The sequence below is a fragment of the Endozoicomonas arenosclerae genome (genome assembly GCF_001562015.1).
Lineage (GTDB): Bacteria > Pseudomonadota > Gammaproteobacteria > Pseudomonadales > Endozoicomonadaceae > Endozoicomonas_A > Endozoicomonas_A arenosclerae.
Genome location: NZ_LASA01000051.1, coordinates 1 through 57671 on the forward strand (window position 1 = coordinate 1; position 57671 = coordinate 57671).

The window sequence follows — 57671 nt, forward strand, 5'->3', positions numbered from 1 at the left end:
GCCTTTATTGGTGGCGTCGGTAACATTGCCCTGGGTGGTCAGTTGGGTGGTACTGCCAATGGTCAGGCCCCGACCGCTGGACGAGATAAGGTTGGCACCGTCCACGGACCAGTCGGTGGTGCTGTTGTCGGTAATGTTTCCGGACGTATTGACCCGGTCCACGCCACTCAGTGATCGGCTGCCACTCTCCAGCGTCTGGGTACCGGTCACCGTCCAGGCTCCGCCCGTATTATCAGTGACGATATCCTCAGAATCGTTCGGATTGGTACTGCTGCCGGTATAACTTTCACTGCCAGTGAAGGTCATGTCGGCGACCGTGATGGTCGAGACGTCACTGATATTCTTATTCAGGTCGACTGTCTGACCCACGGCCAAACCATTGCTCACGCCCCGAGTCGTTTCAACCTGACTGACACCCTCAAAAGTGATCGAGCCACCTATGGCTTTGTTGGTGCCAGCCACCGTCCAGTTCCAGACATTATCTGCGGAGACTGCGATACTGTCTTTGATCTTCGCGGTACTTTTCACCTGACTGATCTGGCTGAAGTCATAGTTCTTATAAATGATCTGCCCCGCCGCAGCCAGATTCATTTCATCGGTGTCTGCCACCGTGGTGCTGTCAACCAGTCGGTCAGTGCCCGAGCCGATGTACACCGTACTGGCATCAAAGTGAATGTTGGCCACCTTATAGCCCGACACACCTTCTTCGATACCCACATTCTGGCCAGCAAACTGATTCGTGACGGAACCGCTTGTGGTCACCTCATCAATATTACTGAAAGTGAAACTGCCGTTATTGACGGTCCGGCTGGCCTGGATGAACCAGGTGCTGTTGGCCCGGTCATCGGTCAGGGTGTCATAGACACCGGTACCGATGTATTCATCGACCTTGCGGAACTTGATCCCCCCGGCCTGCAAAAACTCACCGTCGGTATCGCTGTTCACCACCACGTCCTGGCTCGCCATCGAGCTGGTCACCGTACTGCCTTCGCTGCTCAGGCCACCGATCCGGGACAGATAGTAGTTGTTATCATTGGCTTCGTTCGCGCCGGTTAACGTCCAGTTGTTTTTATTGTTGTCTACGACAGTGTCATCATTTTCAGCCCGGCCGGTGTAAGCCTTACTGCCCGCAAAGGCAATGCCGCCCACCGTGATGTCAGTGGCATTCAGCTGGACTTCCTGACCCGAACTCATCTCATTGGTGATCGCACCGGTGGTGGTGATCCGGTCGGTGCCTGCAACGGTCAGGGCATTGTCCGTGGAGAAGGCCAGATTATCGCCCCGTACCGCCCAGCCTTTATTGGTGGCGTCGGTAACATTGCCCTGGGTGGTCAGTTGGGTGGTACTGCCAATGGTCAGGCCCCGACCGCTGGACGAGATAAGGTTGGCACCGTCCACGGACCAGTCGGTGGTGCTGTTGTCGGTAATGTTTCCGGACGTATTGACCCGGTCCACGCCACTCAGTGATCGGCTGCCACTCTCCAGCGTCTGGGTACCGGTCACCGTCCAGGCTCCGCCCGTATTATCAGTGACGATATCCGTGGCATCATCCGTCTGGGAGCCGGTATAGCTCTCACTGCCGGTAAAGGTCATGCTTGCCACGTTGATGGTCGACGTGCCGTTATCATCGTCCAGAGTCACCGTCTGACCCACTGTCAGGCCATTAGCGATGCCCTGGGTGGTCTTGATCTGACTGACGCCAGTGAAGGTAATCGAGCCTCCTTTGGCAATGGTATTGCCTTCTACTGTCCAGTTACCGCTGTTGGCGTTATCGTCCACCTTGGCGGTACTGGAGACCCGGTTGATCTGGCTGAAGTCGTAGTTCTTATAAAGGATCTGCCCCGCCGCAGCCAGATTCATTTCATCGCTGTCTGCCACCGTGGTGCTGTCAACCAGTCGATCAGTGCCCGAGCCGATGTACACCGTACTGGCATCAAAGTGAATGTTGGCCACCTTATAGCCGGACACGCCTTCTTCGATGTCTACATCCTGGCCAGCAAACTGATTCGTGACGGAGCCGCTTGTGGTCACCTCATCAATATTACTGAAGGTGAAACTGCCGTTATTGACGGTCCGGCTGGCCCGGATGAACCAGGTGCTGTTGGCCCGGTTATCCGTCAGGGTGTCGTAGGCACTGGCTCCAACGTACTCATCGACGTTGCGGAACTTGATCCCCCCGGCCTGCAAAAACTCACCGTCGGTATCGCTGTTCACTGCCACGTCCTGGCTCGCCATCGAGCTGGTCACTATGCCACCTTCGCTGCTCAAGCCACCGATCCGGGACAGATAGTAGTTGTTATCGTTGGCTTCGTTCGCGCCGGTTAACGTCCAGTTGTTTTTATTGTTGTCTACGACAGTGTCATCATTTTCAGCCCGGCCGGTGTAAGCCTTACTGCCCGCAAAGGCAATGCCGCCCACCGTGATGTCAGTGGCATTCAGCTGGACTTCCTGACCCGAACTCATCTCATTGGTGATCGCACCGGTGGTGGTGATCCGGTCGGTGCCTGCAACGGTCAGGGCATTGTCCGTGGAGAAGGCCAGATTATCGCCCCGTACCGCCCAGCCTTTATTGGTGGCGTCGGTAACATTGCCCTGGGTGGTCAGTTTGGTCGTCTTCTCAATGGTCAGATCCCGACCGATGGACGAGATGAGGTTCAAACCGTCCACGGACCAGTCGGTCGCACTGTTGTCAGTGATATCCCCGATGGTCTTGACCCGGTCCACACCTATCAGTGACCGGCTGCCACTTTCCAGTGTCTGGGTACCGGTCACCGTCCAGGCGCCGCCCGTGCTATCGGTGACGATATCCTCAGAATCGTTCGGATTGGTACTGCTGCCGGTATAACTTTCACTGCCAGTGAAGGTCATGTCGGCGACCGTGATGGTCAAGACGTCACTGATATTCTTATTCAGGTCGACTGTCTGACCCACGGCCAAACCATTGCTCACGCCCCGAGTCGTTTCGACCTGACTGACACCCTCAAAAGTGATCGAGCCACCTATGGCTTTGTTGGTGCCAGCCACCGTCCAGTTCCAGACATTATCTGCGGAGACTGCGATACTGTCTTTGATCTTCGCGGTACTTTCCACCTGACTGATCTGGCTGAAGTCATAGTTCTTATAAAGGATCTGCCCCGCCGCAGCCAGATTCATTTCATCGGTGTCTGCCACCGTGGTGCTGTCAACCAGTCGGTCAGTGCCCGAGCCGATGTATACGGTACTGGCATCAAAGTGAATATTGGCCACAGTGAACCCAAGGATGTCCTGCTTTATTTCGACATCCTGGTTAGCGACCTCACTTTCTACAGCCCCTTCTGTACTAACCGTCTCAACATTAACAACCTGTAACGAATCATCAGCCTTTGATGCGCCAGACTGAGTGACTTTCCAGTTACTATCTAGTACAAGGTCATCAACAGTATCAGCCTCTTCTTTACCATCAATGACCCCTATTCCCTTAAAGGTGATTGTGTTACTGGTAATGCTTCCGTCTGAATTAACAGTGAAACTATCTACTTTCGAAGTACCCGTAAGTGTTCCTGATGATGTTGAAACAGTTTCTGTTACTGTGCCGTCGGTTGAAACAGACGCTGTTCCTGAAATGACTGTTTCTACATTTGTCAGTTCAATATCATTCAGTTTTACAGCGTTGCCAGGATCATCTGCACTCGAAAGAGTAATGCTTCCGCCATCTTGAATAAAAATGTCATTTGTAGAGTTGGCATTGACTGTAGGGGAAGAAGAAAAACCTGATATTGCACCCAGCTTATTCTTACTTTCTGAATCAGTATTTCTTCCCACGGTTATTGTTAGAGCAGCTTCAGATTCTAAAGCCCCATCCCCAACGAGTTTTACTGCGCCATCATTAATAAAATTTTGACTTACAGAAGTAAAAGTACCACCCTGTGTATCAACTAAAATACCTTCATTGATGTGTACAGTATTTCCAGCATCAATATCAACGTTGAATCTAGATCCATTATCAACATACATTGACTCAGAGTTATCCCATTTCTGAGATTTAATATGTGCATTAATAAATACATTATTATCTGCTTGTAAGGACAATGTTGGATCGTTTGACTTTGACCATTTTTGACTGTGCTTGTATATGATATCGCTGGCTACAGTGATGCTTCCCTTTTCTGGGTCAGCAGAACTGGCCTGAATGGTGATATTAGCGCCACTAAGCAAAGAGTCTTCAAGTGCGTTGGTAGTAACGTAACTGATATTGTCTGCAGGATCTGAAATACTGATATCATCATTATGATCAACCAGTGCATCGTAAGTATCTTGATCAACAACAACTGCTACTTCTGGATCAAGCAACCAACTGCCATTTTCACCTTGATCTGCCCCAGCATTTACCGTCCCCGTAACAAAAAGCTGCCTCTTACCAGAAGTCTCAACAAAACCACCATCGCCACCGTCTTTACCACCACGGGCTTTAATCTCACCATGGAACTCAGCGGTGTCATCGGACCAGACTATTACCTTGCCGCCATCACCATTTTCAGTGGCACTGGCATCGATGGTGACATTTTCTTCTACGGTTACATGGGTAGCGTTATAAACGTCAGCATTCTTACCCTGATAATCTCCACCCACAAGAACAGTACCCCCACCATTCTCACCGGTGGCAATGATGCTGGCGTCTCCAGTCAGGCTGATTGTGTCGCCTTCAATCTGAACTTTTCCGCCTTTACTTCCAGTTCCTTCACCCGATACATCAATTTTTCCGGAATGAGCCACTTGCGCGCCAAAGCCACCCAGGCGAACAACGCCACCTTCTGTGGAAATACCTTTAGCTTCAATTAAGCCGGTGTTATTGACTGCGTTATCAAAGAGGCCTTTTGCAACATCCGCAGTTAAGAGAACTTCACTGCCTTTGAGTGTGCCTTCATTCAATACAGCGTCTTTTAAGCCCAGTTTGTTTTCAAGAACTTCCTTGGTGACTTTAACCCCGATCAGTTGATCTGCATCGAAAGTCACTACCGCTTCATCACCGGCTGCCAGGGCTACTAAACCGCCTGAAATTAAACCGGTATTCTGAACACTTTTACCTTGTAAAATAGCGCCACTGACAGCTGAAATACTGCCCTTGTTAATGACGTATCCCGTTTCTCCGTCCTTACCTTCAAAAATGTAGTTACCATTCATGAAGTCCTCAGTGTTGATATCCAACCCTGAAGCTACAAAACTGTTTACATTGATCTGCGAAGTTTCGGTAAACAGCAGTCCCCTGGGGTTTACAAGAAGAACATGACCTTTGGCATCAATGGTTCCGAAGATCTCACTGGGGTTTTCATCCAGGATACGGTTTAACACCATATCGGAAGACGATGACTGAATAAAACGAACAATTTCATCTTCACTGACGTTGAATGAATCCCAATCGATAGCCAGCAAGTCCGTTGCCTGATCGACATTGGTAATTTTGCCATCCACGCTGATCGAGCCATCACCGCCTACGACTACGCCACCTTGTGGTGCCGCAAACACGGCTTCTGAACCCAGAAATGAAAGTGCCAGTGCACTTCCAGCCAAGGCTCTACGGTGAATGGCAAAAGAATAAGAAAGTGGATTCAGTTCGAATGACTTCTTTATTCCGAGATCTTTCTGTCCAGTTATTGTCTTGGTCATATTGCTTTCCTTGCGTATCCTGTGGGGCTGTCAGGAAGTGTCGCTACAGCCACGGAAATCAATGTTCAGTTCAGGTAATAAGTAAAATCAGCTAACAGTTGCCAGTCCGCATCGTTGCCGACTGTACCAGTGCTTGATTTATCAGAAACCGGTTTTGAGAAGGTTAAAGTAGAGGCAAACTGATCCATCCAGTTGAGTCTCATTAATAAGCCGATACCTGCAAGATGAGCCCAGGGATCAACTGGCTTCTCATCCACCTCATTAGATTTATAAGCGTTTTCGATCCCGTATGCAGCCTCCGCAATAATGGCGTACTGAAGAACATCGCTCAGACGATGACCACCATAAACATCAAAATCAAAACGCTCAGGCACATCAAAATACATCTCAGCACCTATATAAGCACCGGTATCAGCAGAAAACTCACTGGGGGAGTAGGCTCGAACCCCACTGGAACCACCCAGCGAGAATTGCTCGAATGCAGGTAATCCAGTATTACCATAGCGGAGCTTCGTTTTAAGAATTAAACGAGACTCACTATCGGTCATGGGTAAAGGAATAAAGAACAGTGAATTACTGTCCAGAGCTACTTTGTAATAATCATCTCCACGAGCATTGTCCACTTCATTCTTAAAGCGACCATACTGGAGACCCAGCCGTCCCATATTCAGAGTTTTGAATCGAGTGCTAAGATGATCGCCTTCAAAAATAAACTCAACAGCTTTTGCCTTGTCACCCTCGTTCAGACCAACCGCAACGGGTAACGCAGAATCCCTATCAGAATTCTTATCACTTAACCTTAAACCTAAAGCAAAATTTTCGGCTCTGGATCTTTTCAATTGATGCATCAGCGTAAGAGTATAGGTTGTATTTGTGCCTGTAATTCCAAACCTATTTACTGTTTCTTCACTATCAGAGGTAACTGCATAATCATTCTTCTCCGTGAAGAACTCTAGACGTGTCCTTGAGTCATACACTGGCAAGCTATAACGAAGCTGGTATAGATCAGCATTATCAGGATTGAATGATTTAAGAGCGCCCAGTGACAGTTGATCACCTATCCCTGTCGGATTCATCCAGTCACCCTGAACAAAGAGTCTGTGCTCACCGGTAAATTCTGGTCCATGGTTATCAGCACGGACGGTTAACTGCCACTCTTTCTCATCACGAACTTGCAGATTCAGATTGGACTCACCCAGATTGTCGCCTTTTTCAAAGAAGCCATAAACATTCAAACCCGGTAAATCATTCAGAAGATAAATACTTTCTTCTACTTTCTGGTTATTAACCAGATCACCCACTTGTTCTTCAAAGGGTTTTACCAATTGTTCGCTGTCGTACTTTTTATTACCTTCGACAACGACTTTACCTAACGTACCAGCAACAATATCCAGTTGAACGACACCTTGCTGTACATCTTGCGGGGGAACGAACACTTTGGCCAGAAATAACCCCCGCTCTCTATAGAAACGGGTAATTTCTTCTGTGATGGCAATAATATCTGAGTAAGTAAGACCTCTTTGAGAACGCTGTTTACGCAGAAGCGCATTGAGTTCATTCAGATCATCAAGCGTAAGGTCATCAGAACCCTGCTCAAGTTTCTGCTTTAAAAACTGACCCAGCTGTTCAAGGTCCTGCTGAAGAAAACCACTATCAAGGGTGTCTTCTACTCTCATAAAATCCTGACGCAGATCCTCAGCCAGCTTTTCAATGGCTTGACGAGTGATACCTGCTTCCGGATACTCAGGAAGATTTCTAAAAGCAAAGCCATTAACAGTAATATGAGGTTCGTTACCGAACTCATCTTCTTCTGCAAAAGCACCTTCTGAATCATCGGGAAGGTCGCTCTTGCGTTCTTCAAACTCTTTCTCGATATCTCTTGGATTAATATCCGGCGCTTCTGGGATCAGGCTAGGTGTCGCAGGTACATCTACTGCATGTACATGGGCACTGACCGCCAGCATATGGGCAAACAGAGGGGCGAGCACGAAAGGCCGTAATATACGGCCTCTTTTATTATCTCCATTACGGTACTGCCTGAAGTTTCCGTTCACTGCTTCAATCCTTTTTCTTGTTCTTTACTGCCACCCTGGTGCCGGATAGCCAAAATTCCTGTTACAAGATCATCTTTTTCTTTTTATTTACAGCCATGATCGAATTAAATATTTAAAGATGGATCATGACCTTTCTACATATGACTATTTTTTAACCCAATAGCGGAAACTATACATACCCCACTTAGGTGATCTAGTTCAAACTTCTGACTACACGAAAACCAGTAACATCATCCGGCTGACCCGAATGATTGACTTTACTGGTAACCAGACAGCGTTTCAGCGGATCTTTTCGACTCCCCCCCATAGCCAATAACTGACCATTGCCATCAAAAGCCCATTCTTGAACATTACCTACGTAATTAATCAGGCCATTATCATTAGGCTTACCCGTCGTGGCCTTGACCAATGACTTACCTTTTTGCAAAGAGCCAAATTTGATATAACAATTTCGGTCTGGATCAGCTCCATTACGCTCAGCGTTGGAAACACTCATCCACTCATTCTTGGTGGGGATTCTGTAGCTATATCCGGACTGCTGACTCAGCCACTGTGTGTAGGCCTTGGCCTGAGCAATGCTGATATTACTGGCAGGCATACCTGTATCTCCGGAGAGTGGTGAACATTGCCCGGTTTTTTTGCAGTAGTTGTTAAAGTCTCCCACAGTAATCTCATAACGACTGACGGCTAGCTTTTTACTGCCCCCTTTGGCAACGATCAGAACAGGACTCTTTCCGCCATCGCTCAGGTAATCCTGACAAAAATAACGTCTGCCTTTACTGCCTGATCCAGGACGAAGGTGGGCGCACATATCAATTGAGATAGCAGACAAAGATGCAGACTTTGGAAACAAAGCAAGAGAATCTGCTTTTATACGGCGAGCAGAAGCCGGACTGTGTCGCGCAACTGTTTTAATACAACTACCCAGACTGTTTACAAAACCTGCCTGTTCTTTGTTATAACGAGCTTTACTGACTTTCTGCAACTGATTGACTTTAGATGTCAAATCACCCTTGATATCAATACGAGCATTGCAGGAGAGTGAATCTTTAACAGCAGCAACAGCGGCGTTTATTTTTCGTTGTTGCGCTTCTCTGGCAAGACGCTGTTCTCTGGCCTTACGCTCTTTTTCCAGCCTTAACTGCTCCTGCTTTCTGGCCTCAGCCAGTCTTTCAGCTTCAGCCTGTGCGGCGAGGCGTTGTTCTTCCTGTCTTTTCAGTAATGCTTCTTCGGCGTTTGCCAGTAAGGAAGCCTCCTGCTCCAACAGGTCAGATTCATTTTGCCAAAGACCAGCTTCATCAAGTAGACGCTTAGCTTCTGACAGTTTGCCATCAGATCTGGCCTGAGAAGCCGCATCAAGAAAAACAGACATCGCTTTTTGTCGAGCTCCAACAATACTGTCAGTATCACCGGGTGCCAAAGCCATGTACTCACCAATGAGTGTATTAACTTTCTCACTCCAGGTTTCACTCAATGGCTCACTGATGGCTTCATTCAGACGTTCGAGAGACAAGCGCTGATTCATTTCCAACTCAACGTTTGCACGAATATTGACTTGCAACTCTTCCTGAATTTCATCCTGCAATGATTCACGAAGTTGGGTTTCATCAACCAGGTGTGTTTGCTGATAAACCAACCCGGCAATAACAGATGCCGCTATAGTTCCACCGCCAATGTAATAAGGTAACTTTGATTTACTGAAAAATGCAGCCTTGAAAGCATCAACCGTCTGAGTACGCTGATCCCCTTTTAATTGCAAAGCTTTCGCCAAAGCTTTCCATTGCCGTTTGGAGAGTCGCTTGATTCGTTCCGGCTTCAGTTTTTTATCAAAGGCCTGATCTGCAGGTGTTTTGTCGTAGGGGTGCTTCCCAGCAAATAACTCGTATGTCACGCAAGCCAGAGCATAAACATCATCACTGGGTGATGGCTCTTCACCTTTAAGCATTTCATAGCTTGCGTAAGTCGGCGTTAAAGCACTGAGGCTGCCAGCATCAAATACTGTTTTATCATCCGTTGAGCCACTACTTATACCTGTCGAAGACACCGCACGTGCGATACCAAAATCGAAAACTTTCGCTGTTTTATTCTTGGTAAAGAAAATATTACCCGGTTTAAAATCGGAGTGAATAATACCCTGCGAGTGCGCATAAGCCAGTGCTTCTGAAACATCTTTAAATACACTGTAAGCTTCTTCCTGATCCAGACCGACACCTGCACACTGACGAATAATTTCATCCAGCGGGGCACCTTCCATAAATTCCATGGTCATGAATACCATGTCACTGTCCCGGTCAAAATCGTAGACCGTTACAATATTAGGATGCGCCAGGTTCTGAGACTTTCTGGATTCACGCTGTAATGAAATAAAAGCATCCGGATGCCGTTTAAAGTCATCATTCAACAGCTTGACCGCGACATAAGGGTTACGATCTTTTGCCTCTACTTTTCTGAGATCGACTGCCTGATAAACAGCCCCCATTCCTCCTGCACCGAGCATCTTCTTAAGCTCAAAGCGATTCTTTATCAGGGTTTTCTTTTGAGGAGCAGGCTGTTGTGGTACATCACCCTGCGATGCAGTGATCGGTGACTGGCCGGTTATAACCGTTTCATCCTGATGACCAGGAGCTGCTGACTGTACAGACTGATTCGTCAGAACTGTCGCATCATCATTCGGAGTTGGAGTGGACGTATGGCTTTGATTCTCAGTGACAATTCTTGTCTTATCATCAGCACTCATTTCATTCCCTGTACTTCTGCTGTTTTATTGCTTCTATGCAAATGGAACACTCAGGTCAGATCTTTATTAATTTCTTAGAATCTTGAACAAGTTTGATCCATGTAGCTGAAAACCTGTGAACTGATACTAATTTTTATTGCCTGATCAAACAAGCACCGATAGGTATTTTTTCTTAAGTTTTAATGAAACCATTTTAAAATAACAATCCATCTAGTCTTTTTGAATTAGATGCACCAAAACAGTGACCACAACATTCTTCACTACTGAATCATTTTTTTCAATCGGATCAAAGAATTGCAGAAATATCTCACAACAAGACCCTAGCCAAGCCGGTCTTGTGTGGGCTAATATCGACTGGCATGCTTTCACTGCATTCTTTATGGCAAGTTTTTACTGAATTCAGTGGCTACCAATAGCCATTAAGAAATCAACACTCTGGTTTCCTTGTTAACCAGGAAATAGCCAAAATAAACAAGGCCATAACAAGGTGCTCAAGGCATAAGTCATTGACCACCAACAAATAAACAAGGCCAAGTACAACTGCACTCATCTGAATCAACCAGGAGTTATGCAAATAATCGCTTCTCTTGCAAGAAGGTTCAGATAACAAACAGCAGAATGTATGAGCTGGAGGAACAAGCTTTCTAGAACAGTGTCAGAAAGCTTCTTTCATAGAAAGAATAAGAAGAGTGGGCCAAGTATGGCAGAAAATCTTGTATTCAAGGTGATTGACAGCCCGGCGGAAACCAACATGACGGGCCATACCAAAACCTTCTCAATGGCAGGGGGTAGCATTGGTCGCTCAGATTCCAACAACTGGGTCCTTCCCGATATTGAGCGCATAGTTTCTTCGATGCACGCCCAGATCGTTTTTCAGGAAAGTAACTATTTTCTTCTTGACCAGAGCACAAATGGCACATTCCTGAATGGTTCAGAGAAAGCCATTGGCAAAGGTCAACAAATCCAGCTGAATGATGGCGATGTGATCAGCATGGGTCACTATCAACTGAAGGCCGTACTAAAGGTCAAGCGCAAAGACTTGCCTGAAGGGCTCGACAGTGTTGACTTCCTGGACACTTCCGACAAAACCACCATTGGCTCTATGGCCGATATTCCTGCAACACCAGCCCAGGAATCACCAGCCTTTGATGAATGGCTCGACACGCCTAAAAGCAGTGAAACTCAACACAACGTTTGGGGAGCAATAGACCCTTCAATGGGTAGCAGCGAAGTACAGTCTCAGTCATTGGATCCATTGGCATCCAGCACACCGGCTGCCGATGATTTTTTTGGTATTTCAAGTTCTGAAGGTACTACAGATCCATTAGCTGCGATGTCAGGAGGCAGTTCATCCAACACAGATCCATGGGCTACTGCTGATTCGGGCCAAAGCAATGACTGGTGGCAAGAATCCTCCCAGGCAGATCACGCTCCGGCCATTCAACAGTCTATACAAACACCCAGACCTGCTGCGGCAATAGCGGATCCGACACCTTCTGTTCAAGCTCAACCCGTCACAATGAACGACATGAGCCTTGACCAGCTACTCTCTGAACCTGAGCCTTCGATTCAGCAACCTGTACAGCAACCAATAGCGCCTGCAGCTACCCCACAGATCCCAGCTGCTCAAGACGATGCAATTTTTGACTCGTTTTTGGCTGAACCTGCTCAGGCCCAGCTTCAGGCAGAACCCGCTCAACCTCAGATTCAGCCTGAAGCTGTATCACTTCCCCCTGTTTCTGAAACTTCACCAACGGCACCAATACCCCAGCCGGTACAGTCAGTTTCACCTCCACCCGTACAGCAAGTTGTCGCCCCTACTGCACAACAACCAGGCACCGGTGGAAGCAGCCATCATCTTGCAAACCAGCTAGGGATAGAGGTAAAGACTCAGAGTGAACTGGATCGAATCGATCAGGAAGCCGCTCTGTTGATCAAGGAAACCTCCAGTCGCTTAATGGATCTGCTGAGAGCCAGAAGTACCGTAAAGAACGAACTTCGGGTCGAGCGCACCATGATCGAGAGCCAGGACAACAATCCACTGAAATTTTCAGCCACAGTGGAAGATGCCCTGAACATGATGTTTGGACGGAACAGCAACGCGTTTATGTCTCCCTCCGCTGCCATTAAAGACAGTTTCGACAATATTTCTGATCATCAGATTGCCGTACTGGTGGGTATGCGCACAGCCTATGACGCCATGTTGACCCAATTTGCTCCGGACAAGTTATCATCCCTGTTTGAACGTATGAACGGCAAAGGTCTGTCCATGAATCGCAAAGCCAGGAATTGGGAGACTTTCCAAAAGTGGTTTGCAGACCTTCAGTCTGATCCCGAAGCCACCTATAACAGGCTGTTTGGAGAAGTCTTTGCTGAAGCTTACGAAAAGAAGCTGGCTGAGTTGAAGTCAGTGCGAAGCATGCAGCCTTGAGATAACAATAATCCGGAGCGATACGACCATCTTGTATCAATCCTATGCATACAGTTTGCACCGGCAAAGCCTTAAACCATTGCCGGATTGAATCGTTTGAGAAATGGAGTTTGAGATGATCTTAACCAAGCCAGTAAAACTATTGAGTACACTGCTATTCCTGTTTGTTATCACGGGTTGCAGTACCAGTCGCGAAGTATTGAACTTTGATACCAGCGCAGAGCTGAACCTGCAGGCAGCGAGTGATGTCAACCTGGATGCAGACGGACGCCCTTCTCCACTGGTGATTCGAATTTTTAAACTGGCTGATGCCCGTCAGTTTGAAAGGGAAGATTTTTTGACGCTTTATGAGCAGCCAGAAGACCGTCTGGGTAAAGATCTGCTGGGTACAGTTCAGTTAAAGGAACTGGCCCCGGGCGAAACCCGCCTTGAAACATTTGAACTGACTCCGGATATTCGCTACCTGGGCATACTGGCTGAATATTCCCGATACGATGAAACGACGACCATGCTGGTCCTGCCTGTCAGTGCCCATTACAGCAATGACTTCTCTCTGATTGCCAGTGAGAAAGGGCTCTCTGAACAACCATGAGAGAAAGAATGGCCCATAACAGCGTTGTACTCCAGAGCAAGGATTCCTGATCAATGTCCAATAACAATAAGGTCATCTGGTCTGAAGGCATGTTTCTTCGGCCGCAGCATTTCCAGCAACAGGAAAGGTACTTTGAACAATACATTGAGCATCGTACCCGAGCCTGTGGTGCTTATTTCTGGGGGTTGAACAAACTCAGAATTGATATCGAGCTGCTGAAACTGGGTAAGATATCCATCATTGAAGCTCAAGGTGTATTCAGTGACGGTACACCGTTTTCACTCCCCACGACCGAGCGACCGCCGGCTATTCTGGATGTGCCAGTCAATACCCGTAACGAAGTCGTTTACCTCTGCCTGCCGTTAAGAAGCCCCGGTGGCCGACAAAGCACTCGCCAAACAGACGACTCTTCACAAATACGCTTTTTCAGTGAAAGTTCTGAGGTTCGTGACAATGCCTCAGAATCTGCCGAGCAAGCTGCTGTTGAGCAGGGTCATATGACTCTTCACTTAAAGCTGGAGTCAGAAGATCGAAATGGTTTTGCCTGCATTGGTATCACCCGTATTCTGGAGAGGCAACCGGATCAACCTGTAAAACTGGACAACAGTTATGTTCCTCCCCTGCTGGATTGCCAGCTATCCCCTGTTACATCCGGCTATTTTGAAGAGTTGCTCGGCCTTCTAAAACAACGAGGCGATGCCCTAGGACATCGTTTAAATGACAGCGGCCGTTCTGGTTCAGCTGAAATTGCTGATTATTTATTGCTCCAGGTGATCAATCGCTATGAGCCATTGATTATCCAGCTTTCTAAGCAAGAACAACTCCACCCTTTTGAGTTTTACAAAGAATTACTTCAGCTGGCGGGTGAACTGGCTACGTTTACTCACTCAGCCAAACGCGCAGACCTTTTTCCAAACTACTCTCAGGAATCCCTGGGGGATCTGTTCGCAGCACTGTTCTCAAGTCTGAGACAATCTCTGAGCCAGGTTCTGGAACAAACCGCCATTGCCATGGAACTGACCAAGCACAAGTTTGGTATTTTTGTGTCTCCGATCAAAGATCGCAGTCTGATTTCCAGTGCCAGCTTTTATCTTGCGGTTAAAGCCGACATGCCTGGAGAACAGTTACGAAACAACTTTCCGGCTCAGGCCAAAGTGGCACCGGTTGAAGTCATTCGGGAACTCATCAGTGCTTCCATGCCTGGCATTATGGTGAGACCCCTTCCGGTAGCACCGAGACAAATCCCCTATCACGCGGGCTTTGCTTATTTTGAATTGGAACGCTCAGGTAAAGCCTGGAATGCCATGCAAAACTCTGGCGGATTTGCAGTACACCTGGGAGCCGAATTTCCGCAACTGGAACTCGAACTATGGGCCGTCAGGGATTGAAAGCAGCCATGAGCTTATCAACAGCCTTGAGCCAGAATTATGGATGACTGAATCATGACAGACCGTACAGTAATCATTCCCACACCGGGCAGTATGCAACAGCCAGCTCAGGCTCCCGCTGCTGCTCAATCCGCTCCATCCTCACCGGCACCGGATCTGGGAATGGTTCAGGAAGCCATTTCTCTGCAGTCAGGGCTTAACCCCCTGGTACGTGCAGCTTCAACATTACTGACACTGATTATCAAACTGCGTACTACGACAGAATTTAGTAACGCTCCACAACTTCATCAGCGAATCACGCGGGAGCTGCAAAAGTTTGATCAGGAGATCAGGGCACAGGGGGTTTCTCAGGAAACAGTGCTTGCAGCCCGCTACCTTCTCTGCACCGTCCTAGACGAAACCGTTATGAATACCCCCTGGGGAACACAGTCAGGATGGAGCCAGCGATCTCTGCTGAGTATTTTCCATAAAGAAACCTTTGGTGGAGAGAAATGCTTTCTGATTCTTCAACGTTTGCAGGAAACCGCCAATCAGAATCTGGATGTTCTGGAACTCTTCTATCTCTGTCTAAGCCTGGGCTTTGAGGGTAAATTTCGTCTCGCACCTAACGGACACGCCCAACTGGAAACCATTAGAGACAATTTATACAACACCATCCAGAGTCATCGGGGTTATGTAGAAAACGACCTCTCACCTCGCTGGGAAGGTAAAGGCCGTAAAGCCAATGGTCTGATGCACTATATCCCACTCTGGGTTTTTGCCGCCTGCACCATGGCTCTGCTGGTCATGGCCTACGCCGGATTTTCAGTCTGGCTGTTTCAGGGCAACGAACCTGCTGTTGATATGATGCACCAGCTAATGACCGTAGAGACAACAGAGATAACTGATTCCACAGGTACACAGCCTTAGTTAATTAGTTGATCATTATCGTATTTTTCAGTTTTAGCAGAAAAGCTGCCCAGCAGCCTTTCACAGAAAGGAATCGAGGTACAAGATGAGGCGGGTATTAACGTTTCTTGGCAATCCCTGGGTTATTGGCATAATCGGGCTATGTGCTTTTGCACTCACCATCTGGTTTGGTGCTGACTATGTCAAATTTGGTGCGGACAACACAGCGATAAGCTATAGCGCCCGCCTGATCATTATTCTGAGCGCTGTTTTTATCTGGGTTATCTGGCGGATGTTTGTGCTACTTAAAGAGCGCAGCCAGAATAATCAATTACTGGACGGTATTCAGCAAGCTCAGGCCGAAGAAGAAAGCCAGAAGCTGAATGAAGACACCCGAACTCGTGAAGAGCTCGATGTTCTGAACTCACGCTTTCGTGATGCCATCACTGTTCTAAAAAAGTCCAATTTTAAAGTCGGCGGCCGGGGCAAGTCTCTGTATCAACTGCCCTGGTACATCATTATTGGACCTCCAGGTTCAGGTAAAACCACGGCACTGGTTAACTCAGGATTACAGTTCCCACTGGCAGACAGTCATGGCAAGGGAGCCCTGGGCGGCGTTGGTGGTACCCGCCACTGTGACTGGTGGTTCACCAACAATGCTGTTTTGATTGACACCTCAGGACGTTATACCACTCAAGACAGTCATAGGGTTATAGACAATGCGGCCTGGACCGGTTTTCTTGACCTGCTGAAAAAGTATCGCCGTCGTCGTCCAATCAATGGCGTAATGATTGCTATCAGCCTTCAGGATCTGATGGTTCAGACAGAAGAACAACGTAATCAACACGCCAAAGTCATAAGAGCCCGACTGGACGAGCTTCATGAGAAGTTTGGTGTTCAATTCCCTGTTTATCTGACCTTCACCAAAGCTGACCTGATTGCGGGATTCAGTGAGTTCTTTGCCAACCTTACAGCCAATGAGCGTGAACAGGTTTGGGGAACCACTTTTGAGTTTGGTAATGGCAAAGACAGTGCCACCGCACTGGCCAATTTTGATAACGAATTTCAGGCCCTTCTCAATCGTCTTAACGAGCGTGTTCTTAGACTGGTTCATCAGGAGCGCGATCTTGAGCGTCGCTCTTTACTGCAGGGCTTCCCATCCAGAATGGCGAGCCTTCAGAACAATATCAGAGACTTTCTGCAACAGACCTTTAATTCCAATAACTTCAGCACATCACCATTGCTGAGAGGATTCTACTTCACCAGTGGCACCCAGGAAGGTACACCTATTGATCGTATGATGGCATCCATCAGTGCCAGCTTCGACCTGCCCCGCTCTGTTGGCCGCCAACAGATGAATACCGGTAAGAGCTTCTTTATCAGCCGGTTGCTCAATGACATTATTTTCCCTGAGTCTGAACTGGTAGGCGTCAACCGACAGTTTGAAACTTCGCTTCGCTGGATGCGAAGAGCCTCCATAGCCAGCATGGCTGCAGTATTGGCTGGAGCCGGTATTGTCTGGACAGGCAGTGTAACCAAGAACAAACAACTGATTGGTGATGTTTCTGAGAATGTTCTGGCTTTTGAAAAGTCGGTAGCTGATACAGAGGCCTATAACGATAAAACAGTCTTTAAAGATCCAGTTGACAGTCTCCCGGCTATGGATGCACTGCTCAATGCCAGTAAAGTCTACGATCAGGAAGAACATCCCTGGTTAAACAGCCTGGGTCTGTATGATAGTAAAGTCGATACCACGGCTAATAATCTGTACGACGAAAAACTGCTCAGTGTCTACTACCCTGCCCTGCTTCAGGACATGGAAAGCCAGCTTCGCTACGGTGGCTTTGACAATACCAAAGTCCTTGAGCTGCTTCGTATTTATCTGATGCTGCTGACTCCCGAGAAGCGTGACCCTGAACAGATAACTCAATGGGCCACCACACATTGGGAAGAAACCTTACCGGGCGAAGCCAGTAAACAAACCCACCTAAAAGATCACCTTGATCGCTTATTGACACTGGATATCCCTGCTTCGGAAGGAAATGCCAGAGTCATTGCCCAGGCTCGCCAGCAAATCAAGAGCATCCCAATTGCTCAGCGTCTTTACGGCCAGTTGAAAGATACCGACACCCTCAAAGGTCAGGTTGATCTATACAGCGTGATTGGCGGAGACACCAAGAAAATCTTTGGACTGAACTCTGATAGCAAGGCGTTTGCCATGCCTGCGATCTTTACTCGCAATGCTTACGAGAATGCTGAATACAATGCCGAGTCAAAGCTCCTTTCCGATCTCGACCAGAACCGTTGGCTCTATGGTCAAACCGAAGGCGATGACTTCAGTAAAGCAGACAAGGAAAAGATTTCAGAACAGATTCAACAGCTTTATCTGACTGAATACAGTCAGAACTGGCAGACCTTTGTCAGCCAATTCCATATTGCTCCGTTCAAGAATATTTCTGACGCCACCAGTACGCTGAAAGTACTCTCTGACCCAGTGTATTCACCCCTGCAAAATGTTCTTGAAGTCCTTGCAGACAATACTGAGTTGACACGCCCGGTTGCCCTGCCTTCTGCTGCAGCCAATGTGGTTCCAGGTGCAAACCAGGCTCAGGAGTTGCTGGCCAGAAAGCAGAAACCTACAGTTGTTGATTTACAATTCAGGGATATCCAGGGGCTGGTTAAAACTCAAAACGTGCAATCCCCTGCCTTGCAGGACACCCTGTCTCTGGTACGTGAGCTGCATGATTATCTTAACGAAATCAACCTCTCACCTGACCCTGAAGAAAAAGCCTTTAAAATCACCCGTGCTCGATTTGCCAGCTCTGGCAATGATGTAATCAAACGGGTGCGTATAAAAGCTTCTCAATCCCCCCAACCCGTGAAGAGCTGGTTGAATGAGATGGCTGACTCCAGCTGGTCATTACTCCTGAGCGACAGTCGTCGTTATCTGAACAAGGTCTGGAAAGAACAGGTCTTCAACCCTTATCGCAAGAGCCTGTATGACCGCTATCCGATGACAACCAATAACGATCGTGAAGCACCCATGCAGGACTTTAATCGCTTCTTTAAACCCAACGGGATTGAGCAACAGTTCTTCAATGAATACCTGAAGCCATTTGTGAATACCCGAACCTGGAAAACCCGTAAGCTAGACGGCAAAGGCCTGGCCATTTCCAGTCAGTCTTTGAGACAGTTTATTACCGCCAGCAAGATCAGGCGTTCTTTCTATCACGCCAGTGGTGAGCCAGCGGTTAACTTCCGTCTTCAGCCTACCAAGATGGATTCCGACGTCAGGATCTTTTCCATGGAACTGGGTGAACAGCGTATTCGTTATTCTCATGGCCCCAGAATCGTCAAGAAATTCACCTGGGATTCCAGTGAAAGCAGCCGGGCCCGTATCGTCTTTGAAGATCTCAATGAGACAGTTAATCGTAAACAGTACGAAGGTGACTGGGCCCTGTTCAAACTTCTCGATAAGTCTGAGCTGAGCGGTACCGCTGATCCCCGTGAGTTTAACGTGACATTTAATGAGCAGGGCCGTAAAGCCAGCTTTAAACTGATTGCTGACAGCAGCTCCAACCCTTTCAATCCAAAACTGCTGCGCAGTTACCAGCTGAAGGGTAGTCTCTGATGGACATTCTGGACGCTACTGAAACCAAACTCAGATTGCCTGGCATTTATGGCAAACTGCCCGCTCACGGAGATTTTGTCGACCGTGGGCTGTCTGTGACTTTTATCAAACTTTGGGATCAGTGGCTGCAACAGGCTTTTGCAGGTAGCCGGGAAGTGCTGGGAGAAGACTGGTTAACGACCTATCTTACCAGCCCTATCTGGCGATTTGTACAGTCCGAAGGGGTGATTGATGGCCGTGGGTGGGCTGGTATTCTGGTGCCAAGCGTTGATTCAGTGGGCCGGTACTTTCCTTTGACCATAGCCATGCCTTTGTTGTCGAATGAACGACCTGCAAGCTTTCTGGCTGAAAATACCGACCTGTTCACATTCTGGGAATCCGCTGCCGTGCAGGCTTTACAGGAAGGTCTGAATGCTGATGCACTGTCAGAACAATTAAACGACTCTGCCTCAGCACTACATCAGGCTGTAGAACCTGCAGGCAGACACACACTGGTTCAGGGACAGGCAATATCCATGAACAGTTCTTCCCCCTGGGCAAAATTACTGGATGCCCAGATGAGCCAGCAGGATGACAGCTATACACTCTGGTCCTGTACAGGTTCGAGCTGCATGCCCCCCATGTTGCTACAGACTAAAGGACTGCCTGATCCCAGAAAATATACGGCCATGCTCAATGGCCAGTGGCAGACTCTGGGGTGGAGCGCTTCAGTATGAATAAACAAGCTCCGCTCTGCCTTGGTATTAAGAAGAATACATTACTGAATAACCCTAAAATCGCTGATCAAGACGCAAGGGATTGAATTGAAATGGCATCTCCACACATCATAGATATTGACAGCCTGCTGGAACCGATTTCGGATGACCAGCCTCAGGGAGAAGACATTCGTGAGGATCGCTCTCCTACTTCGGATTACTACACCATAAAAGATGCCCGCAATTCAGCCCGGGCTACGGAACGCGGTGGACTTTTTGATGCTGATGCCCGTGCAGAGGCTCTTGCTGAGTGGCATCCGGTACTCGACAAGGGCAAGGAGATACTAAGCCAGAAGAGTAAAGACATTGAAGTGGCCTGCTGGATGATTGAGGCCGCCGTCAGACTTCATGGATTCACCGGTTTAAGAGATAGCCTTACCGTACTCAGAAGACTGATTGATGAATACTGGGATGGACTCTATCCGGAGCCCGACGAGGACGGAATGGAAACCAAAGTGGCTGCCATTACCGGTCTTAATGGTGACGGTAATGAAGGAACCCTGCTGACTCCCATTCGTAACTGTGCCATCAGTGAAGACAGCACAATTGATGCGTTCAGTTTCTTCAAATATCAGCAGGTCTATGACGCCAGCAAAATTGCGGAAGATGATAAAAAAGCAGAACGTTACGAAGAAATTGGACTGACCCTGGAAGAGGTGGAAAGAACCGTTTCTACCACCGCTGACCAGTTTTATCTTGATCTGGTGGACGATCTTGAAACCTGTAATGAAGAATTCAAACTGCTTACTGAAAAACTGAGCGAGCTCTGTGGCTACGATGCGCCACCCAGCAGCCAGATTTCCAGCCTGTTGGATGAAGTACTCAGAACAGTTCGTTTCCTCTGTCAGGAAATTCTTGCTCGAGCTCAAGCTCAGGCAGAGTCAGAACAAGCTACTGATGAAGTGACAGCAGAATCCGACGGTAATGTTTCAGTCGAGCAGGTATCAGGTCATTCCGTCACAGTACAACATGCATTTGTTGCCGGTGGCGAAATTACTAACCGTGAACAGGCGCTGGATCAACTCAAAAAGATCGCCGACTATTTCCGTCTCTATGAACCTCAGTCACCCTTACCTGATGGCATTGACCGTTTGGTGCGCTGGGGGCGCATGACGGTAGCAGAGTTGATGATGGAGTTGATGCCTGAGGAAAATTCCAGAGGCATATTCAGTCAACTGACCGGTGTCGCAATGGATGGTTCTTCAACTAACACTTATGTGGCACCTCCTGCTCCTGCAACACCAGCAGCACCTGCTGCTGATAATACGGCGTCTCAGGAAACAGTTGACGAATCGGTTCAAAACGATGAAGGTTGGGGAGGGTCAAACGAAACTCAAAGCAATGATGTTGGCTGGTAAGGCCATCACCGTCAGGTCGTAATCATTTTCTTTTCAATCCGGTACCTGAAAAGAAAGTAATAATCATAAAAAGACCATTGTCCATTAGAGAAATCGTGTTTCATCACTACTGCTGAAACACTCAACAACAAAAACAGCGTGAGTAAAGGAAGGTTTTTTCATCCTCATTGAATATGAAAAAGAAGATGAGAAAAAATTTCATTATAAAAAAGGGAGATGATCATGTCTGACAGTATCCACGACAAACTCAAGCGGGTTCGTAAACCCCGCGTCCACATTACTTATGACGTTGAAACAAACGGCGCAGAAGTAGTGAAGGAACTGCCTTTTGTGGCCGGTGTTATGGGGGATTACTCCGGCGATAACACCGAAGGCAAGAAGGCTATGAAAGAGCGGAAGTTTGTCCAGATCGATCGTGACAACTTCAATCAGGTCATGGGGAAAGTAAACCCCAAGCTTAATCTCAAAGTCCCCAATACACTGGCAGATGACAACAGTGAAATGGCGGTTGATCTGGATTTCAACTCCATGGATGACTTTGATCCTGAAAAACTGGTTCAGCAGATTGAGCCCCTCAAAGAGCTGATGGCTGCACGCAGCAAGCTCAGGGATCTGATGAGTAAAGCAGATCGCTCTGAAGACCTGGAAGAAATTCTGGAAAGTATTCTCAAGAACACTGATGAAATTACCAAGATCTCAGAGGAACTGGGAATTGGTGGCAAGGACGAGGGAGATGCCTGATGAGCACAGAAACTGATGAAGCGGTATTAGAAGCAGCAGAAGCCCAGGAAGATTCCCTTAGTCTGCTGGAACAGGCCATTGGTGCTACCAAGCAGACTGAGCGCGATGATGCCAAAGACCTTCTTGAGAACCTTACCAAACAGGTTCTGGACGGAACCGTCAGCTGGGATCGCAACCTGACCAAAACCATCAACTCTGCAGTTGATGCTATTGATGCGGCCATCTCCAAGCAGCTGTCTGCCATCATGCATAATGAGAAATTCCAGAAGCTGGAAGGCTCCTGGCGCGGTCTTAATCACCTGGTCATGAACAGTGAAACCAGTGCCAACCTGAAGCTGCGTATGCTGAATGTCAGCAAGCGTGAGCTGTTCAAGGACCTGGACAAGGCCGTTGAATTTGACCAGAGCCAGACCTTCAAGAAAATCTACGAAGAAGAATTTGGTATTGCCGGTGGTGAACCCTATGCCTGCATCATTGGTGACTATGAGTTCACCAGCCACCCGGAAGACATTGACCTGTTAAGTAATATGTCTAACGTGGCAGCAGCCGGTTTCTGTCCCTTCGTTTCTGCCGCTGGCTCGGAAATGTTCGGCTTTGATGACTACACCGAACTGTCCAAGCCCAGGGATCTGGCCAAGATCTTTGAATCCCAGGAATACATCAAGTGGCGCAGCTTCCGCGACAGCGCGGATTCCCGCTTCGTAAACCTGGTAATGCCAAGGGTTCTGTCCCGTCTGCCCTACGGTGCCAACTCCAAAACCGTTGAAGCCTTCAACTATGAAGAGTTCCCGCTGGATGAAAGCGGCATGGCCAAGGATGTTGAACACGATCAGTACACCTGGATGAATGCTGCCTATGTGATGGGAACAACCCTGACCCAGTCATTCGCAGAGAATGGCTGGTGTACAGCCATTCGTGGTGCTGAAGGCGGTGGTAAAGTTGAAGGTCTGCCCAGCCACGTATTCAAGAGTGACGATGGCGACACCGACCAGAAATGCCCAACCGAAATCGGCATTACTGACCGCCGTGAAGCAGAACTCAGCGGCCAGGGCTTCCTGCCTCTGTGTCACTACAAGAATACCGATTACTCCGTATTCTTTGGTGCCCAGACCACCCAGAAGCCCAAGGTTTATGATAACCCTGATGCCACAGCGAATGCTTCCATCTCCGCACGTCTGCCTTACATCATGGCCACCGGTCGTATCGCTCATTACCTGAAAGTAATGGGTCGTGACAAGATTGGTTCCTTCATGGAAGCCAAAGATGTTGAGCGCTGGCTGAACCAGTGGATTGCCCAGTACACCAACGGCAACCCTGATGCTTCTGCAGAAATGAAAGCCCGCTACCCACTGGCCGAAGCCCGTGTGGAAGTTAAAGAGAACCCTGGTGCCCCGGGTTCATACAGTGCTGTCGCCTATCTGCGTCCATGGCTGCAAATGGAAGAACTGACCACCTCCTTGCGGATGGTAGCCAACATTCCTTCTGCTGGCTAAGACTCTGTTAACAGACAGGTCATCAACTCTGCCATTCCCGTCCTGCGGGAATGGCTTTCACTTTCAAGCACAACGTATAACAAGCATCTAATTTCCGACGTTTTAATCAGGAAGCAATTGTGTCTGAAGATCTGGCTACTCTGGAAAAAAAACAACAGCAGACTGAGCCGCCGTCAGTATCAGAGCGTATTCAAGCCAGACAGACGAGAACGGACTCACTGAAACGATTTCTGCAAGAGCCGGATGAACATCGGGCCCTTTTTATCTGGCTGACCGAACTCAGCCCAACCTCGAATCAACGCCAATACGATCAGCTACAGGATTTTATCAGCAGCCAGATTGCAGCCATCGATGAAAAAATCAACGCCCTGCTGAATTCTGTTCTTCATCACCCCAGGTTTCAGCAGCTTGAGAGCAGCTGGCGAGGTTTATGGACGCTGGTCGATCAATCTGGTCAGGCTCGCATGACCCGTGTCCGACTGCTCGATATCAGCTGGCGCGAAGTCAGCAAGGATATTGAAAGAGCTCCGGATATCACCCAGACCAGTCTTTTCCGGCTGATTTATAACGAAGAATTTGGTATGGCCGGCGGTGAGCCCTATGGCGTTCTGTTGGGTGACTACCAGGTAGCCCACAGAGCTTACCCGGGCCACCCACACGACGATATAACAACACTTCAGGGGCTTTCACAAATAGCAGCGGCGGCCTTTGCACCCTTTGTCTGTGGAGCTGCACCTCAACTTTTTGGCCTTGATAGCTTTGATGAATTAGGCCTGCCTCTTAACATCGCGAATCTTTTTCAGCAGCAGGAATACATTCGCTGGCAATCCCTGAGACAGAGTGAAGACAGCCGATTTCTTGCCATTACATTACCTGAAGTGCTCTGTCGTGAGCCCTGGGACAAGACCCTTTCGGATGCCATTAATTTCACCGAAAATTCCCGGGAGGAAGGCTTATCCGGCTATCTATGGGCCAATGCCTGTTACGCCTTTGGTTGCAACCTGCTGCGAGAGTTCGGCGATGTTGGCTGGTTTGCCCATATTAAAGGGGTCCCAAGAGACTATCTGGGTGGAGGGCTGGTCACAAGCTATCAATCTCAGGATTATCAAACGGACAGCCCGGGTACCGTTCATAAAATTCTGACTCCGGTACTGATCACCGATACCGTTGAAAGAGAATTATCGGATCTGGGTCTGATTGCCCTCAGTCATTGTCATGATACGCCCTACGCGGCTTTCCATAGTTGCCCTTCGCTGCACTTGTCGAAAAAATACAAGAGCAAATCGGCCACCGCCAACGACCGTATCAGTGGCATGTTACAGCAGGTTTTATCCGCCTCACGCTTTGCCCACTATATCAAGATCATGATTCGTGAGAAGGTTGGACAATTCATTACCGCCAAGGAGTGTGAACGATACCTTCAGGAATGGCTGAATAAATACTGCACCGGTCGGGAAGATCTTAAATGGGAAATGCTGGCTCGATACCCTTTGCGTGAAGCCAGAGTAGAAGTCAGGGAGCAACCGGGAAGTGCCGGTGCTTATCACAGTACGATTTATCTTCGCCCGCATTACAGTGCAGATCATCTGGTTTCAGAATTGCGACTGACCACCGAGCTCAGCAGTGGTCACAGTTAAAACGGATATTTAACGATGTATACCCATAATAACGATAAAAAATTGATGGCACCGGTTCTGGATCGACTTCTGGAACCTTCCAGTGACCGCTCCAAACAGAATTTTCTGGAACTTCGCCAGTTGCGGGAAAGCGTACGTAGAGACCTTGAGTACCTGCTTAATACTCGCTTCTGTGTCATCTCTCCCCCTACTGAGTTGACTGAGGTTAGAAAGGCTTTGCCCAATTATGGTTTGCCTGATCTCTCAACCATTAATCTGAATTCATCAGAAGCCCTGAACCAGTTTTGTCGCCAGGTAGAAAGAACCATTCTTCACTACGAACCTCGCATACGAACGGTAAAAGTGGAAAGTAAAACAGCCATTGATCCAGAAGATCCAACAGTGCGCTTTCGAATGGAAGCTATTCTCCATGCGACAGCGGCCCAGGAACTGTTGATTTTTGACTCGGCACTGGACCCGGTGAACCAGAGCATTGATATCCTGGAAATGCAGTAAGCGTCAGCAAGGAAACACAAAATGAGTGATAAATTACTCCCTCTGTACGAAAAAGAACTGGCGTTTATCCAACAATCCGCTGGCGAATTTGCCCAGCGACATCCTGCCATTGCCGGAGCCCTTCAGCTCGACACCAATACAGTGGATGACCCTCTGGTTGCCAAGCTTTTATCGGGCGTGGCTTACATGAATGCCCGAATTCAGCAGAAACTGGATGATGAGTTTCCCGAGCTGACGGAAGCCATGCTGGAAACCCTGTATCCACATTATTTGCGACCGATTCCATCCATGACCATTGTCCAGTTTGAGCCTGAACCCTTGCTGGATGCTCCGGCCAGCGTTCCTTCAGGGAGCTGGCTTGATACGGATCAACATACGGGTAACAGCTGTCGTTTTACTACTTGCTATGACGCCAGAGTGCCTGCAGTTGCCGTAAAAACAGCCAACCTGATGCCCAGACCTTTTATTGCCCCGGGCTCTAACAAAGTGACCGACGCCAATGCCGTCATTAAACTGGAATTTCAGGCCCTGGCCGAAGAAGCGGCTATTGAAGAAGTTATAGACGACACTCAGCGCTTTTTCCTCAGGGGACAACCTCAACATGTATACCCTCTCTACGATTTACTACTGACCCGCACAGTCAAACTGGTTCTGGCTCGAAGTGATGATGACCCCAATCCGGTTTATCTTGATAGTCACCATATTAATGCCGTGGGCTTTGAGGAAGATGAAGGCCTGATCCCTTATCCTGACAATGCCTTTCTGGGCTATCGTCTGCTTACCGAGTTTTTTGTCTTTCCGGAAAAGTTCCTGTTCCTGGACATATCAGGGTTTAAGCAAGCTCTACAAGGAAATGTCTCACAGAAGTTCAATCTTTATATTTATCTGGAAGAGAGTCATGAAGAACTTGAGCATCAACTTTCTGCCAGTATGTTCGCATTGGGTTGCACTCCAGCGATCAACCTGTTCCCCATGCGTGCCGAGCCCATTTCGCTGAACAACACCGAATACGAGTACCCTATTACCCCTGACATTCGTCGTAAGGGTGAACTGGAAACCTGGTCTATAGAAAAGGTCGCCTGCACTGACAATGAGGGCACAAAAAGGGAATTCACGCCTTTTTACAGCTACCGGCATCATCAGGCAGAAGCCGGTCAAACGGCTTTCTGGAGTCCGCGACGTAACGAAGTGGTGGAAGGTGAACACTTTAATGAGCAGGCCAGTGAATGCTCTATTCGTCTAGTTGACCTGGAGATGAACCCTTTTCATGCCAGAAACAGTGTGCTTCATCTGGATCTGATGTGTACTAACAGGAATCAACCCAGAAAGTTGCCTACTGGAGGTGGCCAACCTCTGTTTTCCATTGTTGATGGTGATGCTCCTGCGGCAAGAATCAGCTCAATAACCCCTCCAACCACAGTAGTGAGACCACCACTCAAAGATGGTGCTTTCTGGCGTTTGATTTCACACCTTAACCTGAATCACCTGTCATTGAGTCGAGGGACAGACTCCTGTGAAGCCTTCAAGGAAATCCTGCGTCTTTATAATTTCAAAGACTCCGCCAGTACTCGTAATCTGATTGAAGCCCTCAGAACTATGAACACCCGGGCAATAACCGCTCCTATCTCGATAGACAATACAGTAGTGCTTTGTCGTGGCACGGAGGTGGAATTACAGCTTGATTCCATGATGCTGACGGGCACCAGTCCCCTGCTCTTCAGCTCGGTGATCGAACGATTCCTGGGAGTTTACTGCACGATTAACTCTTTTGTTCGACTGATCGTAACCCTCAGTGGGAAAGACGGCGAGTTCAAACGCTGGCCACCGAGAGCCGGTGAAAAGGCTTTGTTATGAGGATGAGCTATGAGCAGTGAAAAAAGCCTTTACGACCGTTTGAAAAACAACCCTCAACAGTTTGATTTTTTTCAGGCTGTACGCATGCTTGAACTCATCAGCCAGACGGATCGAGCCCGGGAAGAAAACTACGCCAGCCAACCTGTGGCAGAGCTGGCACCACCTCACAGGGAACTGGTTAGATTTACTGCTTCCCATAGCTTTGGCTTTGCTGCTTCAGACATTACCCGTCTGAAACTGAAAGAGCAGGAGAATGTACAGGATCCCGCTTCACGACATCAGTGGTCTATGGAAGTGACCTTCATGGGTCTGATCGGTTCTCAGGGTGTTCTTCCCCATCATGTAGGTGAGACTGTTCTCAAAGAACTGAAAATGCGGAATCGGGGATTGCGGGATTTTCTGGATATTTTCCATCACCGTACCCTCTCCCTGTTCTATAGAGCCTGGAGAAAGTATCAGCTCCCAGCCAATTTTGAACGCAACAAACTGGAGTCACTGGAGCGGGAAACCCTGACACCCGTAAATGACGCCTACAGTCTGGCATTGAAATCTCTGGCAGGTATTGGTACCGACAAAGTCCAGAATCGCACAACAGTTCCTGATGATATTGTTGCCGGCCTTGGAGGCCTTCTGGGCAGGACAACACCTACTGCCAGCGCTCTTAAAAGCTGCATACTGCATCATTTTGGTCTGAAAGCCAGTATTGAGCAGTTTATAGGCGACTGGTATCAGATACCCGATGACCTTCAAACCCAACTGCCCGGTAAAGTAAATCGTTATCAGGGAGTTAACAATGTGCTTGGTCAAAACATGGTGCTGGGTGCACAAAGCTGGCAGATTCAAAGCCGCTTTCGGGTTGTTCTGGAACCCATGAGTTACCGTCAGTATATGACCATCATGCCCGGTACCCGAAAACTCGATTCTATGAAAGCATTGATTCGAATGATGGCCGGTGCAGAACTGGATTTTGAAATTTTCATTCAGGTCATGGAAAAAGATCTGCCCGCTCTGCAATTAGGACAGCGTGCAGACTATTACCCGAGACTGGGATTGAATAGTCGTTTGCAGGCGGATGGAAGAAGTGAAGAACTCATAACCGTTACAGTCGAAGGCTGAAAGTTTTGTAAAATTGCTGTCCTTTTCATACTACATACACAGAATAACGTTATTGCTATGGAAGCTTGATTAACAGTTGAAGTTAAAGGAATAAAATGACTGTTCTAAAAACAACGCACAATACAATAATTGCTGGAAAATACTGTGGCAAACCTGTCTATTGCACACCTAATGCCAATGATATCTATCAAAACCTGCTGAAACTTGCCAGGGCAGGTCAACACTGGGCCAGGGTAACTGTAGAAGGTGTTCAATCACTGGCTTCCGGCAGACTTCACCAGAAAAATATCTTCGTTCAACCTAATCACCTAGCTCATGGTGGAACTGAAGAATTCGTGATGATTCTTCCTGGCTGCAAGGTCACAGTAGAGAAACTCCCTAATGATGAGTTTAAGATTCTTCATTTTGATGCGGATTTAAACTTTTCTGAGTTACAGTCAGAAGCCGCACGTCCAGGACTCTATAAAGCATGGAAGGAGAGAGAACACTGGAACACAGAACTTCTTGATAGCGGAAAAATCAAAACTGAGAAAAAACGTATAGTTGCCATCTCAGATAAAGGCTTTTCTTCACCTGATAAATCAGCTACTGACGTCGCAGAATATCTAGCAGAGGTGCCTTTTACTGGAGGAAGCTTTAACGTTGACTCCGACGGCTTCGATTTACACTTCACTTCTGGCAGTAAAAAGATTGGAGGCCTTCTTAATTATAAAGAAGCAATTAAGCCCACAGATAATAGCTCATTGAATGAGTCAGCTTACCTTCTTGCTAAAAGCATGTATGATGCAAGAGATATAGAGCGAGTCCAATGGATATCAACATTTGGTGGTTCTGCAGTTCTGACTCAAGCTATGCAAATGCTCTCTGATAGAAATATAAAGCTCAAAAATCATACTGCTTTTCTTTATCGACCAACCACTTCTCCAAACTTTGCTGTAAAACTTGCCCACAAGCTTGAAATGCAACTTGACCGGAAGTTTACTATAACCAAATCTCTGGATGTAATTGGCAACCGGGATCAGCTTGAGCTAATAGCAAACAGAGTAATGTCCGAACATGATAACTATAAACTGAAAAATGCCCCATGGGATGTTGCAGCTTATTCCACCAAGCTACAAGGAGCCAGTACTACATTGTTAACTATTGCTGGTGTATCTACTATTGGAATAGCTAACCCTCAAGCAATAGCATTTGTTGGTGCTGTAGGTGCAGCAGCTGGCCTAGGAAAACTCGGCTCAAATCTATCTGAAAATTGGGTACCCCGACTCCACAAAAAAGCCAGGAAGATGTTAGGATGCTGAGCAGTATAAAGTACTCAAAACTAAGACTAAGAGATGTTGATCAACCTGTAAGTCCTAAAGGGCCGGAAGCCTCAACCTACAAGACTCTTAGAATAGACTTAGCAGGTAATATCCTGGAAATGATAATGCCCAGGCATAATCCTCCCAGCTCGTCTCACTCTCAAGTTTCTCCAACCACTTATAAAATAATGCAATTTGGGAGCAGAACATTCAGTACAGACTCTATGCCTGATCAAAGCTGGATGTATAAAACGCTCCTTCATAGAGTGTGGAGTTTCTACGGCCCATGGTTTACGGGCATATTAGGTGATGTTTCCTGTTCAATAAGCATATTAGAAGAATCAGATCAAAAGACTGGAACATCTTATTTTCACCCAAAGGTTTTCGAATACTCTATTTACAAGTACCTAACTTCTCTCTATGAAAATAAAACAGGAAGCAACATTGTTGAAGCTCCCGTAAAGTGGGAAGTTTTGAAGACATTACCTGTCCCTTCGGCATCCTTCTACGTATTACCAACTAGAAAAGTATCAGGGGTAATTAAGAAGGTTATTTTTCCGATCTCTGATCAACACTTGGTAGAGATTCATTTTCGCTTCAGCCGCTCAATGTGGGACCGATACCATGAACTTCATAACCTCATTGATCCTGAACCAATGTATCAATCAGTAAAGACGATTATTTCAAGTTTGGATCTGAGACTTTCTTCTGACTCAAAAAAACAGCTAGATGAAATCAAAGTTAGTTCTTCAGAAATTTTGGTAACTGACACATTCCCTCCTATAAATTGGTCATCAGCAAGACCTGCTATAACATAATGCTTTTATTTTATAGGAGCAGATACACTAGCCATTCACTCTAATCTAGGCTCCTAACAGCCAAGCGATAGGGCGAGCCTATCGCTGCAGCTCTTACAATCATTTAAAGATTATTATCTCAAAATTGACTACCCAACCAGTCAGAATATTTTTCCTGCAAGTTTCAAATAGTCTTCTACTATGGTCAGAGGTTCAAACTGATCGGGCATTCAAAAATGATCAAAATTGATAGAAAAAGCAGCCATGTTTTTACTCTGCTTATTGTATTGATCAGCCAGCTTCCTTTCGATTTGACTCACGCAGCTTCACCTCATAATTCATTGGATCACTGCCATCAAACCATGGGCCGCTACGAAGAATATATCTGTGCTTTTTATCGAACCCAACAGCACAATGCTACTGAAGCTTTGTGGGGAGCCCTGCTAATACCAGAATACAGTGTACTGAATGCAAGAGATGAAATCATAAATGCTGGCAACTACTTTACCAGTGATAGGTACTGGGTAACTCTCTATGCCTTTTACCCTTCAGATATTACAACGGGAATCCCCCAAAAGTTCTCAGCGGCCTGCACTGACTTTTCCACCCGCTTATATTCTATCGTCCGATCACCTGTTCAAGCCTATTTAGTGCAATATGCCCATCATCACCTTTCGTTCTATCCTCAATCACCACTCAGCCCAGGGCTAACACCAGAGAGAGTGGGTCAATACGATACTGATCTGAAGAGTGAATATCCCGGTAAGCAGATTCTTTCAATTGAAGATTCAACCAGTTGCCACTTTGTCACTGCAACTGGAACACGTCAAAATGTCTTGATGAGATGCTGGTATTTTGCAGAAACCGAATCAGAACAAAGAACTGAAGCAAGTGAACCAAGCAGCCGTGATACAAATATTAAGGATCAAGTACTGAAACAAGGAAGAATACACCAGACAGATACTCACTTAACTCAAAGTAATAAATTCATGATTCATTGATACCAGACAGACTGCTTGCGAATTAAAGAAAGTAACTTTGGATATCTGTAAGATATTATCGATTTACACTCAACTTTTTAATGATTGTAAATCCTATGAATTTTCGTAACTGAGCTAACAACCCGCTACCAACTCATAGCAACATCTGGCAAGCTAGTAGTCACACGGTTTAACCATCGCCACCAAGGCAGAAAAAGAACAAGAAAAGGACGAAAAAACAAGATGATATCTCATAACCTTAAGGCTCTGGTGGACAAGATGTCTCCTGCCCTGCGGGATGCGCTGGAAGGAGCAGCGGGTCTTTGTCTTGCTCATAACCAGTACAATGTTGAACTGGAACACTGGCTACTTAAATTACTGGATCGCAGCGACACTGATTTTTACAGCTTGTTAGAGCTGCATGAAGTGAATCCATCGAACCTGGCAAAACAACTGGCTGCTTCCATTGCCAAATTCAAAAATGGTAGCAGTCGTCCCGCCGCACTGTCTCCTTCTATCGTTGAAGGTGCCAAAAATGCCTGGATGGTCGCCTCTGTTGATTGTGGCCATGGACAGATCACTTCTGGCCACCTCCTCGCCGCACTGTTGCTGGACGATCAATCCAGAAGACAGCTTTTGGAAAGCCTGCCAGTACTTAAAGATGTCGCACCCGAATCGATCAGGGAAACTGCCAGAGCGCGTGTTGGCACCACAGCAGAGTCAGCATCAACATTTTCAACGGGTACAGAATCCGGCTCTAGTTCTCCTGATGCGTCAGCCAAACCCACCAAAACACCTTCTCTGGACAAATACACCATTAATCTGACCGAGAGAGCAGCTAATGGAGAAATTGATCCAGTTCTGGGTCGGGATGAAGAGATCAGGCAGTGTATCGATATCCTTCTCAGAAGACGTCAGAACAACCCGATTCTGACCGGTGAAGCCGGTGTTGGTAAAACGGCAGTGGTTGAAGGATTTGCTTTGCGAATTGCCAGTAAAGATGTACCGGATCCGTTGAAAGGGGTTGTGGTTAGGACACTGGATCTCGGTCTTCTTCAGGCGGGCGCCAGTGTTAAAGGCGAGTTTGAGAATCGTCTGAAATCAGTCATCGAAGAAGTAAAAGCCTCCCCTACCCCTATTATCATGTTTATTGATGAAGCTCATACACTGATTGGTGCTGGCGGTAAGGAAGGTCAAGGCGATGCCGCTAACCTTCTGAAACCGGCTCTGGCGCGTGGTGAACTCAGAACCATTGCAGCCACCACATGGGCAGAATACAAGAAATATTTCGAACGCGATCCGGCACTAACCCGCCGCTTCCAGGTGGTCAAAGTAGAAGAACCCGATGAAGAAAAAGCCATCGATATGATGCGCGGGATTTCTTCCTCTCTGAACAACCACCATAAAGTCAGAATTCTGGACGAAGCCATAGTCGCTTCAGTAGTGCTTTCCCATCGTTATATTCCAGGACGTCAACTTCCGGATAAATCCGTCAGTCTGCTGGATACAGCCTGTGCAAGGGTAGCTCTGAGCCAGACAGCAACACCGGCAGCTATTGAAGATGCTCAACGCAGAATTCAGCGTGCCGAAACCACAATGTCGATGCTAGAGCGTGAACAGGCAGCCCAGGAGATTCACACTGACAGGCTGGCAGCGCTGCAGGATGAGAAAGACAACGCTACTGAGGAGCTTGCTTCTTTGCAGGCTCAGTGGCAAAAAGAGCTGGAACTGACCGGCAAGATCAGGGACATTCTTGAGCAGATTGATAGTAACTTCCTGGCCAGTCAGCCTGCGCCAGAAGTTGAAGAAACGGAAGTTTCCGAAAAAACAGAAGCAGAGTCTACTGAAGCCAGTTCAGAATCAGAAGATGGGACTGAAGAGAAGTCAGAAGAAACGCTTTCTGATCAAGACATGGCTGAACTCCGTGAGCAACTGCAAAAACTTACTGCAGACCTGAAAGACATTCAGGGTGAACAACCCTTGATGCAAGCCAGCGTCGATGAACAGGCCGTAGCTGAAGTAGTAGCTAACTGGACCGGTATTCCTGTCGGCAAGATGGTCAGTGACGAGATCAATGCGATTCGTGAACTGGCTGATCGCATGAAGACCCGGGTTATTGGTCAGGACCATGCCATGGAAGCGGTAGCTCAGGCCATCAAAACCTCCCGTGCAGGCCTTACTGATCCACGCAAACCTGTTGGGGTTTTCCTGTTTGTCGGCACCAGTGGTGTGGGTAAAACAGAAACAGCTCTGACACTGGCTGACCAGCTCTATGGCGGTGAGCAGAATATCACTGTCATCAATATGTCCGAGTTCAAGGAAGAGCATAAAGTCTCCATGCTCCTGGGTTCACCTCCCGGATACGTTGGGTACGGAGAAGGTGGTGTTCTGACGGAAGCCGCTCGCAGAAAGCCGCACTCCATAATCCTGCTGGATGAAATGGAAAAAGCTCATCCTGGCGTACAGGACATTTTCTACAACCTGTTCGATAAAGGCACCATCAAGGATGGCGAAGGTCGTGATATTGACTTCAAGAACTGCGTCATCATCATGACTTCCAACGCGGGTGAAGATGCTATTCGAGCCATCTTTAACCAGGTTGAGGAAAAGCCGGAGCCTGAAGTTCTGCTGGATAATATTCGTCCGCATCTGTTACAAAGCTTTAAGCCAGCATTCCTGGGTCGTACGAATTTGATCGCTTACTACCCTCTGGATGATGAGAACCTGATGAAGATTTCGGCCATCAATATGCGTCGAATCGAGAAACGGGTTACCGAGCATTACGGAGCCGATTTCAGTTACGATGAAGAAGTCCTGCTGCACATCGTTGCCCGTTGTCAGGAGTCCGATACCGGCGCCAGAAATATCGAAAACATCCTGACACGCTCTGTTCTTCCTGAACTAGCCAGTGTCTGCCTGGCACGTATGGCGGAAGATCAACCCATTTCCAGAGTGCATATTGGCGTAAATGAAGAAGGTGAGTTCGATTATCAATTGAGCTAAAACCCTGCAGGAAGGGCTGAATCTCAGCCCTTCCCTATTCCACATGACATTCTCTCAATGATAAATTCATAATTCACTTTCAGCTGTTATAAGCTGCAACAACAATAAACACCCGGATTCTTCCGATGATAAAATTATACGGCTTTGGTCAATCACGTTCCTTTCGTGCACTCTGGGCCCTTGAAGAGTCTGGTGTTGACTTTGAATACACCAACATACGAATAGGCAGTTCAGACGAAGGTGGCTCCCAGCATCCTTCTTACCTGAAGATCAATGCCCAGGGCAAAGTACCCACACTAGTGGATGGCGATCTGGTTTTGACGGAAAGTGCTGCCATATTGAACTACATCGGCTCACTGATACCTGAGAAGCAGCTGGTTCCTAACCAGACACCTGCAGCCCGGGCAAAGTACGATGATTTCTGTTTTTTTGTGCTCTCAGACCTTGAACAACCCCTCTGGTCAAAAGGTAAGCACTCTTTTGTACTGCCCGAAGAGCATAGAATTGAGGCGATGTTTGAAACAGTTAAGTTTGAACTTTCACGGTCCATGAAAGCACTGGATCACTACATGGAAGGCAAAGAGTTTGTTTTAGGTGATCAATTCAGTTGTGCCGATATACTGTTAGCTCAAACCCTGAACTGGGCAGATCGGTTCGAGTTTGATGTTCCCAAACAGTATCTGGAATACAGGGACCGTTTGTATCAGAGACCTGCATGTCAGAGAGCAATTGCTAAGACCAAATCAAAATAGGTATGAGCGCATAATATAATCATTCGTCACTCGGAATGACGAATGATTCTCACAAAAAAGTAGACTGGTTGAATTTGATGTGCCAGTCTTTTCCATAACATCTGACGATCAGCCGTATCTCGCTCTTAATGCAACACCCGCATCTTGCCTGATCTGATTTTCACTGATTGCAGCCCCATTCCAGGGCCCCAGCCCAACACACATGTATTCATAAAGCACTGTAGAGAAGTGGGCTGAGTCTTCACTATGACTGATCTGACCACCACGCATATTGTAATAATGATGAATCAGTTCATGGGCTAAACCAATATAAGCAGGCCTTAAACCTACTGCATTAAAATTCTTTCTGGGGTCGTAGTAAACACGACTGTTTGTTCCGGGTCCACTGACAACTGGCATGCCACCATTGGTAGCCAAAAATATCATGATGGCATTCTTCATGTCATTCTTATCATTATTGGCCAACCCATGATACAGGGGCCTTTGATAAGTCAACCAGCGCTCCACATCCAGATCCAATACCCCCATATTGTTAGGGGCATTGGCCACCAAACCCCTCAACCGAAACCGGGGAACAGCGCGAAGTTGATCTTTCAGCCAGGCATAGTCATTTTGATGACCCATGGAAGTGATTTTAATTTTAAGCGCATTGACCAGCGTATTGGTGTCACCGGATCCGACAGCAACAGCAGAACGGACTCGAGCATTATCTCCACCCAGACAGGCACACTCATTAACGCCCCAGCCACCGTTCCATTGTCTGGGGGCAACAATGCCAAGACGTTTTCCGTTTCCGACGCCCTGCAGGATAGCGGCTATGAGATTATTTCCGGTAGGCAATGCCCTGATCGTTGCAAGATCACGAGCTACACGACCCTGAAAGTCATTTATATGGTGGTTGCCGTTGGGGGATTCGGCAATACCAATGCCGTTTGAATTTCCCAGAGGGAGAAAGCCATCTGCATCAGCGGCATGCAGGGTAGGATTCCAGTACTTTGCAGGCATATCGACATCCTTTTCGTTATAGCTAACCCGGAACTATCCTTTTCCGGGTTTATGAATGAATCAACCAATCAAAACAGTAGGAGCTCCAGCAACAATTTTACCGCCATGAGCTGTACCATCTCCCAGCCTGGCTGCAGGTTTACCACAGATCATAACGGTACTACTACCTGCAGCAATATTATCAGGTGGCCCTACGCAGACACACATACTGCCCACAGTAGCTGCGGGCATATTGGCTATCAGAACAGTTGGGCCACCGGGAGTAACAATCGGACCTCCTACATGAGGTACTGGACCTGGCTCAACTTTTGGACAGACATGCATGTCCGTCACTCTTGCAGCAGGCATTCCCATAACATTCTCCTTTATTCTTTTTCTTAGCTCGCTTTATTCCCTTTACTCTCAATTAGCAACGGCTTGTTCACTGTCTTCAGAAAGGAGGAACTCAAGAGGATTATCATGAACTTTTCCTCGCCCTCCAGCCGCTAGATCCAACCCCTGACCTATAAACCTCAGATATCGTTCATTGATGTCATCTTCAGAGGTATCTGCCGCAGCCAGGCATATAGAACCGGTTACAGCGTGAGCAAATAAAAAAGGTGGCGGTGGCACCGGAAAACTATCACTTTCGTTGACAGATCCCGTACTCCAGTAAGCGGCCATGGCCGCCCAACTGTCTGGTGTTTTATGCTTGGCTTTTTCTGCCAGTTTATACGCCTGCAGTCGGTAGTCTTCAGCGGGTTGCTTGACCCAGGCTTCTGTCACTGACAATGTCTGCTGTCTCAGGCTTTCAGTTTCGGGGGTATGAGAAAACCGGGTAGACAGGCAGGCCCACCATACCGCCTCCCGCTTGGGAAGTCCGTGAGCAATAAAACGAACACAGTCAAGATACTGATTCTGCTCCAGCAACTTCTGGACAAAAGGGGCCGGCTGGATTCCGGGAGACAATAAAGCTTCGATCTCTTCATCCAGCTCATAACGTCCGGTTACTTCTGCTGCTGTTTCTGCGTTGATCTTAACCAGGTGTTTCATACAACCAGAGTCCTCCATGTAAAGCGTGCCCTGTACAAGCCCAATAAACGATTGTTTTTCTATCCGGGCACGATTTACCTCAGTTAATTTTAACCAGAGCCCCTTTGACATTCATCATGGCACCCGCCTTGATATCCATCATGGCACCGGCTTCCGTCTTGGTATTGGCTGAAGACTTGGAATTGATATTGGTCCCCTTAAGGGTGATACCGTTAGGATCAAGGGTGATAGACGATGAGCCCACTTTCAAAGTGATCTTGCTCTTGGATTCAATGGTGATATCACTTTTTACCGTGGTCGTCTGAGTGCCACCCACATCTTTGGTTTCATTCCCATTCTTGACCGTGACACTGCGATTTTCAGTGACTGTGACATTTTGATGGCGCTCGACGGTTTCGACATTGTCGTTGTGGACGACTACATTCCAGTCTTTGCCCGCTTCAAAGTAAATCTCTTCACTGCCCTTTTTGTCGTCCAGACGCAGTTCATTGAATTTACTGCCTTCAAACTGACTTTTAAAGCCACTTTGGGTCTTGGAATACCCTGGCCCAATATTGTCACTGTTATAAAGTGCACCCGTAACAATAGGTCGGTCAGGATCACCACTGAGGTATTCCACTACCACTTCCTGGCCGACTCTGGGTACAAAACTGGCACCCCAGTTATTACCCGCATAGGGTTGCACAACCCGTAACCAGCCACTGTTCTGATCGCTTTTCCAGGGAAACTGCACCTTGATCTGGGTGTACTTGTCGGTACTGCCCTGCTCTGCTGAGGCTTTCACATCCAGAACTTTAGCCACATCCGGGCTGCTCACAACACGTCGAAAAGCATCGGAATCCGGCGGCGTATAGACCGAGTCAGGCACACAAGTAAAAGAGTTCGAATAGCCTGACTTCTGATCATTACCATCAACAACGGTATGGCTGATGGTGCGCACCAGATATTTACCCGACTCCGATTCAATGGTGTGGTCAATTTCAAAAACGCCTCCGGCAAAAAGCTCCGGGCAGGCACTGCTGCCACTGGCAACATCCGACGATCCTTCATGGGCCAGCAAAGTATTTTTCACTTTCTGCTTGAAATTGGATTCTGTCAGTTTGTCGGTATGGTCTTCCTGCTTTTCGTAATGAAAGCGCCCGTAATATTCTTTTAACGGCCGCTCACCTTTCAAAGCATTGTTGGTAGTCTTTTCTGTAGTGGTTTTCTTGAACCATTCAGAGGCAGAAAAAGGCAGATAATCCCTGAACGCGACTTCGGAGGTATGGTAACCGTAGTTCCTGACCCAGCTGTAAATGCTGTTTTCAAGCGGGTTGCTGCCCCCTTCCGAATAGGTAATGGCCTGGGCCAGAGCGGTGGGATAGGAACCGGCCTTGTCTACCAGGCAGAAAGTATGTTGCCCATCGGAGTGTTCAAAATAGTAACTGACGCCTTCCTCTGCCAGCACACGGCTGATGAACTCAAAGTCACTCTCTTCATACTGAACACAATAGCGACGTTTCAGATAAGTGCCCGTGGTATTGTTCTTCATTCTTACGGCACTGTAATCTTTCAGAACATCGGTGATGATGTCTGAAAAACTCATATTCTCAAAGATCCGGTTTTGTCCGCCCAGCTTTGTAAACCAGAGTGCTGGGACAATGGTGGCCTTATAGGTTCTCTTATTACCATCAACAATGTCATGAGCTGTAAATAGGCTGATATGCCCATGAAAAAATCGGGGGGTCTCGGTCGAACCACCATTCAAAGTCAGGGTAACAGGCTGCCCCATGATTTGAGCAGGTGTAATTTCAAGCTTGTCTGACTGCATTGTGATAGTGAATTCATACAGCGATGACAGGATTTCGCTTCCCCGGAGCCTTTGCACAATGAAAACATCATTACCCAAAGGCGTATTGATCGTAACTAGACGGTTATTTTGGGACAGTGAAGACATTGACTAACATCCATGATTACTTTTGTTTTTCTTGTCCAGCTTCATATAGACTGCACTCTCATAATACCCTTTCTCTACAGAAAACAAAACGAATAGAACATACATGCTTTACCGGGAACATAAACTGCCTATGGTAGCACTTGGCAAAAAACGCTAATATCACGCCTCAAATTTAAGCAGCGACAGCTATAAACTAGAAACTGTCTTAGCCAGGGAGTAAGGCATGCCTGTATGGAACCCGGCATCTGAGTTAATCAATGAGACTCTGTTCAATCGACAAGGTGATGCATTTTCACTAACCACAGAACCTTTTAATTTTCAGCACAAACAACTAATGCTTCAGTCTGTAGATGAAGCCTGGGATTTTCTGCATGAACTTGAACATGAGCAATATTCCAGCCTGGAAAAGCGTCTTGAAGGTCATCCTGCCCTTCAATCAAACTATGTCAGCAGCCCCATTCACCTGATTGCTGATGCCCTGGCCAGGGGTGACTTTAATATCTTTATCACCCACCGTGACCAGACCGAAAACCTGAAAAGGATTGAAGCGCTCTACAACCAGATCAAGCTCAAACTGGGCCAGATCATCGCCAGCGAAAAAGCCGAAGCCCTGGCCATTGACCAGAAATATCAGTTGATGAGTGCGTCTGAAAAAAAACAGGCGAACGCCGGAAGCTTTGGCAAAGGTCTGAAAGACGCTGGCACCTCGTTCCTGATCTGGACGAAAGATGTCGTTGAGGTGATCTCCCCTCTCTTTCGTTCCATCCGACAAATTAAAGCCTATAGGGATACCCCTTATGAAGGTTCCGTGTTTGAATGGCTCAAAAATGTCGACCAGACCTACCGGGAGAGTAACTACAAAGAGCTGGTAGAAGCCCTGGGCTTTGACCCCAGAAAGATCGATACCCAACAGTTCCAGCAAGCCTGGGAAATCACCCAGATTGTCTGGGACGACAAACAATGCCAATCACTATTAACCCGGTTCGCCAAAGATTACTACCGCGCCCAGCACCCCACAGAAGTCAGTGAGTTTGCAGGCGGTGCCGCCTTTGACATATTACTGACCATCGTCCTCACCCTGCTCACGGGAGGGGCCGCCATAGCGGTCATGGCCGCCAGCAAGGCTCGCCTGATCCGCCAGATGAAACAGCTGGGCGAAATATTCAAAGAACTGGCCAGCCTGCTGAAAGAAGTTGACCGGTACATTCCCAAAACATCCATGCGCAGTCGTTCAACGGGGAATATGATTGAGGATCTGCCGGTGGATGACCGGCCTGCTCCCAGGGTTTCGGCTCCTCCGAGGGGGGGAAGCCAAAGATAGTCATGATCAAGACAATCAGGAGCCTGAAAAGGCCGCCAAGAGCAACCCTCTATCTGATCCTAAAGTCGCAAAACAAATAAAGGAAGATTCTTTAGCAATTTATGGGTACTCACCAATCGAAGGTAAAGGACTTGACAAATTCAATATCGATTTTTCAAACCCGGAGCAAGTTTCTAGCGCAAGAAAGAAGCGTATTGACTATTTAAAGAATCTTCAAAAGAAAAAAACAGCTCTTATAGAAGAGGTAAAACAACTACAAAATGAGGGGATGTCGCTTGAAAGTATCGCTAGATTAAAAGTGGAAAATAGGAATAAAAGCAGAATTGATTCATACTTGAAAAGTAATAATCTGGATGGCTTAAAGTCAATGCAAGAGCGAAATCTAATAGAATATGGTAGAAAAGAGGGGCCAACTGTAGAACAACTGTTTGAGAAAAAAGGTTCTTGGAAAGCAGTTATCTTTGGCTCCGTTAAGTCAAGTAAAGCAATGGATATTTTATTAGGATTAGATTAGGTGGTAGTGATGTACTTAAAATATTTTCATCAAATGGTGAAATGTTGTTTGTTCGATAAAAATATCGGAAAGGGTGGAGATCTTCGTTATATAGAAGACTTAAAAACTTCGGGATTTTGCTCACAAGGTGAATTCGGCTGGATTGCTATTTTCCCAGAAAATGGAAATCTGATTTGTCAAATAAATTCCATTAAATGGCATTTATTAGACGATGATGTAGATGTAGAGTATTTTCACGATTATCATAAAAAAACAACAAAATTCAGCATAAAAAACAATAAAAACAACTTTGATATCAACTATAAAAGCTGGTGGGCAAACAGGGATGATTTTGATATAAATCCAATGGCAGCAAGTTCAGAAGAAGAAAATTCTGAGGAAGATATTTTTGGGTATATTAAAATGCTAAAGGACAATCAGGACTCTGCTAGTAATTTGAATAGGCTCTGGAGCAACAACCTGTTGGGAGAGTCAGGCAGGTGAGTCAGGAGTGAGTCCGGGACATCCACAAATTAAATCAAACCATAGTGCCATTACACCCCAGTACTGGCACTCACTTAATACTCAGTGACCAGACTCAAAACCTGAAAAGGATTGAAGCGCTCTACGACCAGATCAAGCTCAAGCTGAGCCAGAAATATCAGTTGATGAGTGCGTCTGAAAAAAAACAGGTGCACGCCGGAAGCTTTGGCAAAGGCTTAGCCGATGCGGGCATATCGTTTCTGATCTGGACGAAAGATGTCGTTGAGGTGATATCCCCTCTCTTCCGCTCCATCCGCCAGGTCAAGGCTTATATTGATACCCCCTATGAAGGCTCTGTATTTGAATGGCTTGAAAAAGTCGACCAGACCTATCGGGAAAGCGAGTACAAAGAGTTAGTGGAAGCCCTGGGCTTTGACCCCAGAATGATCAATACCGAACAGTTCCAGGAAGCCTGGGAAATCACCCAGATTATCTGGGACGACAAACAATGCCAGGCACTGCTAACCCGATTCGCCAAAGATTACTACAAGGCCCAGCACCCCACAGAAGTCAGTGAGTTTGCAGGCGGTGCCGCCTTTGACATATTACTGACCATCGTCCTCACCCTGCTCACGGGAGGGGCCGCGATAGCCGTCATGGCTGCCAGCAAGGCACGCCTGATCCGCCAGATGAAACAGCTGGGCGAAATATTCAGAGAACTGGCCAGCCTGCTGAAAGAAGTTGACCGGTACATTCCCAAAACATCCATGCGCAGTCGTTCAACGGGGAATATGATTGAGGATCTGCCGGTGGATGACCGGCCTGCTCCGAAGAACAATCCTCCGCCCAGGGGAAATACGACTCCTGAACAACCGGAGGTGGAGACCAAGCATCAAAAAGTCGCGCCTTCCGACTTGAAAGATGCAGTTAACACCCTGAAAGATCGACGGAATCAGATCGCAGAAAGGGGCTACCAACCCAAATACAGTGATGCTGATCTGGCCAGAATCGTACAGCAGGACAATATTGCCAACGAACGTTTCCAGGTACGTTTTATGGAGCAGGGTTACCTGCAGGATAGAAATACGCCCGACCTCCCCCTGAGCGGCAAAATGGGACAGGTCATGAAAGGTACCAACGGAGAAGGCGCCAAATACTGGTCCACCAGTTTTGACCAGATTGAGGATGCCGACACCGATCCCAGACTGATCAGCGAAAAACTAGGCCTTGAATACAACCCCGACAAACAATACGCTCTGGTAGTCGTAGACTCTGAAATAGCCGTTCCCCTGACCGGGGTCAAAAGCGTACCGGCCACCTTCGACAATCTGGGCGAGTTTGCCAATACCGAATTGCCTGATGATTTTCCAAAAAGCTTTACAACACAGGTTATGACCCCAGAGTTCCAGGCTCAATACACCCAACACTACAACGCAGCAGTAGAAAGTGGTGACTTGCCCAATGCCTGGTCAAGGGATACAAAAGCGTTTGGAAAATATTTACAAAGCACCAATGTATCCGGTGAAGATCAAGAGTTACTGATCACACGCATGAAAATGCACGACAAAATCGGCAATAACCAGGACTATATGGGCAACGGCCTGACCAAAGACATCAACCCTGAGTCTCGCAATACTTACGGTGCTGTGGAAACCCTGAATTTTGAACGCCGGATTGTCAACCTGAAACAGTTGGACGACGCCGATGCCATTGTGATTATCGAGGAGTTGAAACCGATATGACTGCTATCCAGAAATACCCTTTAAAACCGGCGCTGCCAAAGATTGCCCGGCACGACCAGCTGCCTGCCGGTGCTATCGAACTAGCCCGGTTGCAAGATACAGAGGGCCATAAAGACCTTTATTAATTCGTACAGCGTAGTCAACAACTCTCGATTCTGGCGTCTTATGTCATTCACCGGAAGACAGGGAGTCAGTACTACTGTGATCAGTTTGACTTCCCCCTCAAAGCCCTCAGCTGGTTCCCCACAGCCCTGGCTGAGTTTCAAAAACCGCCTGCAGAAGGCGGGCTGCATGCCGGAGCCATGACCAGTGCCGATGAAGACGTGGACGGTGAAATGCTCTGTGTACAGTCAGCAATCGAAGGCTATTACATAGTCAATCGATCCCGGCAAAGCCCGCTGGGTTTTGGTGACTCTTATATGCCCACTGAAATATCACTCAGCTACCATCTGCTCTACGACTTGGGCTTACTGGCGTTATGGCAACAGCTGGGAGAGAAGTATGAGCGCGGTGAGTTGTAGTTCGCCAAAGAATACTACAAAGCCCAGCACCCCACAGAAGTCAGTGAGTTTGCCGGCGGAGCCGCTTTTGACATATTACTGACCATCGTCCTCACCCTGCTCACGGGAGGTGCGGCTTTTGCAGCTGTTGTCGCCAGCAAAGCACGCCTAATCCGCCAGATGAAACAGCTCGGCGAGCTGCTCAAGGAACTGGCCAGTCTATTAAAAGAAGTTGACCGGTATATTCCCAAAGCATCCATGCGCAGTCGTTCATCGGGGAATATGATTGAGGATCTGCCGGTGGCTGATGGGCCTGCTCCCAAGGTTTCGGCTCCTCCTCGGGGAAGCTCTCAAAAGCCCTCACCTGAAAAGCCTTCGAAAGGCAAGTTATCCTTTGCTAAGAATAAAGACACCTCTACACTAAAGCCAGCACAAACTCCTCAAAAGATAGTTATCGAACTTGATGCAGGAAAGGCTTCAGGCAAAAAAGGAATAAAAGGCACATGGCATGAACAACTTGAGAACCCTGAACCAAACACTGTTTATAAAGTAACTTCATATCATGATGGTGTCCCTGCTACATATACGTATGAAACTGATAGTAAGGGGCGCACAGTCAAGGTTACAGGAAAACTGAAGAAATCAGCCATCACTGTTCAAAAGGAAAGAGATAAACTTCATAGGAATACCACCACACAGAGTAAATATGGTGGAGATGATCCTAACTATGATGGTGGTCACCTGATTGGTACACTTTTCCAAGGACCTGCTGAGAAGGTTAATCTGGTTCCTCAGCTCAAGGATCAAAACCGTCATGGAGAGTGGCGGCAGATGGAGAAGGAGTGGGCTAAAGAGTTAGATAAAGGTAGAGAAGTTGAAGTAGAAATACTGGTAAAATATCAAGAAGGAACAGGCACCCCAGAAATTATGTATAGTAATTATTCAGTGGATAATGGCCCAATCACAGAGAGAGAATTTAGGAACTGAGGTTAATCATGTTTGATAACATTGATGATATTTACAATCATATTGGTCAGTCTATTTTTGAGGCGATTTCAGATGAATGGTCGCGAGCTTGGCTTGTTGCTGTTATGGAAAAGCCCGGAAGTTCAATTAGTTTTGTACAACAACTCATAGGTTCGTCAGGTGATGTCAAAAATTATAGTGTAAATAAACGAGATGGACTGCCTTAAGTCTCTTCCAATATGAAATGAGCCTGAAGAAGGGGCTGGTTTCTAACATGAAATGAGCCGACTTCAGCACTGTCGTTCATGATGAGGATATGAAAATCATCATGAACACCCATTTCATCAAGGCTCTTAATGGATTCCGGGGAGTTATCCAAACAACACTCCCAGAAGACCGGTTAGAGCTGCTTTCCCGCGCTTCTTGATATTGTGCAGGCACTCGAAGAAACCCAAATACAGCGGTAACTTCTCTTGTGATATACCCCGATGAGGACGCAACCAGGAACGCAACAGCGACCAGAACCCCTCCATTGTATTCACATGAATCTCATGAAAACCGTCGCCGTCCTCATCTCGTGCATATTCACCGGCTCCATGGCAGACAGATTTATGGCCATAACCCCATTCTGCCAGTTCGTTGTAAATCGCGTATTCATCCGTGTACACCAGAGTGCCTGGCTCTATAGTAGCTCTGATCAGTGGCTTGATGGKTGCCCGTTTAACATTKGCAAGCATMCGGATCMCTACCTGGCCMCCTCGCTGAATCMTMCCAAAGATGGGTGGTTTCTCTTTTTCCAAGGTTCCTCGGCCMCGMGCAGCTCTCAGKCTGTTTCTTCGTCCTTTTCGWCGTTTTTTTTCMCAGCCTCTGGATGMCCTTTGTGGCCAGCCMCCACATAAACCTCATCACATTCTACCTCMCCMCTGAGGACTMCCTCAGGGCGCTTATCGTATACGGACTGCCTGAGTTGCCGAGTCATTTTTTGTACGTCMCTTACGTTCAAATCGAGCTCACGGGCGATCTGCTGATTCGAAAGATTGAGTGACATCAGGTGCAGACAGCTTACCCACACTTTCAAAGGCTTATGGYGTCCTGAAAAAMCAGAAAGTGTCAGGTCATCAAAACGACGCTGACATTCTTTACAAGAATATCTCTGTCTGTCAGGCTGTGAATCGTCCTTGCCTTGGCGGGTTATGTCTGAGCTGGCACAGTGTGGGCATTTCACCCCGTCAGGCCAGCGAATCTGGCGTATCTGKTCAAAGCACTTGGCGTTGTCGAGGAGGTCATAAAGTTTCATGWCACTTTTGTACAAGAAAACGKCTTCTATTCATAGTCAAATAACTCGTCCTCAACCAGCTCCCCAGAATCCATTAAGAGCCAAAAGAAAATAAATCAAAAAGCTTCAATCAACCGAACTTAACTGCCAACTGGTCAGTAGCAATAACCAGGGCATCCACAATGCCTGGCTCGGAAGAAGCATGACCTGCTTCCCGAATCACTTGCAGCTCGGCTTCAGTCCAGTGATCAGCCAGCACCTGAGCATTATCCAGTGGACAAATCATATCGTAGCGACCATGAACAATAATGCCCGGAATCTGGTCGATGTATTTCATATCCCGAATGATCTGATTGGCTTCAACAAAGCTGTCATTCATAAAGTAGTGGGCTTCGATTCGGGAAATAGCCAGAGCGTTATGGGGCTCGCTGCAATACTCCTCAACATCAGGACAAGGTTTGAGAGTACTGATTCTCCCTTCCCAAAGCGCCCAGTGCTTGGCAGCACTCATCCGTGCCAGCTCATCATCTCCGGTCAGGCGCTGATAATAAGCCTTCAACATATTATCCCGCTCACTCTCCGGAATAATTTCTTCAAAATGCTTCCAGTGATCAGGGAAAACTCTCCCGGCACCACTCTCGCTGTAGAGCCAGTCAAAGTCCTTCTGCCGGGACAAGAATATGCCCCTGAGCACCATGGCCATTACTCGCTTAGGGTGGGCCTGAGCATAAAGCAGTGAAAGCGTTGAACCCCAGGAGCCGCCAAACAAAATCCAGCGCTCAATACCCAGATGCTCTCGAATCAGCTCCATATCAGCAATAAGATTCTGGGTCGTATTGCCTTCCAGTTCAGCATGGGGAGCCGAACGACCACAGCCTCGCTGATCAAACAGGATAATCCGGTACTTCTCAGGATCAAAAAACCGGCGCGCCTTTTCTGAACAGCCAGCTCCAGGCCCACCGTGAACAAACAGCACCGGAATCCCCTCAGGGCTTCCGCACTCCTCCACATAGACCTGATGAACAGCATCCACAGCCAGTTTAAAGACAGAGTATGGCTTGATAGCCGGGTAAAGCGTGCGCATGAACCTTCCTTCAGAAGTCACTGAATCAAGCGAAGTCAGTCAGCAGTACAAACCCAGGAGCCTGACCGAGAATAGCGTCCGAGCATAAAATTCAGAAAGAACGGTCTATTCTCGGTCAGGCTCCTAGTTTGCTCCACCTCCATAACCCCCAACTCTCTACATTACTCTTAAAAACCATGGTTTTCCAAGAATTGTCACGGGTTTGAAAAATAGGGGCTGTTGAGGTTTTGTTTTCGTGCTCAGCAGCCCCTATGGGAACTTTTGCTTCCAAAATCTATCTGACTGCATATCTGATCAAGCCGCAAGGAGCTGGCTAGTAATACGAATTAATATTGGGCAGGACTCTATGAAACAGTCATTATTCCAGATCTCATATACATTACTGAAAAAAAGCCTGTTTCTTGCTCTGGCTTCAGTAAGCTTAATCAGCGCGGCTGCAACAGACTTCCAGCCTTATACAAGTCAGCTGGAGCTTCAGGAATACCTCTCCAGTCACAGCTATAAAACACCTGAAAGCTGTCCTCAAAATCGCTATCAGGGAAGTTGCTGGGCTCGCTCCATCATGAAAATACTTCATCCGGAAGAGCTGAGCCAGATATACAATCAAGTAGCGAGATTTCTGCCACTCTCCAAAGATAAAACCATCAATAGTGCAGCCTTACACCTCTACCTGGAGAGCCACTCTGCAGAAACACCGGAGGGCGCGACTCCAGGCGTACCTATCAATGATCTGAACCTGCAATTAGCCATTTTGCTAAAAAAGAGGATTATGACTGCAACCCCTCTTCCAAATGGACAGGTAGCCATTCAAACTTTCACAGGTTTTGCAGACGGAAGTTATGAAGTAGAAGAATATACTATTTCCTTATCCTCTCAGCCTGAAGAGCTGCACAATGCATTATTGAGTGCCGATATCAGCCTTTTTCTGACACCTGGCATTAATGGTCAACCTGGGCATGTTTTACCTATTGTCTTCAACTTCGAAGTTAATCAGACACCGGAAGAAGCCCTTTTAAGAGCGTCTCTGGACAGAGCCCTTAATAGAATAGTGGACCGCCCAACCCGACTCATTGATATATTTACTGCGATAAGTGGCGATATGCCTTCTTTCTTTTTCTCAGGCCAACGTTTCGGAGCCGGCAAAGGTGGGGAACTCACTCAACTGCAGAGAGAGAGGAAAAGGCGTGAAGAGGCAAAAGCGAAAGCCAATCTGGAAAAAGAAGCGAAACTAGCCAGAAACGAAGCTGCTGAAAAATACCGCGAGGGTGACACGGCTCGTTTCTGTAAGAACTGTGCAAAAGGGGCAGCCAAACTGGGCATTATCGGTGCTGCAGCTGCTGCAACCTATAAGAAGTGGGAAACCGTTAAGGGCTATTTAAACAGGTTCTGGAATGAAATAATTGTTCCCCAAATGCCGTTGATCGCCCGAATGGATGGTATGGGTGTGAGAGGAAAAGCTGGAGATATCCCACCAGAATTAGCCAGCTATATGGATACCCTTCCCCAGAAAGGGCGTGAAGCCGGGAAATACATTTATTCCAAAGCGGATAACTACATTAGATCGGTCTGGGCTGCCAAGAGTAAAAACCAACCCACCCAGGGTTTTGCCTATCAGATGCTAACGGCTGTCAATGCTATCCGTTCCAAACCGCAAGTCTGTGGTACAACCCCTATGTCTGCAGTAGGAAAATTGAGATGGAGTCATTCTCTGGAAGCAGCAGCCTTCAAACATTCAACTGATATGGCAAGCCGAGACTTTATGGACCATACAGGCTCAGATGGGAGCCAGCCTGATCAACGAATTGAAGCACAAGGTTATCTATGGTCTTTTTACGGAGAAAACGTTGCAGCAGGTCAGTCTAGTGTCGACGAAGTGCTCAAAACCTGGATGAGCAGTGAAGGTCATTGTAAGAATATCATGAGCCCCAAGGTTATAGAGATGGGAGCCAGCTATGTTGAAGAAGCCTTCAGCGGGTACGGCATTTATTGGACTCAGGTTTTTGCTAAACCGAGATACTAAGAAAGCAGAACAATAAACTCGAAGATTTCTAACCGGGAGCCTGGCCCCCGGTTAGAATAGCCACTCAGTTACTTACTGCGACCAGCACGCTTGCGATCATTCTCTTTCAGGAACTTCTTACGAATACGAATATGGTTAGGTGTCACTTCAACCAGTTCGTCGTCGTCAATGAATTCCAGAGCCTGTTCCAGGGAGTGCTTAACGTGTGGTGTCAACTGAATGTTCTCATCAGTACCAGAAGCACGTACGTTGGTCAGCTGCTTACCCTTAATAGGGTTAACCACCAGATCGTTATCACGGTTGTGAAGGCCGATAACCTGACCTTCATACACATCCACATTAGGTGGCAGGAACAAACGACCACGCTCTTGCAAATTCCACAGGGAATAACCCAGAACCTTACCGTTGACCATTGAGATCAGAACACCATTCTGACGATGACCTACTTCGCCACCTTTTACTTCACCGTAATGATCAAAGACATTGGTCAGAATACCACTGCCTGAAGTCATGGTCAGGAACTGTGAGCGGAAACCAATCAAGCCACGAGCAGGCATGATGAATTCCAGACGTACACGGCCTTTGCCATCAGGCACCATGTTAGTCAGCTCAGCTTTACGTAGCCCCATCTCTTCCATCAGAGAGCCCTGATGCTGCTCTTCAACGTCAACCACTACCTGTTCGAAAGGCTCTTGCATGACACCATCAATTTCACGCACAACCACTTCAGGACGGGACACACCCATCTCGAAGCCCTCACGACGCATGGTTTCAATCAGAACAGACAGGTGAAGCTCACCACGACCAGACACCTTGAATTTGTCCGCATCACTACCCTGTTCCACACGCAGGGCCACATTGTGCAGCAATTCACGCTCCAGACGATCCTTGATATTACGAGAGGTAACGTACTTGCCGTCCTGACCTGCGAAAGGAGAGTCATTCACCTGGAAGGTCATGCTGACTGTTGGCTCATCAACGGTCAGAGGTGTCAAAGCTTCTACATTACTTGGATCACACAGGGTGTCAGAAATGTTCAGCTTGTCGATGCCTGTTACACAGACAATATCGCCAGCACGGGCTTCTTCAACATCGACTCGCTCCAGCCCCAGATGCCCCATAACCTTGAGGATCTTGGCATTGCGCTCGTTACCGTCAGCACCAATCAGACGGATCGGAGTAGAAGGCTTCAGCTTACCACGGGAAATACGACCAATACCGATAACACCCAGGAAGCTGTTGTAGTCCAGAGCCGAAATCTGCATTTGGAAAGGCGCATCTACGTCAACTTTCGGAGACGGTACGTTGTTAACGATCATTTCGAATAACGGATTCATATCTTCCGCCATGTTCTCAGGATCGTCACCGGCAATACCGTTCAGTGCAGAAGCGTAAATAACCGGGAAGTCCAGCTGCTCTTCAGTAGCACCCAGACGATCAAACAGATCAAAAACTTCGTCCATTACCCAGTCAGGACGAGCACCAGGACGGTCAACCTTGTTGATAACAACAATCGGGCGCAGGCCCTGCTCAAAAGCTTTCTGGGTTACAAAACGGGTCTGAGGCATAGGACCGTCAACCGCATCCACCAGCAACAGAACCGAATCCACCATGGACATAACACGCTCTACTTCACCACCGAAGTCGGCGTGCCCCGGAGTATCCACAATATTAATGTGGTAGTCCTGCCAGTTGATCGCGGTGTTTTTGGCCAGGATAGTAATACCCCGTTCCTTTTCCTGATCATTGGAATCCATGATGCGTTCTGCACCCTGATCCTTACGACCCAGAGTTCCGGACTGCTGCAGCAGTTTGTCAACCAGGGTCGTTTTTCCGTGGTCAACGTGTGCAATAATCGCGATGTTGCGTAACTTTTCTATCACTGTCTTTCTCTCTTGAAATCTTTTTGAGGCTGCCTGAACAGCCTCTCAGGAGCGGTGCATCACAGCCGCGACCTTGTCCACTGCTACATCAGCCAGCTTGGCGTAGGTGGCACAAAACGTCTGATCCTTAATCAGATACCGGACATCCCGCTCGTAACGAGCCAGATGATGTAAATTTCTGAGCCTCAGCTCTTCTTTCAAAGGCCTTTGGCTAAAGCGCATATCGGCAATATCGATCAGCCCGAGAGTGCCATCTGGCAACTTGAGGATATTCCCCATATGAAGGGAGCGAAAATAAACGCCCCTTTCATGCAAGTCAGCTATATACTCTGCCACCTGCTCTGCCAAAGACCGGGTTTCCTCTTCATCCAGAACAGGAAAAACCTGTCTTAGAGTCTGACCAGGCAAAGGTCGATAATGCACAGCCGTATTCTTGTACCTTTCCAGACGATAACAGCCAATGATGTCAACAGTTTGAACGCCTCTTGCGATCAGCTCAGAAGCATTTCTGGCAAACCTTACTGAGTAAGGCCTCAGCCAGGCGGAGCTGATGGTGCTTTTAACCCGAAAGAGCTTTAGAAAAGTCTCATCCTTCAGCTTGAGGACCTTATAGCCAAAATGGTCCTTCTCAATCACCTCAGCACCTTCGGTCAGGGTTTGATAGGCCTCTGAAGATAACCGCTGCATACCACTCATCTGTGTTGAATACTCACTGTTACCGGGAAAAAATCTCGGCATTATCACCTGCCGGAAGCCAAAATTCAGCTCAAAGGCACCATGAAAGTGGGTACAAAATCAGAACAAGCTGAACTTTCATAGTAAAAAATGGCGGCCAATCATACCTTAGCCCGGAAAATTCATAAAGCCGCTTTGATCCGTATCAAGAACAATAGAACTAATGAACTGCCCGATTTGTAATGGGTAAGGCAAGTAAATTTCCGGGCAATACCGAGCAGAAAGTGCCCATAAAGCTATGCTAAAATCGCTTTTTGCAGGAAAAACCATGGTTTTCAGGTCAGTATCCATTGAGCCTGCAGCCAGATTCCTCCAGAATAGCCTCTCATTTTTAACCGATTACAACGGCCATGTCAGAACAAGCCAAGGCCGGAAGTCTGCAGATTTACCTGCGCCTTCTGAGCTATGTAAAGCCCTACTCGGGCTTTTTTGCCCTTAGCCTGCTGGGCTATGTCATGTTTGCTCTCAGTCAACCTGCTTTCGCCCGTTTGCTGGAATATTTTGTGGAAGCCCTGGAAGGCAGCTTTGCCACCATCAATAAGGACCTTGGGTGGGCTCTCCCAGCTTCTATCATGACCTCTGTGGCCCTGGTCCCACTGGTTATGCTGTCTATTGCCATATTCAGAGGCATAGGTTCGTTTCTGGGTAACTATTATCTGGCCAAGGTTTCGCTGTCAGTGGTTCATGACCTTCGCTGCCTGATGTTTAATCAGATGATCAAGCTGCCTAACAACTACTTTGACAACAACAATTCAGGCCACCTGATTGCCAGAATCACCTATAACGTTGGAATGGTGACAACTGCAGCCACTGATGCTGTAAAAGTAGTCGTTCGTGAAGGTCTCACTGTAGTATTCCTGTTTGGCTACCTGATTTTAACCAACTGGAAACTCACACTGGTCTTTATCGCTGTAGCGCCACTCATCGCTCTTGTAGTCAGCACCGCCAGTAAGCGATTCCGCAAGTTAAGCACCAAAATTCAAACCTCCATGGGCGATTTGACTCATGTCAGCTCCGAATCTATCAATGGTTACCGGGTAGTCCGTGGATTTGGTGGCGAGAGCTATGAAACCAACCGTTTCTTCACAGCCAGTGACCGCAACACCCGACAGGGGCTGAAAATGGTCAAGGCATCTGCCGTTCATACCCCTACTCTGCAGTTTCTGGTCAACAGTGCTCTGGCAGTGCTGTTCTTCCTGGTTCTTTGGCTCAAAGGCGATGCGACCACCGCCTCTCTGGTCAGCTTTGTTACAGCGGCTGCCCTGTTACCTAAACCTATTCGTCAGCTCAGTGAAGTGAACGCCAATATCCAGAAAGGTATTGCTGCTGCAGAAAGCATTTTTGAAATGGCTGACCAACCTTCTGAACCTGATAATGGCACCTTTGAGAAGGAAGTAGTGAAAGGCAAACTGGAGTTTCGTAATCTGGTGTTCCAATATCAGAATGCTGAAAAGCCAGCCCTGAACAATATTAATTTCACGGTCAATCCGGGTGAAACCATTGCCCTGGTCGGGCGCTCCGGCTCCGGTAAAACCACACTGGCCAACCTGGTTCCCCGCTTTTACACCCATGAGCAGGGGCAAATTCTACTGGATGACACCCCTATTGACGAATATGGCCTGGAGAACCTCCGCAGCCATATCGCTTTGGTGGATCAGAATGTCACTCTGTTTAACGACACAGTTGCCCGCAATATTGCTTACGGTGATCTCCGCGATAAGGATGACTCTGATATACACCTGGCAGCCGAAGCAGCTCATGCCAATGAATTTATCAAAAATATGGCTCAGGGCATGGACACTCTGGTCGGGGAAGATGGCGTGCTGCTCTCGGGTGGTCAGCGTCAACGCCTGGCTATAGCAAGAGCGATCCTCAAGGACGCTCCTATTCTGATTCTCGACGAAGCCACTTCAGCACTGGATACCGAATCCGAGCGGCATATACAGGCGGCACTGGATGAAGTCATGAAAAACAGGACAACTCTGGTCATTGCCCACCGTCTCTCCACTATCGAGAACGCTGATCGCATCATTGTGATGGATAAAGGTGAGATAGTTGAGAGCGGTACCCATGCTGAGCTGCTGGCCAAAGAAGGCCATTACGCCAAACTGCACCAGATGCAGTTCCAGGAAGAGCAGGAAGAAGCCATTGAGGTGACACCTCTCAACTCTTCTCAGCCAGCAAAAAGCTGAACTCTTTGTACAAGCTGAGGTCTTACCATGATTACCCCTCAGAACGTTTTCATGGTAAACCTATCGGGAGTCCTGCCATAGCGCTTGCCAGGACTCTTAAGATACCCAAGTGGAAAAGACTGAATGAAACTGACTCTGCCACGATTTGATCAAGCCAGGGTTCTGGTCATCGGCGATGTCATGCTGGATCGCTACTGGCATGGCGGCACCTCCAGAATATCTCCCGAAGCCCCTGTCCCTGTCGTTCGCGTCAATCAGGTTGAAGACCGCCCCGGCGGAGCGGGCAACGTAGCCCTGAATATTGCCTCCCTGGGCGCACCGGCCTGGCTGATTGCCGCTACCGGCAATGATGAAGCCGCTGATTCCCTGCAGACTCGTCTGGAAGCAGCCGGGGTTTACTGTGACTTTGCCCGACTGGATAACGTCCCTACCATTACCAAACTCAGGGTCATCAGCCAGCATCAACAACTGATCCGGCTGGATCATGAGGAAGCATTCTCAGGGCTGAGTAATGATATTCTGGAAGAAAAAGCGGCCAGCCTGCTCGAAAACATTGGCGCCGTTATTCTTTCTGATTACAACAAAGGCACGCTGCAAAACCATCAACAGCTGATCAAACTGGCTCGCACCCAGGGTATTCCAGTTCTGGTGGACCCTAAAGGCACTGATTTTGAGCGCTATCGCGGTGCCACCGTCATTACTCCAAACCTTCATGAGTTTGAAACCGTTGTAGGGCCCTGCCAGGACGAACAGGAACTGGTGGATAAAGGCCACAAGCTCCTTGAAGAGCTGGAACTTGAAGCGCTTTTGATCACCCGGAGCGAGCATGGCATGACCCTGATTCGCAAGGGTGAACAGGAAGTTCACCTGCCTGCCAGAGCTCGCGAAGTATTTGATGTCACCGGCGCCGGAGACACTGTGATTTCCACCCTGGCCACTGCGCTTGCAGCAGGTGCTGAACTGCCCAAAGCTGCAGCATTGGCCAATATAGCTGCCGGTATTGTGGTGGCCAAACTGGGTACAGCGACTGTCAGCATGCCTGAGCTACGTCGTGAGGTGAATCGAGAGCTGGGTGCAGAGCGTGGTGTAGTGACTCCTGACCAGCTTAAGATTGCTCTTGAAGATGCCCGAGCCCACGGTGAGAAAATTGTCTTTACCAACGGCTGCTTTGACATCATCCATGCTGGCCATGTGGGCTACCTTGAACAGGCTCGTCAACAAGGTGACCGACTTGTACTGGCTATAAATAGCGATGCCTCAGTGAAAAGACTGAAAGGCGAAGGTCGCCCGATCAACTCTGAAGATCGTCGCATGGCCGTTCTGGCAGGCCTTGAAGCCGTAGACTGGGTCGTTTGCTTTGAAGAAGACACTCCCGAAGAGCTGTTAAGAATGGTTAAACCGGATATGCTCGTAAAAGGCGGCGACTACACCATTGATGAAGTGGTGGGAGCCCCCATAGTTTACGAATACGGTGGTGAAGTTAAGGTTCTGGCTTTCCTCGATAACTGCTCAACAACCGCCATTGTTGAGAAAATCCGTAAGGATCAGACTTCCGAAGAAACAGCCTGAGCCACCCTTCAGCAGGAGAAAGTGATTTACTTTTCTCCTGCTCTCTTCCCAAGCCAAGCCCCTCCTTTTATCCTGCTAACTTCTCTAACACCCTTTACAGGAGTTCAGCATGATCATTGATCACATCGGTTTCTCAGTCAGTCATTACGAAGAAAGCAAAGACTTCTACTGCAAAGTATTGGCACCACTGGGCATCGAACTCGTTATGGAAGTGAATGGCTGGGCTGGTCTGGGAGCTCACCAGAAGCCCGAACTCTGGTTTGGAGAAGGTGACAAACCTCAAAACCCCATGCACCTGGCTTTCAATGCCCCTGATCGTGCAGCTGTGGATAAGTTTTACGAGCTGGCAATAGCGGCAGGAGCTGTGGATAACGGTGCTCCGGGGGTTCGGGAGATCTATCATCCTGACTACTACGGAGCCTTTGTAATAGACCCCAATGGCCATAACCTTGAAGCTGTCTGTCACTCTCAGGAATCTTGAATTAGCAGGGTTCCTGTCAACTTTTCGACAGACTGACAATCTGTTTGGGAAAACTCATGGGGGGCCGGAAACCGGAAGGACGACCTCTATAATTAGCTGATAGCACTCAAAGATTCAGGGATAGAGTAATGGGTATTATCAGCGGCGGTGAAAAGATTCCCATCAGTCCATCATGGTCTGAACACGGTCAACAGAAAGTTGATAAACCCCAGGGTCGCCACAGGGGAGCTTCTGTTACGTCCATCGAAGATACCGTTCCCCAACAAGGAAAAGGCAAGAAACTGCCGAAAAAGAGCATCTTCTCCCGTGGCGTCAGCAGCCCTGAAAAAGCGGCTGCCAAACAAGCCAAAGCCACAGAGAAAAAAGCCGTAAAAGAGTTTGTAGCGGCTCTGGACGATGTCAAAAAAGCAGCAAACCGCAAAGACAGCACCCGCGAGTCGGTTCTAAAGGTTGTATCTCAACACGCCAAAAACCCTGATGAACTGGAAGACCTTTTGGCTAACCTCGCCAGAAAATCCGGTAAAGCCGCTGCTAAACCTCATGTTCAACAGGCCTTTCGAGAAGCCGGTGTTTCCATGATGGTGCTGAATGCTCGATATGAGGCTCATCAACCATTGAAGCATGCATCGGATAACGGTCTCTCCTTCAGAGAAGGTCTGGACAAGAGCATGGATCAGTTGAGGGCTCTGCGTAAGGAGCTCAATTTTGCTACTTTTCCTGACTCCATCAGAGACCAGCTAAAATCTTATCCTGCACTGGCCGAATGTCTGGTTTCAGAGCTCCCTAATTCACGGGGGTTTTCCCCTTCTGGCAGCCACTACCCAAGTACTCAAGCCCATACCATTCTTACCTGCCAATGCTTTGAGCAGGCTCGCCAAATTAAGAAAGATGTCGGCAAAGCTCTGGATAACCCTCAACTCCCCCCGGAAACAAGGGGTAAGCTTGAGAGCACCATGAAAGAAGTTCAGGAAATCCTGGAAGCCACACCAGAAGATCTTAGAAGTCTGGAATTGAGTTATGCCATTAAGGGAGAAGGCTCCTTCCTGAGCCCTGAATACACTCAGGATATCGATAGAAGAAGTCATATGGAGCCTGTTAGAAGAGGCTCATTCAGTAGAGAACAAATCTCCAGCAGACGAGAATCTCTTAGCCAGTCCAGACCTGTTCGAGAAGAGACTGTGCAATCCGAGGCAACACAAGCTCCCAAGAAACCCTCTGGCCCACCAAGAAGAGCTGCACCTGCTATTCCTTACCAAGCTTCTCTCGCAGCTCTGAAAAAAGAAAAGTCAGAGCTGACAGCTGAAGCA

General features: G+C 47.7%; 44 protein-coding genes and 1 pseudogene (1 of these 45 running past the window's edge). 31 read left to right on the forward strand and 14 right to left on the reverse strand.

What is annotated here, in order from left to right; all coding sequences use genetic code 11:
• The 3 genes from WG89_RS03260 to WG89_RS03270 all read right to left on the reverse strand — a co-directional run.
• On the reverse strand, positions 1–5643 hold a 5643-nt coding region (locus WG89_RS03260), incomplete at its 3' end, for a two-partner secretion domain-containing protein (protein WP_062261195.1).
• Positions 5644–5708: 65 nt separating this feature from the next.
• Positions 5709–7697, reverse strand: a complete 1989-nt coding sequence (locus WG89_RS03265; RefSeq protein ID WP_062261197.1) for a ShlB/FhaC/HecB family hemolysin secretion/activation protein — start codon at positions 7695–7697, stop codon at positions 5709–5711.
• 193 nt (positions 7698–7890) lie between these two features.
• A complete protein-coding gene (locus WG89_RS03270; protein ID WP_062261200.1) occupies positions 7891–10434 on the reverse strand; it encodes a protein kinase domain-containing protein in 2544 nt (847 codons plus the stop codon).
• Positions 10435–11134: 700 nt separating this feature from the next.
• Between WG89_RS03270 and tagH the strand changes: the two genes are divergently transcribed.
• The 18 genes from tagH (at position 11135) to WG89_RS03360 (ending at position 35646) form a co-directional block, all read left to right on the forward strand.
• Positions 11135–12865, forward strand: coding sequence for a type VI secretion system-associated FHA domain protein TagH (gene tagH / locus WG89_RS03275; protein ID WP_062261203.1), 1731 nt, complete (start codon positions 11135–11137; stop codon positions 12863–12865).
• Between the two features lie 115 nt (positions 12866–12980).
• Entirely contained in the window at positions 12981–13457 is a 477-nt protein-coding gene (gene tssJ / locus WG89_RS03280; RefSeq protein ID WP_062261207.1) for a type VI secretion system lipoprotein TssJ, read from the forward strand.
• A gap of 53 nt (positions 13458–13510) precedes the next feature.
• Positions 13511–14845, forward strand: coding sequence for a type VI secretion system baseplate subunit TssK (tssK, locus tag WG89_RS03285; protein WP_062261209.1), 1335 nt, complete (start codon positions 13511–13513; stop codon positions 14843–14845).
• Positions 14846–14899: 54 nt separating this feature from the next.
• Positions 14900–15754 carry a type IVB secretion system protein IcmH/DotU gene (gene icmH, locus WG89_RS03290; RefSeq protein ID WP_062261212.1) on the forward strand — a complete coding sequence of 285 codons (855 nt, stop codon included), beginning with the start codon at positions 14900–14902 and terminating at the stop codon, positions 15752–15754.
• Between the two features lie 85 nt (positions 15755–15839).
• Complete coding sequence (gene tssM / locus WG89_RS03295; RefSeq protein WP_062261215.1) at positions 15840–19364, forward strand: type VI secretion system membrane subunit TssM; 3525 nt, start codon at positions 15840–15842, stop codon at positions 19362–19364.
• Positions 19364–20080, forward strand: a complete 717-nt coding sequence (tagF, locus tag WG89_RS03300; protein WP_062261217.1) for a type VI secretion system-associated protein TagF — start codon at positions 19364–19366, stop codon at positions 20078–20080. Before tssM ends, tagF begins: the two co-directional genes overlap by 1 nt.
• Positions 20081–20172: 92 nt before the next feature.
• Complete coding sequence (tssA, locus tag WG89_RS03305; protein WP_062261222.1) at positions 20173–21477, forward strand: type VI secretion system protein TssA; 1305 nt, start codon at positions 20173–20175, stop codon at positions 21475–21477.
• 222 nt (positions 21478–21699) lie between these two features.
• A complete protein-coding gene (tssB, locus tag WG89_RS03310; RefSeq protein ID WP_062261224.1) occupies positions 21700–22218 on the forward strand; it encodes a type VI secretion system contractile sheath small subunit in 519 nt (172 codons plus the stop codon).
• On the forward strand, positions 22218–23711 hold the full coding sequence (gene tssC, locus WG89_RS03315) for a type VI secretion system contractile sheath large subunit (RefSeq protein WP_062261227.1): 1494 nt from the start codon (positions 22218–22220) through the stop codon (positions 23709–23711). The genes tssB and tssC (WG89_RS03315) overlap by 1 nt, the downstream gene beginning before the upstream one ends.
• Before the next feature lie 119 nt (positions 23712–23830).
• Entirely contained in the window at positions 23831–25348 is a 1518-nt protein-coding gene (gene tssC / locus WG89_RS03320; protein WP_216638428.1) for a type VI secretion system contractile sheath large subunit, read from the forward strand.
• Between the two features lie 15 nt (positions 25349–25363).
• Positions 25364–25843, forward strand: a complete 480-nt coding sequence (tssE, locus tag WG89_RS03325) for a type VI secretion system baseplate subunit TssE (RefSeq protein WP_062261230.1) — start codon at positions 25364–25366, stop codon at positions 25841–25843.
• A 21-nt stretch (positions 25844–25864) separates the two neighbouring features.
• Complete coding sequence (tssF, locus tag WG89_RS03330) at positions 25865–27697, forward strand: type VI secretion system baseplate subunit TssF (protein WP_062261232.1); 1833 nt, start codon at positions 25865–25867, stop codon at positions 27695–27697.
• 9 nt (positions 27698–27706) lie between these two features.
• Positions 27707–28813, forward strand: a complete 1107-nt coding sequence (gene tssG / locus WG89_RS03335; RefSeq protein ID WP_062261235.1) for a type VI secretion system baseplate subunit TssG — start codon at positions 27707–27709, stop codon at positions 28811–28813.
• A 95-nt stretch (positions 28814–28908) separates the two neighbouring features.
• Complete coding sequence (locus tag WG89_RS03340) at positions 28909–30114, forward strand: hypothetical protein (protein ID WP_062261238.1); 1206 nt, start codon at positions 28909–28911, stop codon at positions 30112–30114.
• Positions 30108–30932 (forward strand): hypothetical protein, encoded by an 825-nt coding sequence (locus tag WG89_RS03345; protein WP_062261242.1) that lies wholly within the window; start codon positions 30108–30110, stop codon positions 30930–30932. The genes WG89_RS03340 and WG89_RS03345 overlap by 7 nt, the downstream gene beginning before the upstream one ends.
• Positions 30933–31147: 215 nt before the next feature.
• Positions 31148–31912, forward strand: coding sequence for a hypothetical protein (locus WG89_RS03350; protein WP_062261245.1), 765 nt, complete (start codon positions 31148–31150; stop codon positions 31910–31912).
• 222 nt (positions 31913–32134) lie between these two features.
• The gene (gene tssH / locus WG89_RS03355; protein WP_079253631.1) at positions 32135–34894 is read left to right on the forward strand and encodes a type VI secretion system ATPase TssH; all 2760 of its coding nucleotides are present in this window, start codon (positions 32135–32137) and stop codon (positions 34892–34894) included.
• Between the two features lie 125 nt (positions 34895–35019).
• Positions 35020–35646: a glutathione S-transferase family protein gene (locus WG89_RS03360; protein WP_062261248.1), complete on the forward strand. Its 627-nt coding sequence runs from the start codon at positions 35020–35022 to the stop codon at positions 35644–35646.
• 108 nt (positions 35647–35754) lie between these two features.
• Here the strand turns inward: WG89_RS03360 and WG89_RS03365 are convergent, their stop codons facing one another.
• From WG89_RS03365 to WG89_RS03380, 4 genes are all read right to left on the reverse strand, one after another.
• The gene (locus WG89_RS03365) at positions 35755–36651 is read right to left on the reverse strand and encodes a M91 family zinc metallopeptidase (protein WP_062261251.1); all 897 of its coding nucleotides are present in this window, start codon (positions 36649–36651) and stop codon (positions 35755–35757) included.
• 60 nt (positions 36652–36711) lie between these two features.
• Positions 36712–37005 carry a PAAR domain-containing protein gene (locus WG89_RS03370; protein WP_062261254.1) on the reverse strand — a complete coding sequence of 98 codons (294 nt, stop codon included), beginning with the start codon at positions 37003–37005 and terminating at the stop codon, positions 36712–36714.
• A gap of 48 nt (positions 37006–37053) precedes the next feature.
• The gene (locus tag WG89_RS03375) at positions 37054–37683 is read right to left on the reverse strand and encodes a DUF6931 family protein (protein WP_153301406.1); all 630 of its coding nucleotides are present in this window, start codon (positions 37681–37683) and stop codon (positions 37054–37056) included.
• Between the two features lie 79 nt (positions 37684–37762).
• Positions 37763–39619: a type VI secretion system Vgr family protein gene (locus tag WG89_RS03380; RefSeq protein ID WP_062261260.1), complete on the reverse strand. Its 1857-nt coding sequence runs from the start codon at positions 39617–39619 to the stop codon at positions 37763–37765.
• Positions 39620–39842: 223 nt separating this feature from the next.
• Here WG89_RS03380 and WG89_RS03385 point away from each other — a divergent pair, with 223 nt between their 5' ends.
• The 8 genes from WG89_RS03385 (at position 39843) to WG89_RS03415 (ending at position 45351) form a co-directional block, all read left to right on the forward strand.
• Positions 39843–40940 carry a hypothetical protein gene (locus WG89_RS03385; RefSeq protein ID WP_062261263.1) on the forward strand — a complete coding sequence of 366 codons (1098 nt, stop codon included), beginning with the start codon at positions 39843–39845 and terminating at the stop codon, positions 40938–40940.
• Positions 40885–41454 carry a hypothetical protein gene (locus WG89_RS03390; RefSeq protein WP_062261267.1) on the forward strand — a complete coding sequence of 190 codons (570 nt, stop codon included), beginning with the start codon at positions 40885–40887 and terminating at the stop codon, positions 41452–41454. The genes WG89_RS03385 and WG89_RS03390 overlap by 56 nt, the downstream gene beginning before the upstream one ends.
• 48 nt (positions 41455–41502) lie before the next feature.
• A complete protein-coding gene (locus WG89_RS03395) occupies positions 41503–41937 on the forward strand; it encodes a hypothetical protein (RefSeq protein ID WP_172806696.1) in 435 nt (144 codons plus the stop codon).
• 44 nt (positions 41938–41981) lie between these two features.
• Entirely contained in the window at positions 41982–43658 is a 1677-nt protein-coding gene (locus WG89_RS31970; protein WP_245662864.1) for a hypothetical protein, read from the forward strand.
• Positions 43655–43783 carry a hypothetical protein gene (locus WG89_RS32680; protein WP_281177674.1) on the forward strand — a complete coding sequence of 43 codons (129 nt, stop codon included), beginning with the start codon at positions 43655–43657 and terminating at the stop codon, positions 43781–43783. The genes WG89_RS31970 and WG89_RS32680 overlap by 4 nt, the downstream gene beginning before the upstream one ends.
• A gap of 177 nt (positions 43784–43960) precedes the next feature.
• Positions 43961–44179 (forward strand): hypothetical protein, encoded by a 219-nt coding sequence (locus tag WG89_RS31620; RefSeq protein WP_216638429.1) that lies wholly within the window; start codon positions 43961–43963, stop codon positions 44177–44179.
• 159 nt (positions 44180–44338) lie between these two features.
• Complete coding sequence (locus WG89_RS03410) at positions 44339–45145, forward strand: DNA/RNA non-specific endonuclease (RefSeq protein ID WP_062261273.1); 807 nt, start codon at positions 44339–44341, stop codon at positions 45143–45145.
• A gap of 8 nt (positions 45146–45153) precedes the next feature.
• Complete coding sequence (locus WG89_RS03415) at positions 45154–45351, forward strand: immunity protein YezG family protein (RefSeq protein WP_062261276.1); 198 nt, start codon at positions 45154–45156, stop codon at positions 45349–45351.
• Here the strand turns inward: WG89_RS03415 and WG89_RS30200 are convergent.
• From WG89_RS30200 to pip, 4 genes and pseudogenes are all read right to left on the reverse strand, one after another.
• A complete protein-coding gene (locus WG89_RS30200) occupies positions 45348–45503 on the reverse strand; it encodes a hypothetical protein (RefSeq protein WP_153301408.1) in 156 nt (51 codons plus the stop codon). The two genes, WG89_RS03415 and WG89_RS30200, sit on opposite strands and share 4 nt — an antisense overlap.
• Positions 45496–45969: pseudogene (locus tag WG89_RS31625) on the reverse strand (IS1595 family transposase); the annotation flags it as partial. The gene WG89_RS30200 and the pseudogene WG89_RS31625, both read right to left, overlap by 8 nt.
• The gene (locus tag WG89_RS32850; RefSeq protein ID WP_216638430.1) at positions 45948–46421 is read right to left on the reverse strand and encodes a transposase; all 474 of its coding nucleotides are present in this window, start codon (positions 46419–46421) and stop codon (positions 45948–45950) included. The pseudogene WG89_RS31625 and the gene WG89_RS32850, both read right to left, overlap by 22 nt.
• Before the next feature lie 109 nt (positions 46422–46530).
• Positions 46531–47484, reverse strand: a complete 954-nt coding sequence (gene pip, locus WG89_RS03425) for a prolyl aminopeptidase (RefSeq protein ID WP_062261279.1) — start codon at positions 47482–47484, stop codon at positions 46531–46533.
• A 346-nt stretch (positions 47485–47830) separates the two neighbouring features.
• On the opposite strand from pip, the gene WG89_RS31635 reads away from it, so the two are divergent.
• Entirely contained in the window at positions 47831–49504 is a 1674-nt protein-coding gene (locus tag WG89_RS31635) for a CAP domain-containing protein (protein ID WP_062261282.1), read from the forward strand.
• A 68-nt stretch (positions 49505–49572) separates the two neighbouring features.
• Here WG89_RS31635 and typA read toward each other — a convergent pair whose 3' ends face one another.
• The 3 genes from typA to WG89_RS03445 form a co-directional block, all read right to left on the reverse strand.
• A complete protein-coding gene (gene typA, locus WG89_RS03435; RefSeq protein WP_062261283.1) occupies positions 49573–51387 on the reverse strand; it encodes a translational GTPase TypA in 1815 nt (604 codons plus the stop codon).
• Between the two features lie 45 nt (positions 51388–51432).
• The gene (locus WG89_RS03440; protein ID WP_062261286.1) at positions 51433–52125 is read right to left on the reverse strand and encodes a BUD32 family EKC/KEOPS complex subunit; all 693 of its coding nucleotides are present in this window, start codon (positions 52123–52125) and stop codon (positions 51433–51435) included.
• A gap of 105 nt (positions 52126–52230) precedes the next feature.
• A complete protein-coding gene (locus tag WG89_RS03445) occupies positions 52231–52413 on the reverse strand; it encodes a hypothetical protein (RefSeq protein WP_062261289.1) in 183 nt (60 codons plus the stop codon).
• Between the two features lie 59 nt (positions 52414–52472).
• Between WG89_RS03445 and msbA the strand changes: the two genes are divergently transcribed.
• From msbA to WG89_RS03465, 4 genes are all read left to right on the forward strand, one after another.
• On the forward strand, positions 52473–54314 hold the full coding sequence (gene msbA / locus WG89_RS03450) for a lipid A export permease/ATP-binding protein MsbA (protein WP_062261292.1): 1842 nt from the start codon (positions 52473–52475) through the stop codon (positions 54312–54314).
• A 123-nt stretch (positions 54315–54437) separates the two neighbouring features.
• Entirely contained in the window at positions 54438–55883 is a 1446-nt protein-coding gene (gene hldE, locus WG89_RS03455) for a bifunctional D-glycero-beta-D-manno-heptose-7-phosphate kinase/D-glycero-beta-D-manno-heptose 1-phosphate adenylyltransferase HldE (protein ID WP_062261294.1), read from the forward strand.
• Between the two features lie 109 nt (positions 55884–55992).
• Positions 55993–56364 (forward strand): VOC family protein, encoded by a 372-nt coding sequence (locus WG89_RS03460; RefSeq protein WP_153301409.1) that lies wholly within the window; start codon positions 55993–55995, stop codon positions 56362–56364.
• A 128-nt stretch (positions 56365–56492) separates the two neighbouring features.
• Positions 56493–57671, forward strand: partial view of a hypothetical protein gene (locus WG89_RS03465; RefSeq protein ID WP_062261297.1) — the 5' portion only. The gene runs 228 nt beyond the window's last position; 1179 of the gene's 1407 nt are visible here — the first part of the coding sequence; its start codon is at positions 56493–56495; its stop codon lies beyond the right edge, outside the window.

Coding starts and splice junctions, on each gene's coding strand:
- WG89_RS03415 (WP_062261276.1), top strand. CDS start 45,154: ATGTTTGATAACATTGATGATATTTACAATCATATTGGTCAGTCTATT.
- icmH (WP_062261212.1), top strand. CDS start 14,900: ATGACAGACCGTACAGTAATCATTCCCACACCGGGCAGTATGCAACAG.
- WG89_RS03370 (WP_062261254.1), bottom strand. CDS start 37,005: ATGGGAATGCCTGCTGCAAGAGTGACGGACATGCATGTCTGTCCAAAA.
- WG89_RS03270 (WP_062261200.1), bottom strand. CDS start 10,434: ATGAGTGCTGATGATAAGACAAGAATTGTCACTGAGAATCAAAGCCAT.
- WG89_RS03445 (WP_062261289.1), bottom strand. CDS start 52,413: ATGGATACTGACCTGAAAACCATGGTTTTTCCTGCAAAAAGCGATTTT.
- pip (WP_062261279.1), bottom strand. CDS start 47,484: ATGCGCACGCTTTACCCGGCTATCAAGCCATACTCTGTCTTTAAACTG.
- tssB (WP_062261224.1), top strand. CDS start 21,700: ATGTCTGACAGTATCCACGACAAACTCAAGCGGGTTCGTAAACCCCGC.
- tssM (WP_062261215.1), top strand. CDS start 15,840: ATGAGGCGGGTATTAACGTTTCTTGGCAATCCCTGGGTTATTGGCATA.
- WG89_RS03360 (WP_062261248.1), top strand. CDS start 35,020: ATGATAAAATTATACGGCTTTGGTCAATCACGTTCCTTTCGTGCACTC.
- tagF (WP_062261217.1), top strand. CDS start 19,364: ATGGACATTCTGGACGCTACTGAAACCAAACTCAGATTGCCTGGCATT.
- WG89_RS03340 (WP_062261238.1), top strand. CDS start 28,909: ATGACTGTTCTAAAAACAACGCACAATACAATAATTGCTGGAAAATAC.
- tssC (WP_062261227.1), top strand. CDS start 22,218: ATGAGCACAGAAACTGATGAAGCGGTATTAGAAGCAGCAGAAGCCCAG.
- WG89_RS03345 (WP_062261242.1), top strand. CDS start 30,108: ATGCTGAGCAGTATAAAGTACTCAAAACTAAGACTAAGAGATGTTGAT.
- tssF (WP_062261232.1), top strand. CDS start 25,865: ATGAGTGATAAATTACTCCCTCTGTACGAAAAAGAACTGGCGTTTATC.
- tssK (WP_062261209.1), top strand. CDS start 13,511: ATGTCCAATAACAATAAGGTCATCTGGTCTGAAGGCATGTTTCTTCGG.
- hldE (WP_062261294.1), top strand. CDS start 54,438: ATGAAACTGACTCTGCCACGATTTGATCAAGCCAGGGTTCTGGTCATC.
- WG89_RS03440 (WP_062261286.1), bottom strand. CDS start 52,125: ATGCCGAGATTTTTTCCCGGTAACAGTGAGTATTCAACACAGATGAGT.
- WG89_RS03350 (WP_062261245.1), top strand. CDS start 31,148: ATGATCAAAATTGATAGAAAAAGCAGCCATGTTTTTACTCTGCTTATT.
- WG89_RS03375 (WP_153301406.1), bottom strand. CDS start 37,683: ATGAAACACCTGGTTAAGATCAACGCAGAAACAGCAGCAGAAGTAACC.
- tssE (WP_062261230.1), top strand. CDS start 25,364: ATGTATACCCATAATAACGATAAAAAATTGATGGCACCGGTTCTGGAT.
- WG89_RS03380 (WP_062261260.1), bottom strand. CDS start 39,619: ATGTCTTCACTGTCCCAAAATAACCGTCTAGTTACGATCAATACGCCT.
- tssA (WP_062261222.1), top strand. CDS start 20,173: ATGGCATCTCCACACATCATAGATATTGACAGCCTGCTGGAACCGATT.
- WG89_RS03410 (WP_062261273.1), top strand. CDS start 44,339: ATGAAACAGCTCGGCGAGCTGCTCAAGGAACTGGCCAGTCTATTAAAA.
- tssJ (WP_062261207.1), top strand. CDS start 12,981: ATGATCTTAACCAAGCCAGTAAAACTATTGAGTACACTGCTATTCCTG.
- WG89_RS03460 (WP_153301409.1), top strand. CDS start 55,993: ATGATCATTGATCACATCGGTTTCTCAGTCAGTCATTACGAAGAAAGC.
- WG89_RS31635 (WP_062261282.1), top strand. CDS start 47,831: ATGAAACAGTCATTATTCCAGATCTCATATACATTACTGAAAAAAAGC.
- WG89_RS32680 (WP_281177674.1), top strand. CDS start 43,655: ATGACTGCTATCCAGAAATACCCTTTAAAACCGGCGCTGCCAAAGATT.
- WG89_RS31620 (WP_216638429.1), top strand. CDS start 43,961: ATGACCAGTGCCGATGAAGACGTGGACGGTGAAATGCTCTGTGTACAG.
- tssG (WP_062261235.1), top strand. CDS start 27,707: ATGAGCAGTGAAAAAAGCCTTTACGACCGTTTGAAAAACAACCCTCAA.
- tagH (WP_062261203.1), top strand. CDS start 11,135: ATGGCAGAAAATCTTGTATTCAAGGTGATTGACAGCCCGGCGGAAACC.
- tssH (WP_079253631.1), top strand. CDS start 32,135: ATGATATCTCATAACCTTAAGGCTCTGGTGGACAAGATGTCTCCTGCC.
- msbA (WP_062261292.1), top strand. CDS start 52,473: ATGTCAGAACAAGCCAAGGCCGGAAGTCTGCAGATTTACCTGCGCCTT.
- WG89_RS03385 (WP_062261263.1), top strand. CDS start 39,843: ATGCCTGTATGGAACCCGGCATCTGAGTTAATCAATGAGACTCTGTTC.
- WG89_RS03365 (WP_062261251.1), bottom strand. CDS start 36,651: ATGCCTGCAAAGTACTGGAATCCTACCCTGCATGCCGCTGATGCAGAT.
- WG89_RS03390 (WP_062261267.1), top strand. CDS start 40,885: ATGACCGGCCTGCTCCCAGGGTTTCGGCTCCTCCGAGGGGGGGAAGCC.